The sequence below is a fragment of the Nocardia sp. CA-129566 genome, assembly GCF_050956075.1.
GTDB lineage: Bacteria > Actinomycetota > Actinomycetes > Mycobacteriales > Mycobacteriaceae > Nocardia.
The window spans coordinates 2,694,597-2,752,267 of sequence record NZ_CP192085.1 but is presented as its reverse complement, the minus strand read 5'-3'; the positions used below and the strand labels follow the sequence as shown (position 1 = coordinate 2,752,267).

At 66.3% G+C, this 57,671-nt stretch carries 49 protein-coding genes (2 of these 49 cut by a window edge); 25 read left to right on the top strand and 24 right to left on the bottom strand.

The window, feature by feature from the left end; genetic code table 11:
- The 3 genes from ACQP0C_RS12310 to ACQP0C_RS12300 all read right to left on the bottom strand — a co-directional run.
- Nucleotides 1–1,637 carry the 5' portion of an acyl-CoA dehydrogenase family protein gene (locus ACQP0C_RS12310; protein WP_433733048.1) on the bottom strand. The gene continues 115 nt to the left of window position 1, outside the view, so 1,637 of the gene's 1,752 nt are visible here — the first part of the coding sequence; the start codon lies at nt 1,635–1,637; its stop codon lies off the left edge, out of view.
- Between the two features lie 181 nt (nt 1,638–1,818).
- Entirely contained in the window at nt 1,819–3,573 is a 1,755-nt protein-coding gene (locus tag ACQP0C_RS12305) for a proline--tRNA ligase (protein ID WP_433733047.1), read from the bottom strand.
- A gap of 487 nt (nt 3,574–4,060) precedes the next feature.
- Nucleotides 4,061–4,300: a hypothetical protein gene (locus ACQP0C_RS12300; RefSeq protein ID WP_433733046.1), complete on the bottom strand. Its 240-nt coding sequence runs from the start codon at nt 4,298–4,300 to the stop codon at nt 4,061–4,063.
- A gap of 320 nt (nt 4,301–4,620) precedes the next feature.
- Between ACQP0C_RS12300 and yaaA the strand changes: the two genes are divergently transcribed.
- On the top strand, nt 4,621–5,364 hold the full coding sequence (gene yaaA / locus ACQP0C_RS12295) for a peroxide stress protein YaaA (RefSeq protein ID WP_433734526.1): 744 nt from the start codon (nt 4,621–4,623) through the stop codon (nt 5,362–5,364).
- A 408-nt stretch (nt 5,365–5,772) separates the two neighbouring features.
- On the opposite strand, the gene ACQP0C_RS12290 is transcribed toward yaaA, so the two are convergent.
- Both ACQP0C_RS12290 and ACQP0C_RS12285 read right to left on the bottom strand, forming a co-directional pair.
- The gene (locus ACQP0C_RS12290; protein ID WP_433733045.1) at nt 5,773–6,717 is read right to left on the bottom strand and encodes a hypothetical protein; all 945 of its coding nucleotides are present in this window, start codon (nt 6,715–6,717) and stop codon (nt 5,773–5,775) included.
- Nucleotides 6,718–6,949: 232 nt separating this feature from the next.
- Entirely contained in the window at nt 6,950–8,443 is a 1,494-nt protein-coding gene (locus ACQP0C_RS12285) for a transposase (RefSeq protein ID WP_433733044.1), read from the bottom strand.
- A 487-nt stretch (nt 8,444–8,930) separates the two neighbouring features.
- Between ACQP0C_RS12285 and ACQP0C_RS12280 the strand changes: the two genes are divergently transcribed.
- Entirely contained in the window at nt 8,931–9,662 is a 732-nt protein-coding gene (locus tag ACQP0C_RS12280; RefSeq protein WP_433733043.1) for a hypothetical protein, read from the top strand.
- A gap of 431 nt (nt 9,663–10,093) precedes the next feature.
- Here ACQP0C_RS12280 and ACQP0C_RS12275 read toward each other — a convergent pair whose 3' ends face one another.
- The gene (locus tag ACQP0C_RS12275; protein ID WP_433733042.1) at nt 10,094–11,773 is read right to left on the bottom strand and encodes a PucR family transcriptional regulator; all 1,680 of its coding nucleotides are present in this window, start codon (nt 11,771–11,773) and stop codon (nt 10,094–10,096) included.
- Between the two features lie 905 nt (nt 11,774–12,678).
- On the opposite strand from ACQP0C_RS12275, the gene ACQP0C_RS12270 reads away from it, so the two are divergent.
- The 3 genes from ACQP0C_RS12270 to ACQP0C_RS12260 all read left to right on the top strand — a co-directional run bounded on the left by ACQP0C_RS12270 (nt 12,679) and on the right by ACQP0C_RS12260 (nt 16,095).
- Complete coding sequence (locus ACQP0C_RS12270) at nt 12,679–14,169, top strand: CoA-acylating methylmalonate-semialdehyde dehydrogenase (protein ID WP_433733041.1); 1,491 nt, start codon at nt 12,679–12,681, stop codon at nt 14,167–14,169.
- A 32-nt stretch (nt 14,170–14,201) separates the two neighbouring features.
- Complete coding sequence (locus tag ACQP0C_RS12265; protein WP_433733040.1) at nt 14,202–15,569, top strand: aspartate aminotransferase family protein; 1,368 nt, start codon at nt 14,202–14,204, stop codon at nt 15,567–15,569.
- 115 nt (nt 15,570–15,684) lie between these two features.
- Entirely contained in the window at nt 15,685–16,095 is a 411-nt protein-coding gene (locus ACQP0C_RS12260) for a PPOX class F420-dependent oxidoreductase (protein WP_433733039.1), read from the top strand.
- An 18-nt stretch (nt 16,096–16,113) separates the two neighbouring features.
- On the opposite strand, the gene ACQP0C_RS12255 is transcribed toward ACQP0C_RS12260, so the two are convergent.
- The 3 genes from ACQP0C_RS12255 to cobA all read right to left on the bottom strand — a co-directional run bounded on the left by ACQP0C_RS12255 (nt 16,114) and on the right by cobA (nt 20,478).
- Nucleotides 16,114–17,595 carry an MFS transporter gene (locus tag ACQP0C_RS12255; RefSeq protein ID WP_433733038.1) on the bottom strand — a complete coding sequence of 494 codons (1,482 nt, stop codon included), beginning with the start codon at nt 17,593–17,595 and terminating at the stop codon, nt 16,114–16,116.
- A gap of 2 nt (nt 17,596–17,597) precedes the next feature.
- On the bottom strand, nt 17,598–19,124 hold the full coding sequence (locus tag ACQP0C_RS12250; protein WP_433734525.1) for an MFS transporter: 1,527 nt from the start codon (nt 19,122–19,124) through the stop codon (nt 17,598–17,600).
- A 133-nt stretch (nt 19,125–19,257) separates the two neighbouring features.
- The gene (cobA, locus tag ACQP0C_RS12245) at nt 19,258–20,478 is read right to left on the bottom strand and encodes a uroporphyrinogen-III C-methyltransferase (protein ID WP_433734524.1); all 1,221 of its coding nucleotides are present in this window, start codon (nt 20,476–20,478) and stop codon (nt 19,258–19,260) included.
- Nucleotides 20,479–20,755: 277 nt separating this feature from the next.
- Here cobA and ACQP0C_RS12240 point away from each other — a divergent pair, with 277 nt between their 5' ends.
- On the top strand, nt 20,756–21,715 hold the full coding sequence (locus tag ACQP0C_RS12240) for a hypothetical protein (protein WP_433733037.1): 960 nt from the start codon (nt 20,756–20,758) through the stop codon (nt 21,713–21,715).
- A gap of 87 nt (nt 21,716–21,802) precedes the next feature.
- Complete coding sequence (locus ACQP0C_RS12235; protein ID WP_433733036.1) at nt 21,803–23,212, top strand: purine-cytosine permease family protein; 1,410 nt, start codon at nt 21,803–21,805, stop codon at nt 23,210–23,212.
- A gap of 384 nt (nt 23,213–23,596) precedes the next feature.
- Here ACQP0C_RS12235 and ACQP0C_RS12230 read toward each other — a convergent pair whose 3' ends face one another.
- Nucleotides 23,597–25,132, bottom strand: coding sequence for a PucR family transcriptional regulator (locus tag ACQP0C_RS12230; RefSeq protein WP_433733035.1), 1,536 nt, complete (start codon nt 25,130–25,132; stop codon nt 23,597–23,599).
- 84 nt (nt 25,133–25,216) lie between these two features.
- Between ACQP0C_RS12230 and ACQP0C_RS12225 the strand changes: the two genes are divergently transcribed.
- A complete protein-coding gene (locus tag ACQP0C_RS12225) occupies nt 25,217–25,690 on the top strand; it encodes a nucleoside deaminase (RefSeq protein WP_433733034.1) in 474 nt (157 codons plus the stop codon).
- A gap of 53 nt (nt 25,691–25,743) precedes the next feature.
- Entirely contained in the window at nt 25,744–26,703 is a 960-nt protein-coding gene (locus ACQP0C_RS12220) for an isopenicillin N synthase family dioxygenase (RefSeq protein ID WP_433733033.1), read from the top strand.
- A gap of 22 nt (nt 26,704–26,725) precedes the next feature.
- Here the strand turns inward: ACQP0C_RS12220 and ACQP0C_RS12215 are convergent, their stop codons facing one another.
- Nucleotides 26,726–28,087, bottom strand: coding sequence for a DoxX family protein (locus tag ACQP0C_RS12215; protein ID WP_433733032.1), 1,362 nt, complete (start codon nt 28,085–28,087; stop codon nt 26,726–26,728).
- A gap of 279 nt (nt 28,088–28,366) precedes the next feature.
- On the opposite strand from ACQP0C_RS12215, the gene ACQP0C_RS12210 reads away from it, so the two are divergent.
- Together ACQP0C_RS12210 and ACQP0C_RS12205 are read left to right on the top strand one after the other, a co-directional pair.
- The gene (locus ACQP0C_RS12210) at nt 28,367–29,497 is read left to right on the top strand and encodes a phosphotransferase family protein (RefSeq protein ID WP_433733031.1); all 1,131 of its coding nucleotides are present in this window, start codon (nt 28,367–28,369) and stop codon (nt 29,495–29,497) included.
- Nucleotides 29,498–29,505: 8 nt separating this feature from the next.
- Complete coding sequence (locus ACQP0C_RS12205; RefSeq protein ID WP_433733030.1) at nt 29,506–30,636, top strand: hypothetical protein; 1,131 nt, start codon at nt 29,506–29,508, stop codon at nt 30,634–30,636.
- A gap of 141 nt (nt 30,637–30,777) precedes the next feature.
- Here ACQP0C_RS12205 and ACQP0C_RS12200 read toward each other — a convergent pair whose 3' ends face one another.
- From ACQP0C_RS12200 to mqo, 6 genes are all read right to left on the bottom strand, one after another.
- On the bottom strand, nt 30,778–31,179 hold the full coding sequence (locus ACQP0C_RS12200) for a cobalamin biosynthesis protein (RefSeq protein WP_433734523.1): 402 nt from the start codon (nt 31,177–31,179) through the stop codon (nt 30,778–30,780).
- 25 nt (nt 31,180–31,204) lie between these two features.
- The gene (locus ACQP0C_RS12195; protein ID WP_433734522.1) at nt 31,205–32,614 is read right to left on the bottom strand and encodes a cobyrinate a,c-diamide synthase; all 1,410 of its coding nucleotides are present in this window, start codon (nt 32,612–32,614) and stop codon (nt 31,205–31,207) included.
- 115 nt (nt 32,615–32,729) lie between these two features.
- The gene (cobO, locus tag ACQP0C_RS12190) at nt 32,730–33,344 is read right to left on the bottom strand and encodes a cob(I)yrinic acid a,c-diamide adenosyltransferase (protein WP_433733029.1); all 615 of its coding nucleotides are present in this window, start codon (nt 33,342–33,344) and stop codon (nt 32,730–32,732) included.
- Nucleotides 33,345–33,538: 194 nt separating this feature from the next.
- Nucleotides 33,539–35,710, bottom strand: coding sequence for a magnesium chelatase subunit D family protein (locus ACQP0C_RS12185; RefSeq protein ID WP_433734521.1), 2,172 nt, complete (start codon nt 35,708–35,710; stop codon nt 33,539–33,541).
- 535 nt (nt 35,711–36,245) lie between these two features.
- Entirely contained in the window at nt 36,246–36,695 is a 450-nt protein-coding gene (locus tag ACQP0C_RS12180; RefSeq protein WP_433733028.1) for a GNAT family N-acetyltransferase, read from the bottom strand.
- Nucleotides 36,696–36,733: 38 nt separating this feature from the next.
- Nucleotides 36,734–38,227: a malate dehydrogenase (quinone) gene (gene mqo, locus ACQP0C_RS12175; RefSeq protein ID WP_433733027.1), complete on the bottom strand. Its 1,494-nt coding sequence runs from the start codon at nt 38,225–38,227 to the stop codon at nt 36,734–36,736.
- Nucleotides 38,228–38,488: 261 nt separating this feature from the next.
- Between mqo and ACQP0C_RS12170 the strand changes: the two genes are divergently transcribed.
- Nucleotides 38,489–39,556 carry an alpha/beta hydrolase gene (locus ACQP0C_RS12170; protein ID WP_433733026.1) on the top strand — a complete coding sequence of 356 codons (1,068 nt, stop codon included), beginning with the start codon at nt 38,489–38,491 and terminating at the stop codon, nt 39,554–39,556.
- Here ACQP0C_RS12170 and ACQP0C_RS12165 read toward each other — a convergent pair.
- The 3 genes from ACQP0C_RS12165 to map form a co-directional block, all read right to left on the bottom strand.
- Nucleotides 39,536–40,099 carry an alpha/beta hydrolase gene (locus ACQP0C_RS12165; RefSeq protein ID WP_433733025.1) on the bottom strand — a complete coding sequence of 188 codons (564 nt, stop codon included), beginning with the start codon at nt 40,097–40,099 and terminating at the stop codon, nt 39,536–39,538. The genes ACQP0C_RS12170 and ACQP0C_RS12165 overlap by 21 nt on opposite strands.
- Nucleotides 40,100–40,206: 107 nt before the next feature.
- Nucleotides 40,207–41,751, bottom strand: a complete 1,545-nt coding sequence (locus ACQP0C_RS12160; RefSeq protein ID WP_433734520.1) for a cobyric acid synthase — start codon at nt 41,749–41,751, stop codon at nt 40,207–40,209.
- A gap of 79 nt (nt 41,752–41,830) precedes the next feature.
- Nucleotides 41,831–42,694: a type I methionyl aminopeptidase gene (map, locus tag ACQP0C_RS12155; RefSeq protein ID WP_433733024.1), complete on the bottom strand. Its 864-nt coding sequence runs from the start codon at nt 42,692–42,694 to the stop codon at nt 41,831–41,833.
- A gap of 153 nt (nt 42,695–42,847) precedes the next feature.
- On the opposite strand from map, the gene ACQP0C_RS12150 reads away from it, so the two are divergent.
- Entirely contained in the window at nt 42,848–43,858 is a 1,011-nt protein-coding gene (locus tag ACQP0C_RS12150; protein WP_433733023.1) for an LLM class flavin-dependent oxidoreductase, read from the top strand.
- Nucleotides 43,859–44,000: 142 nt separating this feature from the next.
- Here the strand turns inward: ACQP0C_RS12150 and sigJ are convergent, their stop codons facing one another.
- On the bottom strand, nt 44,001–44,861 hold the full coding sequence (gene sigJ / locus ACQP0C_RS12145; protein WP_433734519.1) for an RNA polymerase sigma factor SigJ: 861 nt from the start codon (nt 44,859–44,861) through the stop codon (nt 44,001–44,003).
- Between the two features lie 20 nt (nt 44,862–44,881).
- Between sigJ and ACQP0C_RS12140 the strand changes: the two genes are divergently transcribed.
- The gene (locus ACQP0C_RS12140; protein ID WP_433733022.1) at nt 44,882–45,286 is read left to right on the top strand and encodes a cupin domain-containing protein; all 405 of its coding nucleotides are present in this window, start codon (nt 44,882–44,884) and stop codon (nt 45,284–45,286) included.
- Nucleotides 45,287–45,312: 26 nt separating this feature from the next.
- On the opposite strand, the gene ACQP0C_RS12135 is transcribed toward ACQP0C_RS12140, so the two are convergent.
- Nucleotides 45,313–46,035, bottom strand: coding sequence for a GntR family transcriptional regulator (locus ACQP0C_RS12135; protein WP_433734518.1), 723 nt, complete (start codon nt 46,033–46,035; stop codon nt 45,313–45,315).
- 135 nt (nt 46,036–46,170) lie between these two features.
- Here ACQP0C_RS12135 and ACQP0C_RS12130 point away from each other — a divergent pair, with 135 nt between their 5' ends.
- The 7 genes from ACQP0C_RS12130 to ACQP0C_RS12100 all read left to right on the top strand — a co-directional run bounded on the left by ACQP0C_RS12130 (nt 46,171) and on the right by ACQP0C_RS12100 (nt 52,920).
- Entirely contained in the window at nt 46,171–47,298 is a 1,128-nt protein-coding gene (locus ACQP0C_RS12130) for a TIGR03364 family FAD-dependent oxidoreductase (RefSeq protein WP_433733021.1), read from the top strand.
- 8 nt (nt 47,299–47,306) lie between these two features.
- On the top strand, nt 47,307–47,996 hold the full coding sequence (locus ACQP0C_RS12125; protein ID WP_433733020.1) for a phosphonatase-like hydrolase: 690 nt from the start codon (nt 47,307–47,309) through the stop codon (nt 47,994–47,996).
- 112 nt (nt 47,997–48,108) lie between these two features.
- A complete protein-coding gene (locus tag ACQP0C_RS12120; RefSeq protein ID WP_433733019.1) occupies nt 48,109–49,179 on the top strand; it encodes a 2-aminoethylphosphonate ABC transporter substrate-binding protein in 1,071 nt (356 codons plus the stop codon).
- Between the two features lie 31 nt (nt 49,180–49,210).
- On the top strand, nt 49,211–50,434 hold the full coding sequence (locus tag ACQP0C_RS12115) for an ABC transporter ATP-binding protein (RefSeq protein ID WP_433733018.1): 1,224 nt from the start codon (nt 49,211–49,213) through the stop codon (nt 50,432–50,434).
- Between the two features lie 157 nt (nt 50,435–50,591).
- Nucleotides 50,592–51,494, top strand: coding sequence for a 2-aminoethylphosphonate ABC transporter permease subunit (locus tag ACQP0C_RS12110; protein ID WP_433733017.1), 903 nt, complete (start codon nt 50,592–50,594; stop codon nt 51,492–51,494).
- 2 nt (nt 51,495–51,496) lie between these two features.
- Nucleotides 51,497–52,294, top strand: coding sequence for an ABC transporter permease (locus ACQP0C_RS12105; protein ID WP_433733016.1), 798 nt, complete (start codon nt 51,497–51,499; stop codon nt 52,292–52,294).
- Between the two features lie 29 nt (nt 52,295–52,323).
- Nucleotides 52,324–52,920, top strand: a complete 597-nt coding sequence (locus ACQP0C_RS12100; RefSeq protein ID WP_433733015.1) for a DUF4126 domain-containing protein — start codon at nt 52,324–52,326, stop codon at nt 52,918–52,920.
- 53 nt (nt 52,921–52,973) lie between these two features.
- On the opposite strand, the gene ACQP0C_RS12095 is transcribed toward ACQP0C_RS12100, so the two are convergent.
- Nucleotides 52,974–53,609, bottom strand: a complete 636-nt coding sequence (locus ACQP0C_RS12095; RefSeq protein WP_433733014.1) for a class I SAM-dependent methyltransferase — start codon at nt 53,607–53,609, stop codon at nt 52,974–52,976.
- 235 nt (nt 53,610–53,844) lie between these two features.
- On the opposite strand from ACQP0C_RS12095, the gene ACQP0C_RS12090 reads away from it, so the two are divergent.
- The 3 genes from ACQP0C_RS12090 (at nt 53,845) to ACQP0C_RS12080 (ending at nt 55,754) form a co-directional block, all read left to right on the top strand.
- The gene (locus ACQP0C_RS12090) at nt 53,845–54,291 is read left to right on the top strand and encodes a DUF4190 domain-containing protein (RefSeq protein ID WP_433733013.1); all 447 of its coding nucleotides are present in this window, start codon (nt 53,845–53,847) and stop codon (nt 54,289–54,291) included.
- A gap of 286 nt (nt 54,292–54,577) precedes the next feature.
- Entirely contained in the window at nt 54,578–55,066 is a 489-nt protein-coding gene (locus ACQP0C_RS12085; RefSeq protein WP_433733012.1) for a hypothetical protein, read from the top strand.
- A gap of 346 nt (nt 55,067–55,412) precedes the next feature.
- The gene (locus ACQP0C_RS12080) at nt 55,413–55,754 is read left to right on the top strand and encodes a hypothetical protein (RefSeq protein ID WP_433733011.1); all 342 of its coding nucleotides are present in this window, start codon (nt 55,413–55,415) and stop codon (nt 55,752–55,754) included.
- Between the two features lie 301 nt (nt 55,755–56,055).
- On the opposite strand, the gene ACQP0C_RS12075 is transcribed toward ACQP0C_RS12080, so the two are convergent.
- Nucleotides 56,056–56,415: a DUF4254 domain-containing protein gene (locus ACQP0C_RS12075; RefSeq protein WP_433734517.1), complete on the bottom strand. Its 360-nt coding sequence runs from the start codon at nt 56,413–56,415 to the stop codon at nt 56,056–56,058.
- Nucleotides 56,416–57,043: 628 nt separating this feature from the next.
- On the opposite strand from ACQP0C_RS12075, the gene ACQP0C_RS12070 reads away from it, so the two are divergent.
- Nucleotides 57,044–57,671 carry the 5' portion of a helix-turn-helix domain-containing protein gene (locus tag ACQP0C_RS12070; RefSeq protein WP_433683737.1) on the top strand. The gene runs 233 nt beyond the window's last position, so only the first 628 of its 861 coding nucleotides appear in the window; it begins with the start codon at nt 57,044–57,046; its stop codon lies off the right edge, out of view.

Here is a 57,671-nt window from a genome sequence, read left to right as displayed (position 1 = left end):
TCGGGGGTGGCGGAGGGCTTGCCGTAGAGGGTGGTGGCGTGGGCATTGAAGTCGCGGATCTGGAAGTCGAAGATCTGCTCGATGATGTCGCGGTCCAAGCCGATGATGGCAGCCTGCTCCAGAATCAGCTGGCCGTAGACCACCAGGGAGAACAGGTGGCCGATGGTCAGCATGAAGTCCAGGTCCTGCTGCTGGTCGGCATCGGGTGCGGCCGAGGTGAGCAGGGTGCGCAGTGCCTGGGCCTGTTCGTAGAAGCGCGCGACATTCGGCAGGTCAGCATGCTTTTCGTAGACCGGGGTCCAGTCGGCGAACTGCACCTTGCCCGCGCCGCGGGCCGGGCCCTGCCGGAAGAAGAACTCGTCGTCGGCCGCGTCGTGCCGGGTGCCGATCTCCGGGTAGTCCTTCGGGTTGAACAGGTAGTTCGGCATGAACTTCAGGATCTGGCCCACATTGACGTGCACCGTGCCCTCCAGCCGGGGCAGCGTGCCGATATAGCGGGCGACCTGGGCGAAGTAGGTGTTCTTCTCGAATCCCTTGGCGGCCAGCACATCCAGCAGCAGCGTCATGACGGTCTCGCCCTCGGAGGTCACCTTGGACTTCGTCATCGGGTTGAACAGCAGATAGCGGCGGTCCTCGAGGCTGGCGCTGCGGAAGTAGTCGACGGCGCGGTCGCTGAACAGCTTCATCGCGACGATGCGCGCGTAGGCGTCCACGAAATTCGTTCGCACATGCGGGAATTCGGTGACGGCCTTACCGTAGAGAATGCGGTTGTTGGAGTGCGTGATGGCCTCGTAGAACGAGTGCTCGACCATGCCGATACTGCCGTGGCACAGGTTGAACTTGCCGACGTTGACGGTGTTCAGCGCGGCGGAGAAGGCCTCAGGACCGGTGGACAGGATATCGGCGGCGGTCACCGGGTAGTCGTGCAGCGCGAAGGTGCTCACATACAACTGGCCGTGGATGACATTGTCGATGAGTTCGTAGTTGTCGTGGCGGCTGTCGGCGGCGAACCAGACATAGCCGTCCGCGCCGTCGATATCGGCGCGGCGGGAGAATACCGACACCATCGATGCGACATTGCCATTGCCGATGTAGTACTTCACGCCATTGGCGCGGAACAGAATTCCGGCATCGGCGTCCGCGCTGCCCGGTTCGGTCGGCGTCAAGATCAGGTCGGTGTTGTAGATGTCGGCACCGTGGTCGCGCTCGGACAGACCGAACGCCATCACCTGACCGTCGACGAGATCGGCGGCGGCGCGCTTCTTGGCGGCCTCGTTATCGCTCTGCCAGATCGGGCCCAGGCCCAGGATGGTGACCTGTTCGGCGTACCAGTACGCCAACCCGTAGAACCCGAAGATCTCCGACAGCGCCGCATTGCGCGCCCCGTCCCAGCGCCGGTTCTCGTCGCCGTCGGCGTAGGCGGCGGGCGTCAGGAAGGTCGCGAACAGCTTCTCCTTCTTGACGAACTCGAGGAAGTCCGACACCCACACCGCATCGGCATCATCGGCAAGCAACTGCCGCTTACCCCGCGATTCGAACCATTCGATGGTCGCCTTCAGCAGCCGTCGCGTCTCGGCGTCGAACTGCTTCGGATCGTAGGTGGCGGGGTTGAACAACAACGCGTCGGTGCTCGTCATGCTGTTAACTTACCAGCGGGTAACAGCAGCCTGGAGCGGGTCCACGAATACCGCTGGCCACGAATCGTGCCTACGGAACCGTAGGTCAGGCGGATGTGAGAAGCCCGGTCGACGCCGGCTGCTGTCGTTGTCAGCATTGCCGTCGTCGCCCGGGCTTCGCTACCGGTCGCCGGAGGCCGACCTATCGTTCGCCGCGCACCTGCGCGAGCACCGATTCGACCACCGCATCGGCGGGGACCTCGGTGGACTCCCCGGTGAAGCGATCGCGGATCTCGACCTTGCCCTCCGCCCAGCCGCGTCCGACGACCACGACCAGCGGGACACCGATCAGCTCGGAATCCTTGAACTTCACACCGGGCGAGGCCTTGCGGTCGTCGAGGACCACATCGAGTCCGGCCGAATCCAGCAGCGCCGCGACCTGTTCGCCGCCCTCACGCGAGGACTCGTCCTTGTTCGCGATGACCACGTGCACATCGAACGGCGCGACCTCGCGCGGCCAGCGCAGGCCCTTCTCATCGTGCTGCTGCTCGGCGATGACCGCGACCATGCGCGAGACCCCGATGCCATAGGAGCCCATGGTGAGCCGCACCGGCTTGCCGTTCTCGCCGAGCACGTCCACCTCGAACGCGTCGGTGTACTTGTTGCCGAGTTGGAAGATGTGGCCGATCTCGATGCCGCGCGCCGATACCAGGACGCCACGACCGTCGGGCGAGGGATCGCCATCGCGCACCTCGGCGGCCTCGATGGTGCCGTCGGGGGTGAAGTCACGGCCGGCGACCAGGCCGACGACGTGTTTGCCCGGCTCGTCGGCGCCGGTGATCCAGCTGGTGCCGTTGCCGATGCGCGGGTCGACCAGGTAGCGAACACCGTTGGCCTGCAACGCCTTCGGGCCGATGTAACCCTTCACCAGGAACGGGTTGGCAGCAAAATCGGCCTCGGTGAGCAGTTCCACCTCGGCGGGTTCGACCGAAGCGCCGAGACGCTTGTCATCGACCTCGCGGTCGCCGGGAATGCCGATGCCGAGCAGTTCGGTCTTACCGTCCGGATGCCGCAGCTTCACCATGATGTTCTTCAGGGTGTCGGCGGCGGTGACGGGACGGTCGGCGATGCCCACGCCATTGGCCCAATCCACCAGTGTCGCGATGGTCGGGGTGTTCGGGGTGTCGTGTACGACCGCCGCGGGCAGCCCCTCGATCGGCAGCGATTCGGCCGCGGGCGTGACCACCGCTTCCACATTCGCCGCGTATCCGGACTCCCGGCACACCACGTAGGTGTCCTCGCCGACCGGACTGTCGGCGAGGAATTCCTCCGACGCACTACCGCCCATCGCGCCCGAGGTGGCCGCGACGATGACGTACTTGACATTGAGCCGGCCGAAAATGCGCTGGTAGGCCTCGCGGTGCGCGTTGTAGCTGGCCTTGAGCCCGTCCTCGTCCAGATCGAAGGAGTAGGAGTCCTTCATGATGAATTCGCGCCCGCGCAGGATGCCGGCGCGGGGACGCTCCTCATCCCGATATTTGGTCTGGATCTGGTACAGCGTGACCGGAAGATCCTTGTACGAGCTGTATTCACCCTTCACGGTGAGCGCGAACAGCTCCTCGTGGGTGGGGCCCAGCAGATAGTCCGCGCCCTTGCGGTCCTGCAGCCGGAACAGGCCGTCGCCGTATTCGGTCCACCGGTTGGTGGTCTCGTACGGATCGCGCGGCAGTAGGGCGGGCAGCGAGATCTCCTGCGCGCCGATGGCGTTCATCTCCTCACGCACGATTTCCTCGACCCGGCGCAGCACCCGCAGGCCCAGCGGTAGCCACGAGTACACGCCCGGGGCGATGCGCCGCACATATCCGGCGCGGACGAGGAGTTTGTGACTGGGCACCTCGGCGTCGGCGGGATCGTCGCGCAGGGTACGCAGGAACAGGTGGGAGAGGCGGGTGATCACGGACGACAGGGTAGTCGCTGGCCGAACGATGTCTGCAAGGCATCGGCCCATTTCGGCGCGCGCGGGGGCTGCGCGGTTACGCAGGCTACCGCCTCCGAGCCCTGACCGCCCACGGCTCCTCCTCGCCGACACTCGACGCCCCCGCGCCTGGACGCGCACGGTGTTCACCGCACACTCGCCGCTCCGCGCCGACCCTCGACGCCGCCACGCCCGGACATGCACTGCATTCACCGCACACTCGCCGCCACACACTCACGGCTCCCCCTCACCCACACCCCACTCCACCACGCCCGACACGCACCACATTCACCGCACACTCGCCGCCACACACTCACGGCTCCCCCTCACCCACACCCCACTCCACCACGCCCGACACGCACCACATTCACCGCACACTCGCCGCCACACACTCACGGCTCCCCCTCACCCACACCCCACTCCACCACGCCCGACACGCACCACATTCACCGCACACTCGCCGCCACACTCACGGCTCCCCCTCACCCACACTCCACTCCACCACGCGTCGACGCACACGACATTTCCCTGAGGTCAGCAGGTGGGTCAGCTCGGTTCCGCCGGTGGCCGCATCGGACTGCGCGGTACCCGCGGTGAGCACCTCACCGCGCTCGTCGGCGTCGAGAATATCGATGCCGCCGATGCGCGCCCGCGGATCCGCGACCACCGCGGCCAGAATGCGCTCCAGCACGCGCCCGAGCCCGCGCACCGTCGATTCTCGAAAGGGTCGGTGAAAACGACGACCAGCTCACCGGGCCGTCCGTCGACGCTGACGCGGTTCGACGACCACCTGCAGATCGAATTTCGCGACGATATCCGCGTGCCCGCTGACTCGCCGACACTCACTCACGGCTCCACCTCTGCCACACGTAACTCCGCCACGCCCGGACACGCACTGCATTCACCGCACACGCGCTGACACTCGTACCGCTCCGCCTCGCCCACATGCGACTCCGCCACGCGCCGACGCACGCTGAGTTCATGGCGCGCTCGTTGATACCGGTTCGCGCGCCGGTACCGTATTCGGTCGTGCTGGTCCTGCTGCCTCCTTCCGAAACCAAGTCCGACGGTGGAACCGACGGGCCGCTCGAGCTGGAGTCGCTGGCGATGCCGCAGCTCACGGTGGTGCGCGACCGGCTCATCGACGAGGTCGTCAAGCTGGCCGCCGACCCGGGCGCCGCGCGTGCGGTACTCGGCCTGGGCAAGGGGGCCGATACCGACATCGCTCGCAATGCGACCTTGCGCAGTTCCGCGACCCGGCCCGCGCTGGAGCGCTACACCGGCGTCCTCTACGACGCTCTCGATGCCCGCTCCTTCACCAAGGTGCAACGCGGCAAGGCCTATGCGCGCCTCGGCATCGGCTCGGCATTGTTCGGCGCTGTGCGCGCGGACGACCTCATCCCCGCCTACCGGCTCTCCGGCGGTTCCAAACTCCCCGGCCTGTCGACCCTTTCCGCCATCTGGCGCGATGTCCTGCCCGACGCCCTGCACGCCGAAGCCGCGGGCGAACTCGTCATCGACCTCCGTTCGGGCACCTACCAGCAGCTCGGCCGCATCCCCGACGCCATCACCGCCAATGTCCTCACCGAACACCCTGACGGCTCGCGAACCGTGGTCAGCCACTTCAACAAACACCACAAGGGCCTGCTCGCCCGCGCCCTCGTCCTCACCCGCGCCGACCCCACCGACATCCGCGCCGTCGCCCGCATTGCCACCAAATCCGGCCTCCGCACCGAAATAGCCTCCCCCACCGAACTCCTCATCATCACCTGACACACCATCGCCCGCCTTCGGTGGTCGGTGTCGCACAGCGTGTGCCGACGCCGCATAGCTCACAAGCACTGCGCGATGCCCACTGGCTATGCGGCGAAGGCAGCGAGCAGCAGCTCAGTGGCGATCGCTCGTCGAGATCATCACCTGACACACCATCGCCCGCCTCGATGGTCGGTGTCGCACAGCCTGTGCCAATGCCGCATAGCCCACAAGCACTGCGCAATGCCCACTGGCTGTGCGGCGAAGGCAGCGAGCAGCAGCTCCGTGGCGGTCGCTCGTTGAGTGGCGGTCGCTCGTCGAGGTGTCCGTCGCTCGTCGGGGTGGCGGGCCCGGCCGATAGCGGTGCGGATGGAGTTCGGGGCCGCGGGAGAGGCGCTTGGCGGTGTCACTGCCGACGATTGGTGCGGGTCAGATGCGTGCGGTGGGGTGCCAGGTGCCGGAGCGAGGGTATTGGCGGGCCAGGTCGGCGGCGCGGGTGAGCCGGCTACGCCAGCGGTCCGTGGTGTCCAGGTCGCGCCAGATCCAACGGATCACGATCCAGCCGAGGGCACGCAGGGCGTCTTCGCGGATCTTCTCGGCGATCACCGCCGACTCGGGCGTGCCGGATGGCGTATTGCTGCGGTACTTGACCATTCCGTCGAACTCACCGACTACGCCCAAGGTTGGGAACAGGAAATCGACTCGGGCAACGAAAGCACCCTCGGCGTCCACGATCGTGGGCTGCAGTTCCGGTGCCGGAAACCCGAAGGCGTGCAATGCGATTCGACTTCGTGATTCGCCCGGACTCTCGGCACGGCCATCGAGGAACTCGACCACCCGTCGCGCGGCCGGGCATCCGGGGCGACCCGCTGACCGCGACAGCTGTTGCGCCAGTTCGGATCGGGTGGTCCGCTCGAAACGCAATGCGGCGTCGCCGATGACGACGGCCTGTTCGAACGGCACGGTCCGCGCCAGATCGATGACGGTGCGCGCCACCGTCGTCACCCGAAAGTCGCCGACCTGTACGACCTCATCCGGTTCGGTCGACGTGGCGTGTACCACGATTCGCGGACCGGTGCGAGCTCCCGATGCGCGGTTGCGCGTCATATGAACCCGCGTCAACGGAAGGGACCATATCGGTAGCCCATGCGCGACAGCCGCGGAAACATGACTGACGACGGCCGCGGAGCTGGCACCCGCCGCCACAGCACCGATCAGCAACAGGTGCCGCTGCTCGGCGCTCAGCCCGCCCACATCGACCGCCCGCGCATACCGTCCGCGACAGATCCGCTGCCAACCGGGCCCGCTCAACTCATGCGCGGCCAGCCCCGCCTCGAGCGCGGCATGCCGAGAAATCGTCCTTGGTACCTTCACACCCCCGATACTCCCCACCCCCGCCCACCCTCAGAAGCCCCAACCCCCAAATGTGCATAACTCCGGGGTTGTGCATAACTCCCCCAAATTGCTCCCGCACGCCCAGTCGCGACCTCGCACAAGCTGTCACGACCTCGCACAAGCTATAGAGGCTGTTGCCGGATTGGTTGTGTGGGTGTGGTGTTTGTCGGTGTGGTGGTAGTGGTCGCGGGCTGTGGGCCCGCGGCCACGATCAGGTGGCGGGTGCGGTTTGGTGGGTGATGTAGCGCAGCAGGTTGGTGGTGGCGGCGAGTTTCAGCTCGGCGGCGCAGGCGGCCAGGCCGCGGCGGGAGAATCGTGACAGTCCTCGCCGGTCTTTGATGTGGGCGTTGACGGGTTCGACGATCGCGCCGCGACGGCGGTAGATGGCTTGTCCGGCAGGTGTTTTCAACCGTTCGGCCATGGCTGTGAGGGTCGGGTCGGTGTAGTGGCGGGTGCCCGGGTCGGGGTCGGTGCCGCGTTGTAATCGGTCCTTGGCCACGGCGATGAGCCGGTCTGGTCCGGGCGTGCGTTCGGGGTCGATGTTCTCGATCGAGCAGTAACCGGCATCGGCGGTCGCGACACCGATCCTGCGTTCGTGCCCGGCCTCGGTGAGTGTGTCGAGTTCGATGCGACAGGCATCGAGCATGGGTGCGAACTGGTGGGTATCGGCGGGTTCGTCGGTCAACTCGCAGGCGATGATCACATGATCTTGCGAGACGACGAGTTGGGCGTTGTATCCCTGAATGAATCCCTTGCGGGTCTTCATGATCCGGGATTCGACATCGGTGAGGTTGCGTTTGCGAGCCGGTTCTTTGGCGAGCTTGGCCGCCATCGCGACCTGGGCAGCCTCGACGCGAGCGGCCAGGGCTTTGATGCGGGTGGTCAGCTCGGGTGGCTTGCGCAACCGGCCGTTGACCTTGCCACCGGCGGCGAGGGTGTCCCGCTGGGCCTGCCAGGCCCGGCGTTGAGTGTCCAGGACCCGCTCATAGGTGGCTCGCACAGTGTCCAGGCGCCGTTGCGAGAACCGCATCGCCTGCGAGGGCTTCCCGACGCGTTCGGCCTCGATCGAGGCCAACGCCGCCCGGATCGTGTCCCGCCGCCGCGCCCCGCGCATCCCCTCCGGCGGCTGGTCACCGCCGCCCTCGGTGCCCTCTTCGGCCTCATCGATGGCTTTAGCCTCGGCCACGATCCCTGCGGCCATCTCACGCAGGGTGTCCTCGGTCCGGTTGGCGAACCTACTCGCGTTCGCCGCGATCTTGGTGCCATCGAGGGCGATCACCCCGACCTTCACCATGCCCGCCTTCGCGCACAACAGCAGCACCTGGGAGAACAAGACGGTGAACGCGGCCTCGTGCTCGGCGCGGAACCGCGCGATCACCGTGTGATCAGGCACATCCTGGGCACAAACCACCCAAAACGCCACATCGGTCCGGCACGCGCGTTCGATCGCCCGCGACGAACGCACCCCGACACAGTAGGCATACAACAACAACCCCACCAGCATGTCCGGGTCATAACCACGCTGCCCCGCAACAGATTTCACCGTCTTACGCCGCGACCGGCGACGATGCAACACCGAGGTATCCAACTCAGCCACGACATCGAGCAACTGCCACACCAGATGATCGCCATCCAGCCACTCCCGCATATCCGGCGGCAACAAAAACTGCTGATCCCGCACCACCGGCCGATACGACTTCGCCACCGACCCATACTCCTCGAGACCACCGAGATTCGGCAACAGGCTCTATAGCCTTTGCGCGATGCCTACTCGGTGTGCGACGGCAGACTTGGGCGGCTAACGCTGGGCGGCGGCAAGGGCGGTGCTCCCGCCACGCACCACCGGACGGGTCAGTCGCTTCACCCAGCCAGCCAGTCCATACGACCAGCCAGTCCATACGACCAGCCGCTCCACGCGGCCAGCCAACCCACGCGGCCAGCCAACCCACGCGGCCAGCCAACCCACGCGGCCAGCCAACCCACACCGCCAGCCAACCCACGCAGTCAACTAGTCCGCGCGGTCCGCGCACCCGACCAGTCCACGCGGCCACCGGTCCCTGCGGCTGGAAAGGAAAACTCGGATGCGCGCCGGGCGAGCGGTCTGTACTGTTGCCGCCAGCGGCGGGGGAAATCCGAAAAGAGGCGCCGCACAAGGAAAGTGATGGCGTACGAGTGCGCTCGGGGAGGTAGAGATGACGAAGCTGAATCAGATCATCGCGGTGGAGAAGGGCGTCAAGAGCGGCGCGCTGCGCGAATTGGCCGAGACCCACAATCAGCTGCAGAAGCCGGGATTGCTGGCCGGTATCGCGCGCACCTATCAGCCGAAAGACGAAGAGGGCGAACAGCTTCCACCGGAGTCGACGCGCGTGCAGCTGAAGTCGGAGGAGGTGTTGCGCCAGACGGCCGCGACGCTGACCCGGCTGTTCGATGTGACCGCGACCAAGGACTGGGCGAACTGCGAGGCCAGGGCCGACGTCCGGGTGGACGAGCAGACCTTGCTCGCCGCCGTACCGGTCTCCTACCTGCTGTTCTTGGAAAAGCAGCTGGCCGATCTGCACACCTTCGTGAAGAAGCTGCCGGTGCTCGACGCCGCCGAGGCGTGGGCGTTCGACGATTCGTCCGATACCTGGCGCACCGATGCCGTGCGCACCATTCGCACCAAGAAGGTGCCACGCAACCACGTCAAGGCCGAGGCGACCGAGAAGCACCCGGCCCAGGTCGAGGTGTACTACGAGGACATCGCGATCGGCTACTGGACCACGGTGAAGTTCTCCGGCGCGCTGCCGGCCCGCCGGGTCAACGAGCTGGTCGAGCGCATCGAAAAGCTCCAGCAAGCGGTCAAATTCGCCCGTGAGGAGGCCAATGGAACCGAGGTCACCGACCCCAAGCCCGGTGATGTGATCTTCCGATACCTCTTCCGCTGAGACCGGTCGGGGGCGAATGGTCGCCCCCGACCCCATGGACTCCCCCGCCGGTGCGGGGGAAGCGCAAGAGCGCAAACTCAAACTGAAGATAAGCCTGAAGACACGGTGTCAGTGCGGGTTCGAATCCCGCTCCGGGCACAGGCCCGGATAGCCCAATCGGTAGAGGCAGCCGGAATCTCAGACTCTCGCTCCAGCTTGAGCATTCGCCGCCGATCACCCGATCACGAGGAAAGGACACGGAGCGACGAGGTGCGGGTTCAACCCCCGTTCTCCGCGCCACATGCGGAGATGGTCCAAACGTAGGACGCGTCGCGGTGAGCTTGATCCGATTCCACGATCCGGTGCGCGAATCTGGGTGGCACCGAGGAACCCGAGGGTAGGCTAGACCCTCGGGTTCCCTTGCGTCAGAACCTCTTTCGTCGAGTCTCCGGTCAGAGCTCGTCGGCGTCGGCGGACAGGTCGCGAATGAGTAGTGCGGTATGCAGCGAGGTGCGGGACTCGCCGTCCTCGAGATCGATGCCGAGGATCCGCTCGATGCGGGCGAGCCGGTCGTAGAGGGTCGGCCTGCTGATATTGAGTCGCTTGGCGAGTTCGGTCTTATTGCCCGCCACATCGAGGAACTGCCGCAGCGTGCGCGTCAGATCGGCCGCATGCCGAATGTCGTAGCGCAGCAACGCACTCAGCTCCGTTTCCGCGAAACTCTGCACACCCGGTTCACTGCGGATCAGCGAGAGCAGTCCGCGCAACCGGATATCGCCGCTGCGATAGAACGGCCGCGGCTCTGCCGTCCGAGTGACCGGCCGGGAGGCGGTAGCAGAGCGTGCCCCCACCGTGCCCCGCGAGCGCGGCGAATCGGATACCGATGACTCCAGCGATAGCGCGACCTCGGCGACATGCGATGCATGCGCCAACTCGCGCGCGGTATCCAGCAGCGAATCCCCCTCGGCACCAACGCCGATGACCACGCGGTGCACCCCGTCCACCCGCCGCACCTCGGCGGTGATCGCCGCGCATACGGCACGGAGCGCGTCGTCGAGATCGGCGTTGCGCGCTACCGCGAGCACCATGGCGACACGATCGCCGTGCTCGGCCGCGGTCAATGCGGTCGCCTTCGATAGACCGAGACCGTGGGTCACCGCGTCCAGCACGCCCGCACTGCGCCGCTGTCTGGCGACCTGATCGGCTTCGGCAAGAGCGGCAACGGCTACCGCGAGCGGAACGTAGTTCACCCGGCGGATCAGCAGCCCCAGCGCGGCCGCTCTGGCCTGCGCATCGCGCTCGTCGAGCACACGGCCGTTGACCATATCGTCGATGAGTCCGGTCTGCGCCTGCCGATGCAAGCCGAAGCGGTCCTTGTCGATCATCCGGTGCAGCGTCAGCGTTTGGGCCGCGCGCTCCAGCACCATCCGCGCCCGCGGCGTCGCGACCCGGCTCGATCGCAGAATCAGCCGACCCCACCGCTGGGTATGCGGGCCGACCGCGACCACATCCCACCCGGCGGGCAGCAGTCGCGAGGTGGTCTCCCAGTTCTCCAGGATCGCCGAGGTGCTGGTGTGCCGGGCGGTGAGCGCCAGTACCCGGTGCGCCAGATCCTCCAGCACCACCGAGGAATCGAGCATGTCCGCGGCGGTCTTGACGATCTCGGCCAGCGAGGCCCGGCGCACGCTCAACTCGGTGAACGTCTCGTGCACGGTGCGCGCGAATTCCAGTTCGGCGTACTGGTCGGCCACGATGACCCGGTGCACCGCCTCGGTGATCTCCACGAATCGGGTGACCCTATGCAGCGCGACCACCGGCAGCTCGAGTTCATCGGCCAGCTCCACGACCACCCGAGGCAACTCCGGCACGGCCTCGCCGAGTTCTACGACCAGCCCGGCCACCCCCGCCGCGGCCAGCGATCGCAGATAGGCGACCGTCGAGTCGTCACCACCGGTCAATGCCAAGCCCGTGGTCAGCATCAGCTCCCCGCCGACCAGCAGTTCGGCGACATCCGGCAGGTCGCTTACGTGCACCCACCGCACCGGCCGATCCAGCGATCCCCCGCCGACGACCTGCGGCTCGCCCGCGCGCACCACCGGCATGGCCAGCACATCGGCAACAGAGAGCAACACCTACGAATTGTAAAACCAAATCCGAAATCGCGTACAGATCGTCGGGGCGATATGGGCGGTCCATAGTGCAGAGTTGGGACCACAACAGCATCCGACGCACCGTCACCACCGGCACACCGCCGAACCACGACGACCGCCGACCACAAACTGCCAACCAATCGACGACCACCGCCGACGACCGCCAGCCACAACCGACGGCCGCCAGCCACAACCGACGGCCGCCAACCGAACGACCGACGGCCGCCAACCGAACGACAGCCAGCCAGCCAACCGAACGGCCGCCAACCACCAACCACCGACCGACGGCCACCAACCACCAACCACCAACCGACGGCCACCAACCGACGGCCACCAGCCACCAACAGCCAACCGAACGACCGACGGCCGCCAACCCAACGACCGACGGCCGCCAACCGACCGACAGCCAGCCAACCGAACGGCCGCCAACCACCAACCGCCAACCAAACGAGAGCCAGCCACCAACGCCAACCACCGAGCGCCAACACCGAGCGACGGCCGCAACCGAACGACCGCCAACCACCAACCGACGGCCGCCAACCACCAACACCAACCGACGTCCGCCAACCGACCGACAGCCAGCCAGCCAACCGAACGGCCGTCAACCGCCAACCGCCAACCACCGAGCGCCAACCACCGAGCGACGAGCGACGAGCGACGAGCGACGAGCGACGAGCGAGTATCCATCGCCAGCCCGACCGTCGAGCCCGGCAGACAGAACCTGATGACCCCACCCCGGCGCACCCTGGGATCCGACCAGAACATCCGCGCCGCACCGCCCACGGCGCATCCCCGGATCCCGGTGACCCGCCGGGGACACCGGTGAATCGGCACTCAACAGCTCAGCGGTCGACGCCGCGAACGCCCACGAATCGAATCGAGGAGATATGCAGACAATCGCGCATTGGCTCGACGGCAAGCCCTTCGCCGGCACGAGCTCGGCGTCCGCGCCGGTGACGAATCCGGCGACCGGGGTGGTGACCGGGCAGGTCGCGCTGGCCGGTGTCGAGGATGCCAGGGCGGTGATCGAATCGGCCAAGGCGGCGTTCCCGGAGTGGCGCGATACCTCGCTGGCGCGGCGCACCCAGATCCTGTTCCGGTTCCGCGAACTGCTCAACGAGCGCAAGGAAGAGCTCGCCGAGCTGATCACCGCCGAGCACGGCAAGGTGCGCTCCGATGCGCTCGGCGAGGTGACCCGCGGCCTCGAGGTGGTCGAATTCGCCTGCGGTGTCCCGCATTTGATCAAGGGCGGATTCACCGAGAACGCGTCGACGAAGGTGGATATCTTCTCGATCCGCCAGCCGCTCGGCCCGGTCGCGGTGATATCGCCGTTCAACTTCCCGGCGATGGTGCCGATGTGGTTCTTCCCGATCGCGATCGCCGCCGGAAACACCGTGGTGCTCAAGCCGAGCGAGAAGGATCCGTCCTCTTCGCTGTGGCTGGCCGAGCTGTGGCATGAGGCCGGTTTGCCCGCAGGGGTTTTCAATGTGCTGCAGGGCGATAAGGTCGCGGTCGACGAACTGCTCGACAACCCGAATATCAAGGCCGTCTCATTCGTCGGCTCGACGCCGATCGCGAAGTACGTCTACCAGCGCGGCACCGCCAGTGGCAAGCGCGTGCAGGCGCTCGGCGGCGCGAAGAACCATATGGTCGTGCTGCCCGACGCCGATCTGAATCTGGCGGCCGACGCCGCCGTGAACGCCGGATTCGGCTCCGCGGGTGAGCGTTGTATGGCGATCAGCGTGGTGCTCGCGGTGGGCGCGGTCGGCGATGAGCTGGTCGCCAAGATCACCGAGCGCGCCAAGACCATCAAGACCGGTGATGGCGCCCGCGACACCGATATGGGCCCGCTGGTGACCCGTGAACACCGTGATCGCGTCGCCGCCTATATCGATGCGGGCGAATCCGCGGGAGCCACTGTCGTTCTCGACGGACGCGGCGTTCGGGCCGACGGGGCGGCGGACGGATTCTGGCTCGGCCCGACGATTCTCGATCACGTCGGCACCGAAATGAGCGTCTACACCGACGAAATCTTCGGCCCGGTGCTGTCGGTCGTGCGTGTCGACAGCTACGACGAGGCGCTGGTCCTGATCAACGACAACCCGTACGGCAATGGCACCGCGATCTTCACCAATGACGGCGGCGCGGCCCGGCGCTTCCACAACGAGGTGGAGGTCGGGATGGTCGGCATCAATGTGCCGATCCCGGTTCCGATGGCCTACTACAGCTTCGGCGGCTGGAAGAACTCACTGTTCGGCGATTCCCATGCACATGGCACCGAGGGCGTGCACTTCTTCACCAGGGCCAAGGCCGTGACGACGCGCTGGCTCGATCCGAGCCACGGCGGGCTCGAACTCGGATTCCCGCAGAACAAGTAGCCGGCCCTCTACTGACGCAGGAGAACTCGCCGATGACCCTCCCGAATGGATTGACCGCCGCCGATGCCAGGCAGGCCGCCGCGCACGCCTACGAGCTCGACCGTCGCCACGTATTCCACTCCTGGTCCGCACAAGCGCAGCTCACCCCAATGACCATCACCGCGGCCCAGGGCTGTTACGTCTGGGACGGCGACGGCAATCGCCTGCTCGATTTCTCCTCGCAGATGGTGAACACCAATATCGGTCACCAGCATCCGAAAGTCGTTGCCGCGGTGCGGGAGCAGGCCGCCAAGCTGTGCACCGTGGCACCGCAGCACGTCAACGACGCCCGCTCCGAGGCCGCCCGGCTCATTGCCGAGCGGACCCCGGGCGAGCTGGACAAGATCTTCTTCACCAATGGCGGCGCCGATGCCGTCGAGCACGCGGTCCGGATGGCGCGCCTGCATACCGGACGCTACAAGGTGCTCGCGCGCTATCGCTCCTATCACGGCGGCACCGAGACCGCCATCAACCTCACCGGCGACCCGCGCCGCTGGCCCAATGACCACGGCAATAGTGGGGTCGTCCACTTCTTCGGCCCGTTCCTGTACCGGTCGCAATTCCACGCGAGCACCGAATCCGAGGAAGCCGAACGCGCTTTGGCGCATCTCGAGCAGACCATCGCCTTCGAGGGGCCCGGCACGATCGCCGCGCTCGTGCTCGAATCCATCCCTGGCACTGCGGGAATCATGGTGCCACCGCCCGGATATATGGCGGGTGTGCGGGCACTGTGCGATAAGTACGGCATCGTCTTCATCGCCGATGAAGTGATGTCGGGTTTCGGTCGCACCGGAAAGTGGTTCGCCATAGAGCATTTCGACGGCGTCCTCCCGGATCTGGTGACCTTCGCCAAGGGGGTGAACTCCGGTTATGTGCCGCTCGGCGGTGTCGCCATCGGTCCGGCCATCGCGGCGAGCTTCGATGATCGCCCATACCCGGGCGGGCTGACCTATTCGGGTCATCCGCTGGCGACGGCGGCCGCGGTCGCCACCATCACCGCGATGCGCGACGAGCGAATCGTGGAGAATGCCGCCGATATCGGTGACCGAATCCTCGGTCCGGGTCTACGCGAACTCGCCGAACGCCATCCCAGCATCGGTGATGTGCGCGGTACCGGCGTGTTCTGGGCATTGGAACTGGTGCGGGACAGGCGAACTCGCGAACCGCTCGCCCCCTATGGCGGCACCAGCGCCGCGATATCGGAGACGGTCGCCGCGGCGAAGGCAGCCGGCCTGCTGCTGTTCGTCAATTTCAATCGGCTGCATGTGGTCCCACCGTGTGTCATCGGCGAAGCGGAGGCGAAGGAGGGCCTGGCGATCCTCGACCAGGTGCTGACGATTGCCGACGGGCACGTGGACTGATCAGATTCGACGCCACCCGGGCCTGGCCGCTGCGGCCTGATCCGGGCAATGCCCGGCGCGCGTCCGGCCGATCGGATCGGGAATGTTCTTGATCGGCCGGACGTTTCACTGTCGCATGACCAGTGCTGTGCTTTCCGATGAGTTGAAGAAGTATCTGGACGAGGCCAAGGTGTATGCGACCGCGGCCACGATCGGGCCGAACGGACAACCGCATCTGACCGTCGTCTGGCTCAAGCGCGACGGCGACGATCTCCTGTTCTCCACCACCGTGGATCGCCAGCAGGGCAAGAACCTCGCCCGCGACCCGCGGATCACCGTCATGATCAACCCGCCGGAGAACCGGTACGTGTACGCGGAGATTCGCGGCACCGCCACCCTGACGCCCGATCCGGACAAGACGCTCCCGAACGAGCTGTCGAACCACTACCACGGACTTCCGTACGTCGAATTCAACCCGGCCTCCGTCAACGACGGACCCCGCGTGATCGTCCGTGTCACCCCGCGCAAGGTCGCAGGCCGCCTGTGAGTCGACGGCCGAGCGGAGTCACCCCTGCTTGGCCGCCTCCTGCGCATGCTGCGCCTGCCCCACCTCGGCGGCGGTGTATCGCAAGGTCAGCGCGACCAGACCGACGAGCAGTGCGCCGATCGCGGCGACGAAAAGCACCAGTGTGTAACCGCTGCCGAGGGCATCGAGTTGAGCCGGGGTCATCTCAGAGGGTTTGCCGGTGGTGCCACCGAGTGACAGCGTGCGGGTGGCGGCGACCGGTGCGAGCAGTCCGATCGCGACCGGTGTGCCCAGATTCATGAACATCTGGCCGACCGCCGTCAGCGGTCCGATATTCCTCGGCGGCACACCCACCAGCACACACAGCGGGACCATCACCACCGCCACGCCGATGCCGAATCCGATGACGATGAACAGCACGAGCAGCGTCGGCAGATATCGCACACCGCGATCCAGGGTCGAGCCGAACAGCAATCCGGCGACCATGATCGCCGCGGCGCCACTCAGTAGCCAGCGCGGCGCCACGGTCATCGCCAGTTTCGAGGCGAGCGCCGTACCCATACCCGCGCCGATGGTGAACGGAATGAAGGCGAGCCCGGCAACCAGCGGGCTGTATCCGACGGCATTCTGGACGAACAGGCCAGCAAAATAGGTTGTCGCGCCGAGTACTCCGCTGGCCAGCAGGATCGCACCGAATGTCGCGTTGCGGTCGCGATTATCGAACAGCGACCAGGGCAATAGGGGATTGCGGACCCACCGCTCGGCGAGGACGAAGCAGATCAGCAGCACCACCCCGGCCGCCAGCGAACCGATGATGATCGGACTGTCCCAGCCGAATTCGGGTCCCTCGGTCGCACCGAATACCAAGGACGCACACGCCGCCGTGCCGAGCACCGCGCCGCGCACGTCCAGGGGTAGTCGATGGTGGGTGGTATCGCGCAGTTGGAACAGCGCACCCCACAAGATCATCACCCCGATCGGCACATTGATCAGGAATATCCACCGCCAACTCGCCTCGGTCAGCGCGCCGCCGATCACCAAGCCGCCGACCGAGCCGACCGCCATCATGGAGCCGAAGATCGCGATCGCCTGATTGCGCTCGCGACCGGGTGCGAAGGTGGTCGCCACCAGGGCCAGGGCCGTCGGGGCCGCGAGCGCCGCACCGGTGCCCTGGATCGCGCGGGCCGCGATCAGCATCCCCTCGTTCTGCGCGAGTCCGCACAGCAGTGAGGCCACTGTGAACAGCGCGACCCCGGTGATGAACATGGGCTTGCGGCCGAACGAGTCACCGATCCGGCCGCCGAGCAACATCAGACCTGCGAACGGCAGGCCGTAGGCGGTGACCATCCAGGCGCTACCCGAACTCGATAATCCCAGTTCGTCCTGTAGTCGGGGCAGCGCGAGAATTACCACCGTGCCGTCGAGCACGACCATCAGCTGCAACCCGCTCAGCACCAGAATTGCGAGTCCGAACGCCCGCCGCGTCACCGGAGAACGCGTCGTCGCGGGATTGTCTGGCACAGTCAGCCACTGTAGTCAGACCGACGGATGACCGGAATCGGCCCCGTCCGAGGAATGACCGGCATGGACCCGGTCCGCTGCGATTCCTCCTGCGCATGCTGGGCCTCGGCCAGTTGTTTCGGCGTGAAACGCAGCATCAGGGCGATGAAGCCAGCCGCGACCGCGACGAGTGAGCAGACCGCGAGAACCAGTGTGTACCCGCTGCCGAGTGCGACGATCTCGGCCTCGTTCATATCCGCCGCCTTGCCGGTGCGCCCGCCCATGGACATCGTGCGGGAGGCCGCGATCGGGGTGAGCAGCCCGATGAATACCGGCGTCGCCAAATTCATGAACATCTGGCCCACCGCGGACAGCGGACCGATATCCGACGGCGGCACCCCGACCAGCACGCACAGCGGCGCGAGCACCATCGCAACGCCGACTCCGAAACCGATCACGATCAACAGCGGCAGCAGCATGGTCAGGTAGCTCACACCGCCATCGAGCTGCGAACCGACCAGCAGCCCGGCCGACAACACGAACGCGGAGCCGCACAGCAGCCAGCGCGGTGCGACGACCAACGCCGCCTTGGAGGCCAGCGCGCCGCCGACGCCGATACCGATCGTGAACGGAATCGAGGCGACACCGGCCACCAGCGGGCCGTAGCCGAGCACATTCTGTAGAAACTGCGCGACAAAGAAAGTCATCGCGCCGAGCACACCACCGGCCAGGAAGATCAGCGCGAAGGTGGTGACCCGATCGCGGCTGTCGAACAGCGACCACGGCAGCAGTGGATCGTCGACGGTGCGCTCCACCACCACGAAGACGATGAGCAGCACCACGCCCGCGACCAGCGCGCCGATGATCGCCGGACTACCCCAGCCCATTTCCGGCCCTTCGGTCGCGCCGAACACGATCGCGGCGCAGGCCAGGGTGCCGAGCACCGCGCCGCGGATATCGAGTGCGGAGCGATGGTGTTCGGTGTCCGCGAGCTGGAACAGCGCACCGATGATGATCAATGTGCCGATCGGCACATTGATCAGGAAGATCCAGCGCCAGGACAGCTGGGTCAGCGCACCGCCGACCACCAGACCGCCGACCGATCCGATACCGACCATCGAGCCGACGATCGCGACCGCCTGATTGCGCGCCTTGCCGGGCGCGAAGGTCGTTGCCACCAGCGCGAAGGCCGTCGGCGCGGCGATCGCGGCACCCGCACCCTGCACCGCGCGCGCCGCGATCAGCATGGCCTGACTCTGCGCGAGCCCGCAGAGCAGCGATGCGACGGTGAACAATCCGACGCCGAGCATCAGCATCCGTTTACGCCCGAACGCATCGCCGAGTCGCCCGCCGAGCAGCATGAGACCGGCGAAGGTCAGTCCGTACGAGGTCACCGTCCACGCGGCCCCCGCGCTGGTCATCCCCATCTCCTGCTGCAGTCGCGGCAGGGCGAAGATCACCACCGTGCCGTCGAGCACAACCATCAGCTGCAATCCGCTCAACACGAGAATCGCGAGCCCGAAGGCCCGCTCCGTCACCGGATACTTCATCGTCGCCGCGGGATTATCGAGCACGGTGAGCCACTGTAATTGATACCGATCTCACCCCCGCGCACGCGCGGGCACGATTCGCGCAGTCATAGCGAAAGCCACTGGGCCTTGTGACATGCCCCAATCGTCTGTGCTATTCGGCCGACGACGCGGCCCGCGGCTGGTCCCGATCGGCCGAAAAACCTGCGGTGGGGCCGATGACGACGATCGCGGGCGGGCGGATGCCCTCTGCACGGACCCGGGCGGCGACGGTGCCGAGGTCGGCGCGCAGGATGCGCTGGGTGCGCAGAGTCCCCTCCTGGATGACGGTGGCCGGGGTGTCGGCGGGGCGACCGCCCTCGAGCAGCGCGGTCGCGAATTGTTCGATGCGCTCGACCGCCATCATCAGCACGATGGTGCCGCGCAGCCGGGCCAGGGCGGGCCAGTCGACCAGTGAATCCGGGTGGTCGGGTGCGACATGGCCGCTCACCACCACGAATTCGTGGGTGACGCCGCGATGGGTCACCGGGATGCCGGCGGCGGCGGGGACGGAGATGGGGCTGGTGATACCCGGCACCACGGTCACCGCAACGCCCGCCTCGACGCAGGCCTCGACTTCCTCATAGCCACGCCCGAAGACATACGGGTCGCCGCCCTTGAGCCGCACCACGAATTTGCCCGCCTTGGCACCCTCGATCAGCGCGGAATTGATCGCCTCCTGCGCCATCGCCCGCCCATACGGAATCTTCGCCGCATCGATCACCTCGACATCGGGACCGAGTTCGGCCAGCAGCTCCGGCGGTGCGAGCCGGTCGGCGACAACGAGATTCGCGCGCGCGAGCAGGCGGCGCCCGCGCACCGTGATCAGATCCGGATCGCCGGGACCACCGCCGACCAGCGCGACACCCGGGGTGATCGGCGTCGAATCATCGGACACCACACCCGATTGCAGCGCCTCGAGCAGCGCATTGCGCACCGCCGCGGAGCGTCGATGCTGACCACCGGCCAGCACACCGAGGGTGAGTCCGTCGTGCCGGGCGGTCGCGGGAGTCACCGCGGTGCCGAGCCGGGCGATGTCGGCGCGCACACAGAAGATCCGGCGCCGGGTGGCCTCCTCGACCACCGCGGCATTGGTCTCCGGTTCGTCGGTGCAGGCGATCGCGTACCAGGCGCCGTCCAGATCGCCCTCGGCATAGGCGCGCAACGTCAGCGTGAGCTGCCCCGATGTCGCCATACCCTCCACCGCCGGGGTGACTTCGCGACTGACCACATGCACATCCGCCCCGGAAGCGATCAGCAACCCGAGCCGGCGCTGCGCCACCGTCCCGCCGCCGACCACGACGACACGCCGCCCATGGAGATCGAGCCCGACCAGGTAGTTCGGATCGCTGGCTGGACGGGCATCGGAGTCGCGTTCCGACTGGTCATCGGTGGGTACTGGCGTGTTCGGCACAGTGTTCGAGCCTACGTCCTGCGGACATGCTCTCGGCAATCACCCGCCTCAGCAACTGTGCGGCAAGGGCATCGCCCGCGAGCTGACGGTCCGCGACCAGCAGGCAGGCCGACATCACGCAGGTTCGGACGGGCCAGCTCGTTACGACGGTCCTCGGCCCAACCGGATTTCGGATCGAGCGGTCCCTATACTCCGGCACATGAATCGCTGGGGTCGGGTGGTCCGTGCGGCGGTATCGGTGCTGTTGATCGGCTGGCTCGCGACGGGTGGTAGCGCGCAGGCGGATCCGGCGGCCTATACGCCTGCCGACGGAGTCGAATCGGTTTACTTCCAGGCAGGGCCGTCGACGGTCACCGAAGAGATCGGATTCGGTTGTTGTGATTCGACCGGGGCCGAGTACGACATCTGGTACCCGAGCGATCTCGGCGCCACCCGGCATCCGATCGTGGTGTGGGGCAACGGCACCGATGCCGTGCCGAGCCAATACGCCTATCTGTTGCGGCATTTGGCGTCGTGGGGATTCGTCGTGATCGCGACGGAGAATCGGCAGACCGGGTCCGGGGTCGACATCCTGTCGTCGCTGACGTATCTGCTGGACCGGGCGCGGGATCCGTCGAGCGTATTCTTCGGCAGGCTGGACCCGACGTCGGTCGGTGCGCTGGGGCATTCTCAAGGCGCGAACGGTGTACTCAACGCGATGATCAATTCGGCCGGGGCGATCAAGACCGCGATTCCGTTCGAATTACCCGCCCGGATCTGGTGCTCGGGCACCTGTGCCGACACCCGGAGCCTGAGTTCGGGTTCGCTGTTCTTGGTGAACGGCTCGGCGGATGTCTTCATTTCGCCGTCGGATCAGCTACGGCCGTGGGAGTCCAGCGGGTTGCAGTCGAATCGAGCCTATTACGAGGCCGCGACCGTAACGAAGGCATGGGGCACGCTGAACGGGTTGAACCACAACGATATTCAGGGTCAACCCGACTGCGCTCGAGCTTCCTCTCCGTGCACCACCGGGGTGTACGGATACCTGGGCTACCCAACCGCCTGGTTGCTGGCCGAACTCCGTGGCGACATCACCGCCCGCAGCACATTCGTCGCGGGCACCGGCCGATTTCTGGCCCCATCACCGAACTGGAGCAACCAAACCAGCACGGTGCACTGACTTTGCGACGAACTGTCCGCAGCGAAGCTCGCGCTGGCGTACGATTCGTCGGTTGTCCGGAACCCGATCAGCAACCAGTGTTCAGGGATGGCATTGACCGATGACACGCCGCTGGCATCCGAATACGCCGATCGCGTCATCGCGGTGGAACCGGGCGGCAACGAATACATTCCCGATGACGCGCGGCACGGCAGCCCGCGCCAACTCTTCTGGACCTGGACCTCACCGAACCTGGAGTTCGCCACCATCTTCATCGGCGTGCTGTCGGTGACCGCCTTCGGCATGAACTTCTGGCAAGCCGGACTCGGGCTGGCCGTCGGCGTCGGACTCGGCGCTGCCGCACATTACGTGCTGTCCGCGCGCGGCCCACTCTTCGGTGTGCCACAAATGGTGTTGGGCCGCACGGCATTCGGCTATCGCGGCAATGCGCTGCCCGCGGCGTTCATGTCGATCATGTGCGGCGTGGGCTGGTTCGCCACCAATAGCGTCAGCGGTGCGTTCGCGCTGAGCACCCTGACCGGGATGCCCAAACTCGCCGCATTAGGGCTGATCGTGGTGGCGCAGACCGGATTTGCCGTCTTCGGTCACAATCTGGTGCACGCGTTCGAGCGGATCGTCTTCCCGGCGCTGGCCATGGTGTTCCTGATCGTGACAGTCGTGATCTTCACCAAGGCCGACCTCGGTGCCGCGGCGCCGTCCGGTGGCGTGGGCGGTATGGGTGGGTTCCTGCTCACCGTCGGCACCGCGTTCGGGTACGCAGGTGGCTGGAATCCGTACGCGGCGGACTACTCTCGCTATCTGCCCGCCGCGGTGTCGAAGGTCGCGACCGGCGGTTACGCGGCGGCCGGATTGTTCGTTTCCTGCCTGTGGCTGTCGGTGCTCGGCGCCGCATCGGCGACCATAGCCAGCACGGTTGTCGGCAGTCCGACCGATATCTTCACAGCGAATCTGCCTACGGCGCTCGCCGATCTGACATTGTTGGCGATCGCCATCGGGGCCGTCGCCGCCAATGCGCTCAATGTGTATTCGGGTGCGATGGCTTTTGTGACCATTGGTGTCAAGTTGCCGCTGCGCACCCAGCGCGCCGTTGTATCGATCGTGTTCGGCGCCATCGGTTTTCTGGTCGCGTGGTGGGCACTGCCCGACGCGGCCGCCAGCTACGAGTCGTTCCTGCTCGTCGTCGCCTATTGGATCGGCCCCTGGCTCGGCGTCATGTTCGCCGACCAATACCTGCGACGCGGCCGCAAACTCGACGGGCTGCTGTACAACCGCTCCTACACCAATTGGGGTGGTGTGGCAGCATTCCTGATCGGTCTGGTCATCTCCGTATTGTTGTTCTCCAACCAAGCCAAGTTCACCGGCTACGCGGTTCGCGCGCTACCGGACCTCGGCGATATCACCTTCTTCGTCGGCTTCCTGCTCTCTGGAGTCGCGTATTTCGTGCTCGCGCGTCCGCGTAACTCCGCCGACGATTCGGTCGCCGCGTCTACCGAGTGACCGTGTCGGGGCGGATACGAAGGGCGACGATCCCCGATTCAGTGGATCTGATCGGGCACAGGCCGTACAGTTGAGTTGTCACGCGAGTGATGCTGGGCGGTGGGACGCCGTTGTGAGCGACGCCCCACCTGATGGGTTAGCTAGCCCGCAACCAGCGGACCAGCAGGAGAGCCCCGGCGATCACGGCAGCACCTACGAAGACGATGCCGTAGTCGACCGGGGCCTTGCTCTTTTTCCGGCGATGTTTCGCCATCCCCACCACCTCCCTTCTGGGCGCGGAGTAGGACCGAGTCCTCCGCCCCTCGAAGAGAGGTGGCATCACCGTACGCGAGCCGACCGGCGAAAACTGTTGTATTGCTGGGATTTTCCGACGCCTACGGCGCGTCAGCTCACTGCGGCGAGTCGGTGGGCGCACAGGGCTAGCAGCAAGGTTCCGGCTAATGCCGGGTCGCTCGGGTCGTAACCGAGGAGTTCGCGGATGCGGTCGAGGCGTTGATAGAGAGATTGGCGTCCGATATGCAAGGCGGTGGCGCTGCGGGTCGGGCTGGCGCCGTGCCGGAGGTAGACCTCCAGGGTGCGGGACAAATTGCTGTGATGGGTTGTGTCCCAGGCGATCAGGGGCGCGACGGTGGTGGCTATCAAGCGAGTTCGTTCGGATTCCGGGAGAGATTCGACCACCAACTCCGTGGCCAATTCGCGGCAGGTCGAGATCGGGCTGCCCGCCAGCCGATCCCGGCGATGAACAGTCGCGAGCCGGAGTGCGGAACGTGTGGCTTGCAGCGAGCCGGTGAGCGCGGGCGCGGTGAACTCACAAGGATCGCCGACCACGATCGTGACCCCTTCGACAGCATTGGTAGCAAACGACTTTCGCAGTACGCGTACTGCGGCACCGACCGGATCCGCACCACCTCGCTCGACCGTGAGCACCCCATACGTCGTGGCATGCACCTCCCCAGCGAGCCCAGGTCTACCGAGTTCCTTTGCCGCGGTATCCAATAGACGCGCGGCAATACGCGCATCAGGCGCGTCGATCGCGACCGGGACGAGTATCCGCCCCGACAGCGCCGCAACTCCGGCTGCGGTACCGCGCACCTTCAGATCGGCCTGTCGAATCGGCTTGCCGTCCAACAGATCCGCCAGCAGCGTCATTGCCGCCAGTTGCGGCCGCCCGGTCGGCGCACCCGAATTCGTCAGGGCCAAACCGAGGCTCGGCGCGGACTGCTCCAGCACCTGCGCCAGCGTGGCCTCGTCGAGCACGGATCCCGGTCCCGCGGTGAGCGTTCCCCAGTTGTTCTCCCGCGCACGGATCGGCGCCGAGGCGACCGCCGCTTCGACGGCGGCCCACGCCGATCGATCATCGTCCACGCCGTGCGCCGCGATCAACGCACCATTGCCGCTGGTCACGATCAAAGCACAGCCGGTAGCGGCACCGATCCTGGCGAGCAGATGCGCCAACCCGTTACCCGCCGCGAGTTCCTTGGTGACATCACGCGCGAGCTCGTTGAGCAACCGCAGCGCCGACACCTCCCGCGACACGATCTCGGTATTGGCCGCCCGGCACAGGTCGATGAACGGCACCACAGCGCGCAGCGCGATCAGCGGCAGCCCATTGTGCGAAGCCTCCGCCACCATATCCGGCGGCATCGCGTCGAAGGTGCGCCCCAACTCGAACGCCACCCCGGCGACCCCGCGGCCCGCTATCTCGCGCAGATAGTGCCGGCGCGTCCCCGCATCGACACCGGCCAGGCCCAGGCCGGTGGTGAGCAGCAGTTCACCACCGGACAGCAGCGGGCTGATCTCGTAGATCTCGCTGGAGTGCACCCAGCGAACCGACCGCCCCAATCTGCTGTGACCAGCGAGAACGAGCGGATCGGCCGCACTGAACTGATCGGCGAGTAGCTCGCGGACGGTGGGCAACATACGGTCATCTTGTCATCCCGACCACCGATCCGAGCGGACGAACTGTACGTTGCGATAGCCGCCCGGTTCCTGGAGGTTGGAGCCATGACGCAGGCGATACCGGCACGGCAACTGCTAGAGGTGGCTTATGACGAGGCGCTGCGGGGACTGGCGGAAGGCGGGATCCCGATCGGCGCGGCCCTGTTCGCGGCCGACGGCACCCTGCTCGGACGCGGGCACAACCGCCGGGTGCAATCCGGCGATCCCAGTATCCACGCCGAAACCGACGCGTTTCGCAACGCGGGCCGCCGCCGCGACTACGGCTCGACCATCATGGTGACCACACTCTCGCCGTGCTGGTACTGCAGCGGGCTGGTACGCCAGTTCGGCATCGGAGCGGTCATTATCGGGGAGTCGCGGACCTTCCACGGCGGCCACGACTGGCTGGCCGAACACGGCGTCGCGGTGACCGTGCTCGAGGACCAGCGCTGCATCGACCTGATGACCGCGTTCATCACCGACCAGCCACTGCTCTGGCACGAAGACATCGGGGTGTCCGACCAGATCGACGCGCAGTAGCAGAACACCCCGTCGAGCCTTCCGCACGCTGGCCGAATAGAAGGGACCGAAGCATGAACTCGATCGCCTCGATCGACCTCACCCGGTGGCGGGCGGGCGGACCGGCCGCCGCCGAAGTCGAACGCGACGTGGACCAGGGGTTGCGTCGCGCCGGATTCCTGCTCGTCTACGGGCACGGCATACCGGCGGAACTGCCCGCGCAGGTGCGTGCGGCGGCCCGCCGCTTCTTCGCGCTGCCGGACGAGGTCAAGCAACGCTACGCCGTCACCGTCGGCGGCCGTGGCTGGATCGGTCCCGGTAAGGAGGCCAACGGATATGCCGAGGGCACCGAAACGCCACCCGATCTCAAGGAGACCTACGCCGTCGGCGCCGACACCCACACCGGCGATCCCGAGGTCGACGAGGTCTGGTTCCTGCCCAATGTCTGGCCCGAAGAAGTGATCGAACTGCGCGAGCTGATGACCGCCTATACCGCCGCCATGCGCACCCTCTCCGATGAGTTGCTCGCCCTGTTCGCTGCCGCACTTCAGTTGCCAGCCAACCCTTTTCAGGGGCTGGCCGCACGTCCCACCTGGACCTGCAATATCAACCACTACCCGCCGCTGAGCGCGGTCGGCGCGCCCGAACCCGGTCAGTACCGCATCGGCCCGCATACCGATTTCGGCACCGTCACCGTGCTCGATCGCGAGCCCGGCGCCGGCGGATTGCAGATCTACACCGAAGCCGGAGGCTGGGCCGACGCACCCTACGATCCGGCCGCGCTGACCGTGAATATCGGTGACCTGCTCGCCTATTGGAGCGGCGAACGCTGGCCGTCCGGCAGGCATCGGGTGCTGCCACCGCAACCGGAGGCGCCCGAGGAGGATCTGGTCTCGCTGATCTACTTCTACGAACTCGATCACGATGCCGTGGTCACCCCGCTCGAGCCGCCGATCGGCCGGGTGCGCGGACTGAAACCGGTGGTGTCGGCGGCCTTCCTGCGCACCAGGCTGGACGCCATCACCATCGGCTGATCCGGTACTTCGGCAAGGGATTTCAGCGGAAGTACGGATAGTCCTGCACCCAGTTGAAGCCACGGCCGCGCAGCGGGAAGCTGTTCAGATCGACCCGCTGCAGGGCGATGGTCACCGGCCGACCGTTCAACTGCCCGTTCAGCGTCAGACGGTCGGGCGCGGGCTGTTCGAAGGTGAACGTGGCGACCGAACTCGGCTGGGCGTCCGGCTGCTGCGGCGGTGCGGATACCGCGATCGTATGCGCGGCGGTATCGACAGTGGGGACGACCGGCACCAGCGTGCCGTCCATCTTCTGATAGGTCATCCCCGGCACATCGAAAACGACTCGCTGCCAGCGTGTGTCATCGGTGGTCAGCGGCGGAACCGGCACCCCGTCCTTGGTGAACTCCGATACCGTCCAGATCCCGTACAGCGGCGGCTTCGGGCTGCCACCGCCGCCCTCGTTCCAGTACTTCAGCCCCGTGTGCACGAAACCCAACGCCATCCACACGCCGAGCGCGATCTGCAGCGCGATCGCGATCCATCGAGCTCGGTTGCCGCGGAACGGATCCGGCTGCGTGGCGGGTTCGCATGGCCGGTTCAGCACCAGCACATTCGCCAGCCGCCGCGCCTGCGGCGCCAGCAGGACCATGCTCAGCAGCATGAGGTGGAAGGACAGGATCTTGACCGGGACGTCGAAGGTCATATTGAGCACGAAGACCTGCGCCAAGCTCACCAGGCTCAACATCGCGCCGAGCGTCGCGGTGCGCGGTAGGAAAAGCAAGAGCCCGCCGAGCACTTCGGCGCAGCCGAGCAAGATCTCGTAGGTCGGTGAACTCCCGACCTGATGCCACAGCACCGAGGCGGGGCTGAACTCACCATATGGTTGCAGCAGTGTGGCCAGCGAGGGCTCGGGCATCTGCGTCGGAATCGCCTTGGCGAACCCGTACAGCAGCATCTGTCCGCCCAGGCAGATCCGGATGAAGAGCAGGAACCAGGCCTGTAGCCGCTGATAGTTCGGCCGGTGCCGGTCCAGCACCGTCCAGATGAGCGTCGCCACCACCGCGACGATCAGCAGGCAGCAGATGAATGACCAGAAGAACCACTGATCGCCGCTGCCGGAATCCTCCCGCAGCACCACCTCGGTATCGAACAACCCGCGCCCGGACCATTCGACGACCGGGCTCATCACGCGAAGTTCCCAGATCGCCGCGTTGTCGGGCAGAGAGTCGACCAGTAGTCCGGCAAATGCGAAGGGAATCTGGGAAAACAGCAGGCAGAACAGGCCGAAATAGCCGAAGCAGAACCGAAACACGATCCGGGTCAACAGATTCCACCGAACCGGAGCCCCGAGCGGTATGTCGCTGTCCGCCCGATCCAGAACCTCCGTACCGACCGCACTCACACCGATCCCCTCACGCTCACCCGACGACGCCACGTCAGCCGACGGTATCCGCGCGATTGCCCACTCGCTTCCAGGAAAACCCCGATTTCCACCCCGACCCATCGGGGTACGCGCATCCGCCGGAAGTATGACCGCCGGCTCGCCGATTGCCCGGCGCGCTGGAATGTCAATACCGAATATCACCCAGTGAGGGTCGTACGTTTTCTTCGAATTTTTGCGGTAAGCACCGACTAGAACGCGTTACAGTCGCCGCAGGCACATGCGTCAGGAGGACAGAGAATGGCCGAAGATCCGGACCCCACCGCGCGGCGGCAGCTGACCGTCAGCGCGCGGGACCTCGACACCCTCGCCGAGGACCTGTCCCGGTGGCTGGGCGGCAGGGTCGGCGCGGATCACCCGCCCAAGATCTCGGCGCTGTCGCGGCCGCAGGGCGCCGGGATGTCGAGTCCGACGGTGCTGTTCGACGCCGAATGGAGTGTGGGCGGGCGGACCGAGCACGGCTCGTTCGTGGCCAGGATGACGCCGGAGCGCGATTCCTTCCCGGTCTTCGAAAACTATGACCTGGAACTGCAATACCGGATCATGGCAGGGGTCGCGGCGGCCTCGGAGGTGCCGGTACCCGAATTGTGCTGGCTGGAGACCGACGAGAAGGCGCTCGGCACAAAGTTTTTCGTCATGCGCCGGATCGAGGGGCGGGTGCCCTCGGACAATCCGCCGTATGTGTTCATCGGCTGGCTGTTCGACGCCAGTCCCGAGGAACGTGCCGAACTGACCGCGAAGACCGTCGAGGTCATCGCGAAGGTGCATGAAATCCCGGACCCGGCAACGCGATTCCCGATGTTGGACGGTCCCGGTCAGGCGCTGCGCCGTCATGTCGAATGGCACCGGGACTGGTATCGCTGGGCGTTGGCCGATGACGGTTACCCGATCCCGTTGATCGAGCGGACCTTCGACTGGCTCGACGCGCACTGGCCCGCCGATCCCGGCCCCGACGTGCTCAGCTGGGGCGACTCCCGCCCCGGCAATGTGCTGTACGACGGATTCACCCCGGTCGGCGTACTCGACTGGGAAATGGCCGGACTCGGCCCGCGTGAGCTGGATATCGCCTGGCTCATTTTCATTCACCGCTTCTTCCAGGACATCGCCACCCGCTTCGACCAGCCGGGGCTGCCGGACTTCCTGCGGCGCGCGGATGTTGTCGCGAAATACGAAGAGATCACCGGATATACGGTCCGCGATCTCGACTTCTACATCGTCTACGCGGCGCTGCGGCACGCGATCGTCATGGCCAGGGTCAAGCGCCGGATGATCCATTTCGGCGAGGACACCGACACTGCCGATCGCGACGACTACGTGATGCACCGGGCAAGCCTCGAGGCGCTGCTCGACGGAACCTACGAATGGGATTAGAGGAAATCATGGCTGTACCCGAGGGTCGCTCCGTAGGCTCCGCGCCTTCGCCCCTTGATGAATACCCCATCCACCAGACCCATCTGTCGATGGCCCGAGTCGCCAGCAGCGACCGGAACTTCTACGACCGAAGCTATTTCAACGGTCACGACCGCGATGGCGGCACCTTCTTCGTCACCGGCGGCGGCGTCTATCCGAACCTCGGCGTGATCGACGCGTACGCCTGCGTCCGGCGTGGTGATATCCAGCGCACGGTCCGCTTCTCCGACGCGCTCGGCGATCGCGGCGTCGACCTGCGGGTCGGCGGCTACCGCATCGAGGTGCAGGAACCGCTGCAGCGCATCCGGGTGGTCTGCGAGCACGACGATCTCGGCTTCGACCTCACCTGGCACGGATCGTTCCCCACCGTCGAGGAACAGCCGCATCTGATCCTCAACGGCAACCGCCCGATCATCCAGGCGACCCGTTTCGCGCAGGTCGGCTCGTGGGAGGGGACGCTGCACGTCGACGGCACAGACCTCACCGTCGACCCGGCCGTCTGGATGGGCACCAGGGACCGCTCCTGGGGCATTCGCCCGGTCGGCGAACCCGAGCCTCCGGGCCGCGCTGCCGCCGAACCCTCCGGCGGATTCTGGTGGATGTATGTGCCGATTCGCTTCGACGATTTCGCCATCGTGGTGATTCTGCAGGAGGAGCCCGACGGCAAGCGCACCCTCAACGACGCCGTCCGTGTCTTCCCGGACGGCCGCACCGAACAGTTGGGATGGCCGCGCTACCACATCGAATACCGTTCCGGCACACGGCATCCCGTAGGCGCTCGGTTGGAGCTCACCACCCAGGACGGTAAACCGCTCGAGGTCGAGATCCGCACCGTCACCAATGTCGCCCTGCACGTCGGCTGCGGTTACGGCGGCGACCCGGACTGGCTGCACGGCCGCTGGATGGGCCGCGATTGGTCCTCGAGCAGCACCTACGACCTCACCGACCCGGCCATTGCTGGCCGCGTCCCCTTCGGCGTCATCGACCACGTCGCGCATGCCCGCTGCGGGGAGTCCGAGGGGTGGGGTTTGTTCGAGCACGCGAGTCTCGGTCGACACGATCCGACCGGCTTCGCCGACTGGGGCTCCGTGGCGCCGTAGGGGTTCCGGACGGGCGCGTCCGAGCGGGCAGGTTCGCGCGGGCGCGTCCGGGCGGGCCCCATGAGCGGGTACGTCCGAGCGTTCTTCACCATCGGCCCGTCGCCTATCGAACTCGGCAAACCTGCCGCTTCCTGACTCGCGTTATGCCGAAGGCGATTCGGCGACGAGCGCGGCAGCAATCACGATTCCATCGACCGTCCGCTTGGGGATAACAAGCGGCCCACCGGCGGCGAGCAGCGCGGCAGCCTCCGCGACACTCGAGGTACCGAGCGCGTCACCGGTGCGGGCCGAGGGGTTGGGAACATCGACCTGGGCAAGTTCGGCCGCCGCATAAGCACGGACCGAAGCACCCAACCGGCTCGCGACACCGAGCAGGCCACGCTCCCCAGCGCGCCGGTCAATGGTCGCGAGACAGGCAATGGGCTGGTCACCCACCACTTCTCGCAGCGCAGCCAGCAGGCGTTCGCTCGATGTCCCCGGTCGAAACCCGATCCCGACAGCCAAATCGCGTGATCGCGCTTGCCTATTGGGCGATGCGACCACGATCGCCGAAACGTCGGGTCGCACCTCAGGGGTGTCGAACGGCGGCACGGGTTTGGGCGTAGTAGGCGGCCGCGGCGACGAAACGGCTTGCGGCTTGGGGGTTTCCAGCTGGATGGGTGTGTAGGTAGGAGGCGTGTACGCGGTGGATGAGGGCCCCCTCGCGGATGCGGGCACCTGCGGCGTGCCAGCCCCACGCGGGGGTGTCGGCGCCGGAGCTCACCAGTCGGGTGCGGTGGAATTCGTGGCCGCGTACACGCTCACCCGCTCGCCACAGTGTGGAATCGGTGAGCGCCACGGCATCTCGGTAGCCAAGGGTAAGGCGGGGGCCGAATTCCGCCGCTGCATCGACCACACCCGCCATCGGGTGACCGTCGAGCGAACGAGTCAGATACAGCAGCCCAGCGCATTCGGCATGCACCGGAAGCCCGGCCCGCGCCCCCTCCCCCACCTGCGCCAACAGTCGGGTATTGGCCGCCAATTCCGCCGCGTGCTCCTCCGGAAACCCACCGGGCAACACCAATCCCGCTGTACCAGCAGGAAGTTCATCGCGCATCGGATCAAAAACCACAACCCGAGCCCCCGCCGCCACCAACAACTCCCGATGCTCGGCATACCCGAATGTAAACGCAGGCCCACCACCCATCGCAATCACCGGCCCAAGCCCCACCCCTACAGCATCTCGCTCGGACAGCGACTCCGCAGCGGCCTGGATTGCGGTGGCTGGATCCCATGCAGGGCCGGTGACGGTTGTGTGGGCCAGGCCGGCTATGGCGGGGAGATCTACGTGGGTGGCGACGAGATCCGTCATTGCTTCGACGGCGGCGGTGGCGGCGGGGCCGTGTTCTACGGCGGGGATGAGGCCCAGGTGGCGGGACGGGACCTCTAGTTCGGTCATGCGGGGCAGTGAGCCGAGGACGGGGAGGCCTACTCGGTCGCAGGCGGCGCGCAGGACCTCCTCGTGGCGTTCGCTGCCGACGCGATTCAGGATGACCCCGCCCAAACGTATTCCGGAGTCGAAGGTGGCGAAGCCGTGGAGTAGGGCGGCGAGGCTCTGGCTGTGGCCGCGGGCATCGACGACCAATATCACCGGGGCGCCGAGCAATCCGGCAACCTGGGCGGTGGAGCCCTCGGCGATCGGTGCGGCCTGGTTCTCGTCGATGCGCCCGTCGAACAGCCCCATCACACCCTCGACCACCGCCAGATCACAGCTATTCGCACCATGACGGTAAAGCGGCACAACACGTTCCGCGCCGACCAGCACCGGATCGAGATTGCGCCCAGGCCGCCCCGCCGCCAACCCGTGATAGCCCGGATCGATGTAATCCGGCCCCACCTTGAACGGCGCCACCCGATGTCCCGCCCGCCGCAGCGCCCCGATCAACCCCGTGGCCACCGTCGTCTTCCCACTCCCCGAAGCCGGAGCCGCAACAACCACCGCCGGAACTCGCCTCACAACCCCCCAACCCCCGACCCGCTGCTCAGTTGATCACCATGCACTGATGCAGGCGAACGTCGAGTACCCGCCTGCACCAGCGCATTCTCGCGGGGGATTACCATTCGATGCCTCGTTGGCCTTTGCGGCCTGCGTCCATGGGGTGCTTGATTTTGGTCATTTCGGTGACCAGGTCGGCGGCGTCGAGTAGGGGTGAGGGGGCGTCGCGGCCGGTGATGACTACGTGTTGGTTGCCTGGGCGGGTTTGCAGGGTGTCGACTACTTCGGTGAGGTCGATCCAGCCCCATTTGAGGGGGTAGGTGAATTCGTCGAGGACGTAGAAGCGGTGCTGTTCAGCTTGTAGTCTGCGGGCGATTTCGCGCCAGCCTGCCTGGGCTGCGGCGGCGTGGTCTTCATCGGTGCCCTGCTTGCGGGTCCAGGACCAGCCTTCGCCCATCTTGTGCCATTCGACCGGGGCGCCGGTGCCGGTCTCCTCGTGGAGGCGGCCGAGGGTGCGGAAGGCGGCCTCCTCGCCGACCTTCCACTTGGCGCTCTTCACGAACTGGAATACCGCGATATCGAAGCCCTGATTCCACGCCCGCAATGCCATCCCGAAGGCGGCCGTCGACTTCCCCTTACCCGGCCCCGTATGCACCGCGAGCACCGGCTGATTGCGCCGCTGCCGCGTGGTCAGCCCGTCATCCGGAACTGTCTCCGGCACACCCTTAGGCATCGAAACTCCTTGGAAATCCATTGATCAGAGCGCCTGCGCGAGTCGCGGCCATATCGTTAACTGCGGTACGACCGAAGCTGATTCGACGCCCAGCCGTCACAGCTGACAGCTCGGGCCTCGGTGTCGTCGCCGAGCTAGAGATATCGGAGACGCGCGATGTGGGCCAAGTCGGCGGCCAGCCTGTAGCACCGCGATCATGCGGCTCGGGTCGCATTGACACCTGGACGACCCGATCCGGCGCGAACGACATCCGCGACCGAATCGCCTGTCAGTTCGGCGAGCTGGAGGTATCCGGCGCGGAGGGTGCGGGCCAGGTCGGCGGCGAGGCCGAGGCGGATCATGCCGCGTTCGCAGTCGACCACGATCGAGGTGATCGACTCGTTGGCAAGTAGATGCGCGGCGGTGCGGGTGCGCAGCACCGGGTCGGTGCCGCCGGTGGCGCGGCCGTCGGTGAGCAGCACCAGCATCGGGCGGCGGCGGGGATCGCGGACGCGCTCGCGGTGTACTACTTCGCGCGCCTTCAAAAGTCCTGCGGCGAGGGGGGTTTTGCCGCCGGTGCGCATGTCGGACAGGCGGCGCACAGCGATATCCACCGAGGACGTCGGCGGCAGGACGAGTTCGGCTTCCTGACCGCGCACGGTGATCACCGCTACCTTGTCGCGGCGCTGATACGCGTCGCGCAGCAAGGCGACCACGGCGCCGGTGACCGCCGAAAGCCGGTCCCTGGCCGCCATGGATCCGGAGGCGTCGACCACGAAAACCACCAGATTGCCTTCGCGCCCTTCGCGATACGCACCGCGCAGATCATCGGCGGCCAACTTCAACGGCCCATCGGCGCGACCACGGGAGCGCTGGTGCGGCGCTGCGGCGAAGACGGTGCCGAGCAGATGGAGGCCAGCGGAGGTGTCGGTACTGGGGCGAACGGTACGGCCCTGTCTGGTCTGTGCGCGCGAACGGCGACCCGCCGCACCCTCACCGACGCCGGGCACCTCCCAACGTGGCGGTGTCACAACAGATGTCGTGGGTGTACCAGTACGCCCCGCGCGCGCGGACGGCGATTGCCCGCCACCGGGCCCGCCGCTCGGCGAATCCGGACCATCGTCATCGGGACCGGGTCCGTCCGAGTTGTTGTCGGGGCCGCCACCATCCGGGCCACCGTTGCGTTCCGGATCGTCCAGATGGTCAGTGTTGTCGGCATCGCGCGAGCCGCCATGGGATGCCCCATCGTCTCGATGGTCACTCAGGCCGGCATCGCTCGGGCTGCCAGGGCCGCCTGCTGATGCCGCGTCATTCGGATGGCTGTATGCACCATCGTTCCCCGAACTCGGATGCTCCAATTCGTCACGCCCACTGGAGTTTTCGGCGCGCGCAGCCTCTTCTCCCGCCGTGCGCATCGCCTCATCCAGCTGCTCTTCGCTGATCCCCGGCTCATCGAACGGATCCCGACGCCGCCGATGCGGCAGTGCCAGCTCAGCGGCGACGCGCACATCCTCCTCGGCCACCGCATCCGCCCCACGCCAAGCCGCATGCGCGGTAGCGGTTCTGGCCACCACCAGATCCGCCCGCATCCCATCGACATCGAAAGACGCACACAGCGCGGCAATCCGCCGCAGCTCGACATTGTCGAGCGCGACAGCGGCGACCCGATCGCGGGCCGTGAGAATCCGCTCGGCCACTTGCCGATCGGCGGCGGCATAGCGCCCGGCGAATTCGGCCGGGTCCGCCTCGTAGTCGAGGCGACGGCGCACCACCGCCATCCTGACGTCCACATTCCGCGAGGCCGCGACATCGACGGTGAGCCCGAATCGGTCCAGCAGTTGCGGCCGCAGCTCCCCCTCCTCCGGATTCATGGTGCCGACCAGCACGAATCGGGCGGGATGCGAATGCGAGACGCCGTCGCGTTCGATGTGCACCCGCCCCATCGCCGCAGCGTCGAGCAGGACGTCGACCAAGTGGTCGTGCAGCAGATTCACCTCGTCGACGTAGAGCACGCCGTGATGTGCGGCCGCCAAAAGCCCGGGCCGGAACGCCTGCTCACCATCGCGCAGCACCCGTTCCAGATCCAATGAGCCGACCACCCGATCCTCGGTGGCGCCAACGGGCAGTTCGACCAGCCGAGCGGGCCGCGCACCGGTCTCATCGACAACGGGCGGCAGCAACTGCGCGAGTGCCCGCACCACAGTCGATTTCGCGGTCCCCTTCTCCCCGCGCACCAGCACGCCGCCGATCCCGGGATGCACCGCGCACAGGATCAGCGCCAGCTGCAACCGTTCCTGCCCGACCACCGCCGAGAAAGGGAAGCCCGCATCACCGTCCGTGTCCGGACGCGAACCGGTCAGCGAGGAGGCATGCGGCGCGGTTTCCATATGGGACAGGGACACGCCCCAACTGTATTCGCGCCGAAACCACCACCCAGCAGCACCCTCCACCGGCCCGAACCGTACAGCCGAGACGCACGCATCCGGCCCGCCCATTGATCGGCACCCCTGCGGCGAGACCGCATACGGCATTTCCAGCTCGATCCCCCGGCGATGGCCTCACCCGTTCACAACGTGTGCGAGTAGCAACTCGACCATGCGACCGGTCGAGCATGTGCACATGCGCACGGTCGAACATGCACCGCCCGGGCTCCCCAGCAACCACCGCACAGGCTCGCGTCAGCGCGCCCCTCAGGCCAACTGCATGGCTGCCTCCACGCTCCCTGGCGACGGCTTCACCGGGCCCACGTCTATGCACTCCCCAGAGAGCAGCTCTCGAGCCCGCGGCGCGCTCCCAGCGACCACCGCACAAGCCCCCGCCCCCAGCGACCGCGACCTTCGCGTCTGCCCACTCCCCCAGCGACCACCTCGCACAAGCTGACACCTTGCGCGAGGCGCCCACGATCTACACGACAGCCAGCACTCAGCCCTTGCGCATGGGCAGGTGCATAATGCCGTCTTCCTCGAACTCCTCGCCATCGGGCTTGAACCCGAACTTGGCGTACATATCGACCAGGTACGTCTGCGCACTCAGTCGCACCGTCGCCGACCCCGCCTCGGCGAGCGCGGCCTGCACCAGCCGGGTGGTGTATCCATGCCCGCGCGCCGGAACCGAGGTGCACACCCGCCCGATGCGGAACGATTTCACGCCGTTCTCGTGCTCCTCGAGCAAGCGCAGCGTCGAGATGACCTCACCCTCGTCATCGAGCCAGAAATGGCGCGTCTCCGGCAGCAGGTCGAGACCGTCCAGCTCCGGATACGCGCATTTCTGTTCGACGACAAAGACTTCGACGCGAAGCTTCAACAGCTGGTACAGGGTGGCGGTGTCGAGATCGAGCGCCCAGGACCGTTTGAGTGCAACCGTTGACATCATCGCGTCTTGCTATCACAACTAGGCGATCGGCGCGACCCCTACAGCTTGGGCGTGTTGGCCGACGTGCCGTTCAGGTTCAGGGTTTTGGTCGACCAATCCCAGACTTCCTGGAACAGCGCCTGGTTCTCCGAGAGCTTCACGCCCAGCGAGGGCACCATTTCCTTCAGCTTCGGCGTCCAGTCGGCGTACTCACGCGGGAAGCATCGCTGCAGCACGTCGATCATGGCGCTCACACAGGTCGACGCGCCGGGCGACGCGCCGAGCAGACCCGCGATGGTGCCGTCTTCGGCGGCGATAACCGCGGTGCCGAACTCGAGCACACCGCCCGCACCCTTGCGCCGGATCACCTGTACGCGCTGCCCCGCGGTGATCAGCTCCCAGTCGTGTCCGTCCGCGCGCGGCATGAACTCCGTCAGGGTGCCCACCTTGCCCGCCTCGGACTTGAGCAGCTCGCTGATCAGGTACTTGGTCAGGCCGAGTTCGGTGACGCCGACGCCGAGCAGTGAGAAGATATTGTTCGGCTTGACCGACTTGAACAGGTCGGTGTTCTTACCGTCCTTGAGGAACTTCGGCGTCCACCCGGCGTACGGGCCGAACAGCAGTCCGGGCTTGCCCTTGATGATGCGAGTGTCCAAGTGCGGCACCGACATCGGCGGCGCGCCGACCGCGGCCTTGCCGTAGACCTTGGCCTCGTGCTTGTTGATCAGCTCCGGGTTGGTGCAGCGGATGAACTGACCGCTGATCGGGAAGCCACCAAAACCCTTGGCCTCCTTGATACCGGACTTCTGCAGCAGCGGCAGCGCACCGCCACCGGCGCCGACGAAGACGAATTTGCTGATGAGCGTGCGGGTTCGGCGGGTACGCAGGTTGCGCACCTTGACCAGCCAGGAGCCGTCGGCCTGCTTGCTGAGGTCGCGGACCTCGTGACCGAAGGCCAGATCGACCCCCGCGCGGCCGAGGTAGGCCAGCAGTTCGCTGGTGAGCGAACCGAAGTCGATATCGGTGCCCTCGTTGGTCCAGTTGAGCGCGATCGGATCGGAGAAGTCACGGCCCTTGGCCATCAGCGGTAGTCGCTTCGCGAATTCGTCCGGGCTGTCGATGTATTCCATGGTGGCGAACAGCGGGTGCCGCGACAGCGCCTCGTAACGCTTGCGCAGGTAGTCCACATTGTCCGCGCCGTGCACGAAGCTGACGTGCGGAATGGGGTTGATGAACGCGCCGGGATCGCCGAGGATGCCGTTCTCCACGCCGTAGGACCAGAACTGGCGCGAAACCTGGAAGCGCTCGTTGATGTCGATGGCCTTGCTGATATCGACCGAGCCGTCCGCATTCTGCGGGCTGTAATTGAGCTCACATAGTGCGGAGTGTCCCGTGCCCGCGTTGTTCCACGGATCGCTGCTCTCGGCGGCGGCGGCGTCGAGCCGCTCGAACAGGGAGATCGACCATTCCGGCTGCAACTGCCGAAGCAGTGCGCCGAGGGTGGCACTCATGATCCCGGCACCGATGAGTACTACATCGGTCTTTTCAGTCATGGCAGCGTTCGGCACGGGTAGATCGACTTCCTTGTCCTTGTGCGCACGCCCACCCCCACGGTGGGCCTGCTGGGCACGGGCGCTATGTGGTTGTTCGCGAGTCCTGCGTGACTCGGCGGATGTAGGTTACCCGCCGTTCACCTACGCCCAATTGTGCACCTCACCTGTTCGAAGACCGGCAACGAACTTGCCGAATGTGACATAGATTCCTTCCCGGGTTCGATCTTCGATCCGGCGCAGACGTCGCCTAGATTGGTCCTTGTGACGAACGAAGCCTCGCTCAGCGTGTCCGATATCACGGCTCCGGCCGCCGAGCGGTGGAAGCCGGATGTCCTCGGTACGGGCTATGAGCAGCGAACCCTACCGCTCGGTCCGGACCCCGACGGTGAAGGTGAGGCCGTGGCGACCCTGGTGCGGTACACCCCCGATACCGCTGCCGCCGCCACCGAACCCGCGGTGCTGTACCTGCACGGGTTCACCGACTACTTCTTCCAACAGCATCTCGCCGAACACTTCGCCGAGCGTGGGCATCGCTTCTACGCACTCGATCTGCGCAAGTGCGGTCGCTCGCTGCGCGATGGCCAGACGCCGCACTACGTGACCGATCTGGCGCTCTACGACGCCGAACTGAACGAATCGCTGCGGATCGTCCAGGAAGAGGTGGGCGAGCACGTGCTGGTGGTCGCGCATTCGACCGGCGGCCTGGTCGCCTCGCTGTGGCTGGACCGGCTCAACAGGGCCAAGGGCACGGCCGGGTCCGGCATCGTCGGCCTGGTCCTCAACAGCCCCTGGTTCGACCTGCAGGGCCCGTCGTACTACCGGACCATCGGCACCCCGGTGATCAAGGCGCTGGGCCGGTTCCGCTCGATGGTCGAACTACCCGGCGGCAAGATCAGCTCCTATGGCGACAGCCTGCACCGCAGTGTCGCGGGCGAATGGGATTACAACCTGGATTGGAAACCCCTGGCGGGGTTCCCGGTCCGGCTCGGCTGGCTGCGCGCCATCCGCAACGGGCATGCCGAGCTGCAAGCGGGTCTGTCGGTCGGCGTGCCCGCCTTGATTCTGCGTTCGCGCATCACGAAATTCGCGCGCCAATACGGTCCGGCCGTCGACGTGGCGGACGCGGTGCTCGACGTCAGGCAGATTCAGCGCTGGTCGGGCTGCCTCGGTGATCGGACCAATATCGTTCCCATCGACGGCGCGCGCCACGATGTGTTCCTGTCCTCGGCCGAACCGCTGGCCAAGGCCTTCGCCGAGCTCGACAGCTGGCTGGACTGGTTGGCGGTCTTCCGCAAGAAGACCGCCGATTCACCAGAGGCTGGTGCGTAGCACGATCTCGGTGGCCAATTCATGGTTGGCCTCGGTCGCCACATTGTCGACGTCGATCTCCACGACCCGGAATTCGCCGTAGACGTAGCGCCCGGACGAGTCCGCGACCGAGCGGGCCAGATTCTTGGTGACCAGCACCGTGGCGGCCACCTCCACCGGCCGACAGTTCGGGTCCACCACCGTGCCGTCGGCGGCAGGTACCGCGGGATGGCCGCGATCGGCCACCACGAGGCTGATGAACCGGCCGAAACCACCCGCGCAGACCTGCCAGGCCAGCGTGGCGCCCGCACCCCGTCCGGCGACGTTCACCCACGGAACGCCCAGCTCGTCGAGGATGGCGTGCACGCCCGCCGGATCCAGGTCCGCCACCGATTCCACCGCTATCGTGCGCAGGTCCGAGGTGTGCAAACGCGCACATACCTGGTCGTAGACGTCGACCGGATCACCGGCGTCGGGCAACAGCAGCACGCTGTGCCGAGACTCCGGGCCGTCGACCCGCACGGTCCATGCCCGGTCACCGACCGTGATCCGCCGAGATTTCATGCCGGAGTACGGTACACGCCTCAATTGAACGGGACCGCGTGTCACCTACCCCGCGCGTTAGGGATATAAACATGCCAGCGGTTTCACACGGATGCAAAGTCGCGCGATCACAGCGGTGTGCTGGCAATTCCCAGACCCGAGACGATGGTGGGCAGCTCGGCCGGTGCACTGTCGGTGAGCAGGCGCTCGATATCGGCGATATCGAGATGATCTTCGATCAGGTCAGCGAGGAGGTCGAGTTGGGCCGAGCGGATCGCCGCTACCGAAGTGTCGTCGGCGACGATGAAATCGTGACGGCGCGCCTGTGCGGCGACCTCACGCAGCCAGCTGCGGCGGAATTCATCCGATTCCAGCAGGCCGTGCAGATGCGTGCCCCAGAGCGCGCCGCGGGCACTGCCCTCGGGTTCGGACGGGTTCAGCTTCAGCCAGGCCGGATCACCGCTGCGCCCGACCCGACCATGATGGATTTCGTAGCCGTGCACGGGAATTCCGTTACCGATGCCGCATCCGGTGCTGCGTCGCAGGATCTTCGGGTCGGCGAATTCGATCTCGAGATCGAGCAGACCCAATCCCGCGACCGTCCCCGCATCGGATTCGACGCGGTCGACGATGCGGGCGCCGAGCATCTGATAGCCGCCGCAGATGCCGAGGATCGGCCGCCCCGCGGCGGCCCTGGCGCGCAGTGCGTCGGCGATTCCGGTGCGCCGCAACCACTCCAGATCCGAGACGGTCGCTTTACTGCCCGGCAGCACCGCCAGATCGGCATCGGTCAGCCGGGACGGGTCGCTGACCCAGCGCACCGCGACACCCGGTTCACAGGCCAGGGCCTCGATATCGGTGGAGTTGGAGATGCGCGGCAGGCGGATGGCGGCCACGGTGAGCCATTCGGCGCCGAGCGGCGGGCGAGGGCGGCCGACCGGTGCGTCGGCGACGGTGCCGAGCGAATCCTCCGCATCGATCCACAGCTCGTCCGCGTACGGGATGACGCCCAGCGTCGGGCGGCCGGTCAACTCGGTGAGCCGGTCGAGTCCGGGGCGCAGCAGTTCGACATCGCCGCGGAACTTATTGACGATGAAGCCGCGGATCAGTCGCTGGTCTTCGGGTTCCAGCACGGCCACCGTGCCGAACAGGTGCGCGAGCACGCCGCCACGGTCGATATCGCCGACCACGAGCACCGGCACTCGCGCCGCCCGGGCCAGACCCATATTCGCCAGATCGGTGGCGCGCAGATTGATTTCGGCGGGCGAACCGGCACCCTCGCAGATCACCACATCGAATTCGGCCCGCAGCGAATTCAGTTCGGCGGCAACGACTTCGCGCAGATCCTGCCGATGCCGGAAGTAGTCGCGGGCGCCGACGGTGCCGATGGCCTTGCCGCGCACCACCAGTTGTGAGCGCCGGTCGCTACCGGGTTTGAGCAGTACCGGATTGAACCGCACGCTCGGCTCCAGCCCGCACGCCGCCGCCTGTAGCGCCTGCGCGCGGCCGATCTCGCCACCGTCGAGCGTGACCACCGAGTTATTGGACATGTTCTGCGCCTTGAACGGCGCGACGCGTACCCCACGCCGGGCCAGCATTCGGCAAAGTCCGGCCACCACAACGCTTTTCCCGGCGTCGGAGGTCGTTCCGGCGACCAGCAGCGCGCCCTTCAGCTCGCCGGTCACGGCAACTCGGTGAAGGTGCTCACCGCATCCCCGTTATGCGCACGCTTCGAACCGCGCGGCCCGTCCATCACGGCAAGGTCAGGATTTCGGCGCCCGTCTCCGTCACGACCAGCGTGTGTTCGAATTGCGCGGTCCACTTGCGGTCCTTGGTGACCACGGTCCAGCCGTCGTCCCAGATCTCGTAATCAATACCGCCGAGGTTGATCATCGGCTCGATGGTGAAGGTCATACCGGGCTCGATGACCGATTCCACGGCGGGCTGGTCGTAGTGCAGGATGACCAGGCCGCTGTGAAAGGTGGGACCGACGCCGTGGCCGGTGAAATCGCGCACCACGCCGTAGCCGAATCGGTTGGCGTAGGACTCGATCACCCGCCCGATCACATTGAGCGCACGGCCCGGCCGAACCGCCTTGATGGCACGCATGGTCGCCTCGTGCGTGCGCTCGACCAGCAGCCGCACCTCCTCGTCGACATCACCGGCCAGGAAGGTCTTATTGGTGTCGCCGTGTACGCCATCGATATAGGCGGTGACATCGATATTGACGATGTCACCGTCCTGGATCACCGTCGAGTCCGGAATGCCGTGGCAGATCACCTCGTTCAGCGAGGTGCAGCACGACTTCGGAAAACCCTTGTACCCCAATGTCGATGGGTACGCGCCGTGATCGCACATGTACTCGTGCGCGATCCGGTCCAGCTCATCGGTGGTGACGCCGGGCGCCACCGCCCGGCCCGCCTCCTCGAGCGCCTGTGCCGCGATCTTGCCCGCGAGCCGCATCTTTTCGATGGTCTCGGTGGTCTGTACCCAGGGCTCGTGGCCCTCGTTCACGGTCTTTTTCCACGCGTACTCCGGGCGCTCGATCGAGCGTGGAACTTCACGGGTGGACGAAAGCGTGCCGGGAACAAGTGGCTGACGGGTACGCACTGACATGGAACAAGACTATCCGCACCGACCACCGCGCACCGTCCGTCCCCGCGCCCGACCTGGCCGCGAGCCCATGGCCATCCGATGGAATAGTTTCGGACCACGGTCCGTTTAGGCTAGTGGTTGACACAGAAACTACACAGGAACAGGACTCGAGCTGTGGAACTGGGACTCACGACTTTCGCGGAGCTGTACCCGGTCGGCGACCGACCGGCGCCCACCGCGGCCGAACGGCTGCGCGAGGTGGTGGACGAGGCGGTCGCCACCGAACGCGCCGGGCTCGACGTCTATGGCGTCGGCGAACACCACCGCAAGGATTTCGCGGCATCCGCGCCCGCGGTCGTGCTCGCGGCGATCGCGGCGCGCACCGAGCGCATCCGGCTGACCAGTGCGGTGAGCGTGCTGAGCTCGGATGATCCGGTACGTGTGTACCAGGATTTCGCCACGCTGGACGGCCTCTCGAACGGCCGTGCCGAACTGATGGCCGGGCGTGGTTCGTTCACCGAGAGCTTTCCGCTGTTCGGCTATGACCTGAGCGACTATGACGAGCTGTTCGAGGAGAAGCTGGCACTGCTGCTGCATATTCGCGCGGACGAGCCGGTGACCTGGAACGGCAAGTTCCGTGCTCCCTTGCGCGATGCGGTGATCTATCCGCGCACGGACAACCGGCCGCTGCCGGTCTGGATCGCGGTGGGCGGCAGCCCGGAATCCGTGGTCCGCGCCGGACTGCTCGGCCTACCGCTGGCGATCGCGATCATCGGCGGCCAACCCGCGCGCTTCAAGCCGCTGGTGGATCTCTACCACCGCGCACTCGAGCAGGGCGGGCACGACAAGCAACCGGTGGCGGTGCACGCGCACGGCTATATCGCCGATACCGACGAGCAGGCCGTTGCGGATTTCTATGAGCCGTACGCCGTGGCCATGAGCACCATTGGGCGCGAACGCGGTTGGGGCTCGATGACCCGCCCGCAATTCGATGCCATGCGCTCGCAAAGCGGTTCGCTGTTCGTCGGCACGCCCGACTATGTTGCCGAGAAGATCGCCGATATCCGCGACACCCTGGGTTTGGACCGCTTCATGCTGCACACCAGCGTCGGCACCCTGCCGCACGAGAAGGTGCTGCACAATATCGATCTACTCGGCACAAAAGTCGCCCCGCAGATCGGCTGACACCCCTTCACGAGTAATAACCGATCCGGGCCAAGGTCGCACCGGTCACGATCGCCACCGCGGCACTGTAGAGGGCAAACACCGGCCCGCACTACGTGGCCGACCCATCAAGGTGCACAACAGATCTCGGCGAGGGTGGCGGTCAGCGGATTTCGGAGATCTTGTCCGGGTTGGTGATCGAATAGATCGCGGTGACCTGATTCGTCTCGGGGGCCAACTCGATGACGACTACGGCGAAAGGCCGACCTTCGGAGAAGATCAGCGCACAGGGATCGCCCGCGACATATCGGTAGTCGATGCTCAGGCGGGTCGGCCGCGGGTCGGCGGCAATGGCCATGAGCACGGCGGCGACGCGGTCGCGGCCGTGGACCGGTTCGAGGCTCTTCGCCACGCCACGCCCGCCGCTGTCGGTCCACAGGGTGACCTCGGGTGCGAGGGCCTCGAGTAGCGCGGTGAGATCACCGCCGAGTGTCGCGGCCATCAGTCGTTCGGCGACCTCGGTCCCGATATTCGGACGCGATGTGGTGTGCGGACGCCGGGCGCGGATATGGCGGCGCGCCCGGACCGCGAGCTGACGCACCGCCGCGGGTGAGCGGTCGAGCATTTCGGCGATCTCGCCGTGTGCGAAGCCGAAGACGTCGTGCAGTACGAAAACCACCCGTTCCAGCGGTGACAGCGTTTCCAGCACGACGAGCATCGCCATGGTCAGCGATTCCTTCCGCTCGACCGTGTCGGCCGCGGTGTCCGCGGTGGCCAGCAGCGGTTCGGGCAGCCACGGGCCGACATAGGTTTCCCGGCTGCGCCGCATGGCACTTCGGCGTGCTATCGCGAGATTGGTGCACACGCGCACCAGATAGGCGCGCGGGTTCTGCACCGGAGTCGCATCGGTGGCGCGGTGGCGAGTCGACCAGGCCAGCCAGGTCTCCTGCAGGACATCCTCGGTGTCGGCGACGGTGCCGAGCATGTTGTAGACGATCGAGAACAGCAGTTCGCGATGGTCCAGAAAGGTGTCGACCTGGTCACGTGTGGTCTCGGGTGTTGTTCTACCTGCTCGGCGGCACGCTGCGGGTGCTGGCAGGCGAGGAGATCCACGTGATCAATACGGGCGACTTCCTGCTGATACCGCCGAATATGACGCACGCGTGGGCGGCTCCCGCAACCGCGTCCGCGGACGTTCTGGTGATCTTCACACCCGGTATCGAACGTTTCGACTACTTCCGGCTGGGCGAGCGCATCCGCAAAGGCGAGGCGAGCCCACTCGAAATCCTCGATACCCAGGAAAGGTTCGACAACCATTTCGTCGACAGCCCGATCTGGCGACAGGCCCAGCAGGGCGATGTTCGCGGTCTACTCGACCAGGACGGCCACCGCACCGAATTCCTCGCCAGCGACGCACTCCAGATCCAGCCGACGACCAGCGAGAGCTGACCGGTCCGCTCGGGCAGGTTCGCGACCTACTTGCCGAGCTGGGCTTCGAAGGCGATGCGGTCGCCGCGGTAGAGGGAGCGGACGCGTTCGACCGGCTCGCCGTGCCGGTCGACGCTGCGCCGATGCAGCAGTAGTAGCGGCAGCGCTGTGGTGCATTCGAGAAGGGCGGCCTCGCGGGGGGAGGCCAGCACCGTCTCGATTCGCTCGGTGGCGCTGCCCAGCTCTACGCCGGAGGCGCGCACGGCCGCGTACAGCGAGGTGGTCGGGTCGTAGGTGTCGCGCAGGTGGCCGAAACGAGCGAGCGACATGAAGGTGCTCTCCAATCCGATGCGTTCGCCGTCCGCGAGCAGCACCCGCTCCAGGTGCATGACCTCAGTGCCGATGGCGAGCCCGAGGTCGCGGGCTGTATCGGCGTCGGCGGGCATATCGTCCCAGCCGACGAGCAGACGCCCCGGCACCCGGCCGTAACTGATGGCGCCCTCGGTGTAGGAGCCCAGCTGCAACGGCTGCACCATCTTCGGCCGCGACACCACGGTGCCGCGGCCCTGGCGGCGGATCCGGCCCTCTACCAGCAGATCTCGCAGGGCCTGCCGGACGGTTTCGCGGGCGACCTCGAACCGAACGGCCAGATCCCGCTCCGAGGGGACCGGATCACCCTCCTCCAGATCGGTCAGCAGCTGTTCGAGTTCGGTGCGCACCAGGTAGGACTTCGGCAGCCGCGGCGCCAAATCGATACGCCCACCGCGCATTTCATCGCCATCGGCTCCCGTCGCCCCTGATGTCTCCATGCCGACAGCCTACCCGGTATTGGTCTATACCAATTGTTAACCTGGCGTTCGCACGCGAAACACTCCTTGGTCTAGACCATTGCTCACTATGTACCCATGCGATTGGTCATCATCGGCGGCGGCATCCTCGGCACCGCACACGCCATGGCCGCCATCGGCCGTGGTCACGAGGTCGTGCAGCTGGAGCGCGAGCCCGAGGCGCGCGGTGCGACAGTGCGCAACTTCGGTCTGGTGTGGGTGTCCGGACGTTCGGCCACCGAACTCGACTTCACCCTGCGCTCCCGGCAGCTCTGGGAGGAGATCGGCGGCAAGGTTCCCGGTGTCGGTTTCCGGCCCATCGGATCGTTGACACTGGTCAAGACGCCGTCCGAACTCGCGATCGCCGAGGCCGCCGCGGCGAGCCCGCATGCCGAGGCGCGCGGCTTCGCACTGCTCGAACCCGAACAGGTGCGCGCGATCAATCCGGCGCTGCGCGGCAAATTCCTTGCCGGACTGCACTGTTGGACCGATGCCGCCGTCGAATCCCGTCAGGCACTGCCCGCGCTGCGCGCCTATATGACCGCATCGCAGCGCTACACCTTCCATGCACGCACCGAGGCTCGCACGGTTACCGATACCGGTTCCGGCGCAACGGTTCTCGACGATCATGGCCGCACCTTCGAGGCCGATCTGGTGCTGGTCTGCCCCGGTGCCGCCCACACCGGCCTGACCCGCGAACTCGTCGGTACCATCCCGGTCCGCCGGGTCCGGCTGCAGATGATGCAGACCGCACCGCTGGGCGAACCACTCACCACCGCGATCGCCGACGGCGACAGCTTCCGCTACTACCCCGGTTTCGCGGGGCCGGAGTTGGACGTGCTCAACGCCGAACAGTCGCAGACCGCCATCGCCGCCGAGCACAAGATGCAACTGCTGTGCGTGCAGCGCCTACACGGTGGCCTGACCATCGGCGACACCCATGAATACGAGGAGCCGTTCGCCTTCGACGTGGACGAGGCCCCATACGAACACCTCACCGCCGTCACCGAGGAACTGCTCGGACGCAAACTGCCGCAGGTGGTTCGGCGCTGGGCGGGCGTGTACAGCCAGAGCGTCGATCCGGCCACCATCGTGACCCGCGCCAAGGCCGACGCACATATCTGGGTCGTCACCGGGCCGGGTGGCCGCGGTATGACCCTCGGTCCCGCGATCGGCGCGGAAACCGCCGATCTGCTCAACCTCTGAGGAGCGCTGTGTCGGAAAACAACATTGCCCTCGCCGTCCTCGATATGGCGGGCACCACGGTCGCCGACGGCGGATTGGTCCTTCGCGCCTTCGATATCGCCGCCACCAGCGCCGGTATCGAAACCGAAGGGCCGCAACGTGCTAGCGCCCGCCAGTACGTGCTCGACACCATGGGCCAGTCGAAAATCGCGGTCTTCCGCGCCCTGCTCGGCGACGAAGGCCGGGCGCAGGCCGCCAACCTCGCCTTCGAGGCCGCCTATGACGCAGTGATCGACGAGGTCGAGATCAGTCCGATTCCCGGTGCGGCCGAGGCCATTACCGCGCTGCGGACCGCGGGCGTCAAGGTCGCGCTCACCACCGGCTTCAGCCGCGGAACCCAGGATCGACTGCTGAATGCGCTGGGTTGGAACGAGATCGCCGATCTGACGCTGGCGCCATCGGATGCCGGACGCGGCCGCCCCTATCCGGACATGGTCCTGACCGCGCTGCTGCGCCTCGACGTCGATGCCGTGGATCAGATCGCGGTACTCGGCGACACCACCAGCGATATCGCCAGCGGTCTGGCCGCCGGTGCCCGCATCGTCGCTGGCGCGCTGACCGGCGCGCACGACGCGGCACAGTTGCGCGCCGCCGGAGCCACCCATGTGGTGGCCTCGGTCGCCGAATTCGCGGAACTGATCCTCGCCGGCCGAACCTGACAGCCATCCGGCGAAAGCCGGGCCCAGAACCGGGATCCCGGCGTCGGCCGAGATGACGGAAACCCCCGCCCCTTCGATTCCACACCCATACGAACCGAAAGTTGCAGTCATCGTGCGTACTTCGAACACGCAGGGCCGTCTGGCACGCACCATTTCCCGGACCGCGCTGGCCGTCGCCGCCGTCACCACCGTCGCGCTCACCGCGGCCTGCGGTGGCACGGGCACCGACAGCGGCGACGGCAAGACCATCACCGTCTACTCCGCCGACGGCGTCGGCGGCTGGTACACCACCCAATTCGCCGAATTCAAGAAGAAGACCGGGATTTCGGTCAACCTGGTCGAGGCCGGTTCGGGTGAGGTCGTCAACCGGGTGGACAAGGAGCAGTCCAACCCGCAGGCCGATGTGCTCGTCACGCTGCCGCCGTTCATCCAGAAGGCGAAGAGCTCGGGGCTGTTGCAGGACAGCGGAATCGACACCAGCTTTGTCGCGGCGACCGATAAGGATGCCGACGGCAAGTACGTCACGCTGGCGGGCAACTACCTGTCCTTCATCGCCAATCCTTCGGTCGACACCACCAAGCTCACCTGGGACGACCTGCTGAAGCCGGAATTCAAGGGCAAGCTGCAGTACTCCACGCCGGGCCAGGCCGGTGACGGCACCGCGGTGCTGATCCTGCTGCAGAACCTGCTCGGCAAGCAGGGCGCACTGGACTACCTCGCCAAACTGCAGGCCAATAATGTCGGTCCGTCCTCGTCCACCGGCAAGTTGCAGGCCAAGGTCGACAAGGGTGAGCTGGTGGTCGCCAACGGCGATGTCCAGATGAATCTGACCACCGTCAAGGACAAGGGTTCGAAGTTCACCGTCTTCTTCCCCGCCGCCGCCGACGGCAAGCGCTCCACCGTGGCCGTGCCCTATGTGATGGGACTGGCCAAGGGCGCACCGCATCAGGGCGAGGCGAAGCAGCTCATGGAGTTCCTGCTATCGGCCGATGCGCAGAAGTCGCTGCCCGACACCTTCGCGGTGCCCGCGCGCAAGGAGTTGCGTGATGCCCCGGCGACCGGTGCCGGTCCTTCGGCGAGCGCGGTGCTCCAGGGCGTGGAAATCGTGAATGTCGACTGGACCAAGGTGCTTTCCGAGCTGGACGCCGACGTATCGGCCTATCAGAAGGTGACCGGTCAGTAGTCGAATCCGCGAAAAGTCAGGAGCCGCAATCATGTTCGACGGTGACGCGCATCCGAAATCGGCCATCGCGACGGCTGTGTCCGGAAAGGTCACGACCGCAACGGAACCCGCGATCGTCTTCGATCGGGTCGGAGTCCGCTATGGCCGCGGCCGCAAGACCACGATCGCTCTGAGCGATTTCAATCTGCGCGTCGCCGCCGGTGAAACGGTTGCTCTCCTCGGGCCGAGCGGCTCGGGCAAGTCGACCGCACTCAAGGCGCTGGCGGGCTTCGTCCGCCCCACCTCGGGTGCGGTCCGGCTGGCCGGGCGCGACGTCACCGATCTGTCCCCCGCCAAGCGCGGGATCGGCGTTGTCGTGCAGTCATACGCCCTGTTCCCGCATATGCGGGTGTACGACAATGTGGCCTTCGGGCTGAGAGCACATCGGGTGCCACGCAGGGAGATCGACGCACACGTGGCCGAGGCGCTGGCGATGGTCGGCATGGCGGCCTACGCCAAGCGGCTGCCGCGCGAACTGTCCGGTGGTCAACAGCAGCGGGTGGCTATCGCCCGTGCGCTGGCGATCCGGCCGAAGGTGCTGCTGCTCGACGAACCGCTGGCCGCGCTCGACGCACAGTTGCGGCAGTCGATGCTCGGTGAGTTACAGGAATTGCGAAAGGCGTTGCCGGATACGGCGATGCTGTATGTCACCCACGATCAGGCCGAGGCGTTGGCCTTGGCGGATCGGATCGCGGTGATGCGCGATGCCCGACTGGTCGATATCGATACCGCCGAGAATCTGTGGCGTCGCCCGCCGAGCGATTTCACAGCTGCGTTCCTCGGTGGCGCGAACCTGGTGTCCTGCACCGTGAATCGCGTATCGGGCAGCTCGGCGCTGGTCACTGCCGGCACCTTTACGCTGCGGGCCGAGGCACCGGACGTCGGGCCGGGTGGTTGGGATGTGAATGCACCCGGATTGCTGTGTGTGCGTCCGCATACGGTGCAGATCGGTGCCACCTCGGACCGAAATGCGGTACGCGGCACCGTGGTGTCCAGTGTGTGGCGCGGGGCTTCGACCCGATTGCGGCTGGCGGTCGACGGATTGACCGACGAGATCACCGCCGATGTGCCGGGGCATCTCGATACCGAGGTCGGCACGGTCGTCGGCGTACGGTTCCCGGACCCGGCGGGTGTGTTGATTCCGCCGACGATCGGTACCGAAACCATCAGTGCGGCAACGACATCGGCCGCATCCGAGCCGGGCGCGCCGGAATGAGGGGCGGCGCGAATCCGGCTCGGTGTGTCGACAGCGTGTTCCCAGTTGTCCGGGGTGGTCTCCGTAGCCCCGGCGGCGACCGCAACCCGACCGCCGGGCGCACGCTGATCTCCCTCGGGACAGACGGACTCATGTCAACCGGCACGAGGATCCGACGATGAGCACTTCCGCACTGCTCGAACCGCAGATCCACGATGACGCTGCGACTGCGGACACCTCGCTGCGCCGGAATTGGCGGCCGGTGCTGTGGACGCTGCCCCCGCTGCTGGTGGTCCTACTCATCGCCGTGTACCCGATCGTGCGGGTGCTCGCCGAATCAACCGAGACCAAGGACGGCCGCGGTGCGGCGGTCTGGTCGCAGGTGCTCGGCTCCGAATCCTTCCGTAATGCGTTGTGGCGCACCATTTCCATTGCGGTCTGCGCCACCACGGGATGTCTCGTGCTCGGCGTCTTCCTCGCGATCGTGCTGGCGTTCGTGCCCTTCCCCGGTTCGTCGCTGGTCGGCCGATTGATCGATACCGTGCTCACGCTGCCGTCGTTCTTGATCACACTCGCCTTCACCTTCCTCTACGGCACCGCGGGTGCGGTGAACGCCCTGATCGCCCGGATCACCGGAGATCGAACGCCGGCGCTCGACTTCCTGAGCACTCCGCTCGGGGTGATCCTCGCCGAGATCACCTTCTTCACCCCGTTCGTGGTGCGTCCGCTGCTGGCCGGATTCGCCCAACTGCCGCGCGAACAACTGGATGTGGCCGCCAGCCTCGGCGCCTCGCCCTGGCGGGTGCTGCGTCAGGTGGTCATGCCCGAGGCGTGGCCCGCGCTGGCGGCGGGCGGCAGTCTCGTCCTGCTATTGACGCTCAACGAATTCGGCATCGTGCTGTTCACCGGCGCGAAGGGCGTGACAACCCTGCCCGCGCTGATCTACACCCGCGGCATCGTCACTTTCGACCTGCCCGGTGCGGCGGTCCTCGCCACGGTGCAGGTGCTGCTGTCGCTGAGCCTGTACATCGGCTACCGACTGATCTTCGCCCGCTTCGGGCGCGCCGGAAAGGAGAGCTGAGCATGCTGGTCTGGACCCGTCGTGGCCGTGCGGCGGTGCTCGCGGTCTTCGCGGTGGTCGTGGCCGTGGTGTTCCTCGCCCCGATCGCGACCGTGATCGCGGCCGCGCTGGCGGGCAGTTGGACCGGTCCACTGCCCTCGAATCTCGGCCTCGCCAACTTCCGAGCGGCGCTGTCGGGTCAAGATGCCGCGAGTCTGTCGGTCAGCCTGCAGACCGCACTGCTGTCCGGCGGCTTCGCCCTGGTCCTGGGCACCTGGGCCGCACTCGCCGCCCGCGAGGCGCCCGGCTGGTGGCGCAAGATCACCGACGCGGTCTTCCACCTGCCGGTGGCGGTGCCATCGGTGGCCATCGGCCTCGGCGTGCTGATCGCCTTCAACGAGCGACCGCTGCTGCTCGGCGGCACCAAATGGATTGTTATCGTGGCACATTCGGTGCTGGTACTGGCCTATGCCTTCAGCGCCGTCTCGGCCGCACTGGATCGACTCGACCCCGCCTATCGCCAGGCCGCGGAATCCCTTGGGGCGGGCCCGGTTCGGGTGCTGTTGCTGGTGACGCTGCCACTGCTGCTGCCCGCCCTCGGCGCCGCCGCCGGGTTGGCCATCGCGCTGTCCATGGGCGAACTCGGTGCGACCATCATGGTGTACCCGGCCACCTGGAAGACATTGCCGGTCACCATATTCGGTCTCACCGATCGCGGTGAAGTCTTCGATGCGGCCGCGAGTACCTGTCTGCTGCTCATGGTGACGCTGGCCGCCTTGGTCGTACTGGGGCGGCTGCGCGGTCGCGCCGCGCTGCGCTGACCCCGGGGCGAACACCATACGATGACGCAATGTCAGCACTGCCCTTGATCTTCACCGCGGGCTGGGCGAGCGGGGTCAACGCCTATGCGGTGATCCTGCTGCTCGGCATCTTCGGCGCGACCGGCCTATCCGACGATGTGCCGGAGGCGCTGCAACGCACCGATGTGCTGATCGCGGCCGCGGTGCTGTTCCTCGTCGAGGCCGTCGCCGACAAGATCCCCTACCTGGATACCTTGTGGGATGCCGTGCACACCATCGTGCGGCCCGCATCCGGCGCGGTTGTCGCCGCACTGCTCGCCGGGCAGGACGGATCACTGCCCCAACTCGCGGCCGGCGCCCTCGGCGGCACCACCGCCCTGGCCAGCCATCTCATCAAGGCCGGTACGCGCATGGCGATCAACACCTCACCGGAGCCGGCCAGCAATATCATCATGAGCCTCGTCGAGGATCTGGGCGTCGGCGGCATTATCACCATCGCGATCTTCCATCCGATCGTCGCGGCCTGCTGTGCTGGCACACTGCTGGTGATCGGCGTGATCCTGGTGTATCTGCTGGCGAGCCGGATCCGCCGCTCTCTGATCCGGCGCAGACAACGCCGTGCGGCCAAACGCGCAGCCGCCGTCTGATCGCGCACCGTCACCGGCCCGAAATTTCTGCGGCGCAAGCGATTTCAACCGATTCAGGTGGGCTTGCGCCACACCAATGAGTAGCGCCAGAAGACCAGCCGACGCACCCGCGCACCAGGAAGTATCGTTGCCACCTGCTTGCTCACCTGTCGCGTCGTCAGCGGCGGATCGAGCGCAACCGGCATGGCATCATGGGTCGCCTCGACCGCATACCAACTCCCCCGACCCCGCGCGCGCAGGGTCCGAAACACCATTCCGAGCACCCGATGCCCGATGGCCGCAACCAGCTCAACGGGCGCCTCCCGCACCAGATCATGACGCGGCAATGCCACGGCGGCGAGCACACCACCCGGTCGCAATGCCCGCGCCAACAGCGGCAACACCTCGTCGAGCGGCATATGGTGCAACGTGCTGATCGACACGATGGCGTCGTAGGCTCCCTCGCGCAACGGCTCGGTCCGCACATCGCCGAGGATGCAGTTGACATTGTCCGGCGTGGCCTGCTTCGCCGCATCGATCATCACCGGTGATCGATCGATGGCGTCGACCTGCTCGACACGTCGGGCGAGTTCGGCCGCGAAAGCTCCTGCTCCACAACCGACATCCAGCACACGAGTGCAAGGGTCGGGCAGCTGTCGCAGGAGGAATCGGTGGTAGTACGCGTTGTGACTCCAGTTGAAGTTACTCATCGAGCACACTCCCGGTCGGAAACAGCACGATGCCGGTGATCGAGCAGCACGTCGGGAATGCTGAATGCTCGTCGCAATCCACTGATCACCGAATACATAACCTGCCGACGCATCACCATCCGGCCATGGTAGGTCGGTGGTCGTCTCCGGTGTGTTCGGCTTTCGGTCGGACGGTGTGCGTATTCTCTCCGGGTATCCGAAGACAGACCGACCGGTCCAGCAGTGAGGATCACCGATGTCGTACAGTCCGCCGCCGGAACCGACCAACCTGGCCAAGCAACCCGGGACGGTGACTCCCGGTCCGAACGCCGGATACCACGCCCCCCTCGCGCCGCCGGATCCGCTCTCTCCGAATCTGCCTCAGCAGCGACAATCCTGGGCCTATCCCAGCGGCGCCGGATGGCAGGGCGGGCCACAGCCGACCGATCAGCGGCAGGGGGTGGGACCCGCTGTCGCAGCGCTGATCCTCGGCATCGTCGGTTGCCTACTTCCGTTCCTGCCGATCGACCTGACCGGCGTGCGCCCCTTTATCGGCCTCCCGTTCGCCATGGCCGGACTCGTCCTCGGGATCGTCGGCTGCACCGGACGACGCCGCGGCAAGGCCCTGGCAGTCACCGGAATGATCCTGTCCGCCATCGCACTTGCCGTCGAGTTCATCATGATCGTCAACCAGGCGAGCTGAGCAGCATCCGTTGTCGAAGGCGTCCACACGGTTGTGACGGAAGGTTTTGTTATCACCGGTGAGGCGAGCTGGCCTTTCGGTGTCCAGCGACACGGCAATCCACTGTCTTTGTGCTAGTGGGGAATTGGCCGGAGCGATGGGGGTCAGCGCATTGCGCGGATACACCCGATCGTTCGTATCAGCCGGGTTAGAATCCATGCGCATGTCAGATCTCCCGCTGCCAGAGCCGAACTCGGCACAGCCGGACAGGCCCCTACCCGCGTTTCCCACGCTGAATGATCCGACTGTGACCTTCACGGCGGGGCCCGACACGGCGCGGCGACTATCCCGAACCTACATGCGCTACATGACACTTCAGCCGCGACGCCTCGTGTGGTTGATGGGCTACACCGTGATTGTCATTGCCTTGGCCAGCGCTGCCTGGGGCGAGGGCGGCGCCCTGCTCGCATTGTTCACCGTCTTGATCGTCGCCTGGCGCTCCTGGGTGCAGACACAACAGGCAGAGAAAGCGTTCGAGCGTCGACTCGGCAGCAGGTCCTACGCAGACGGCGCCGTCTCGACTGCCCACCATGGCGCGGAAGCGGCCGATTTCGCCTCGCCGACAACATATTTCAGGCTGTACCACGCCGACATCGCACGTCTCGAGGTGCGCGGTTCCGCGGTTGTCATCCGATTGCGTCCGCCAACGTTCTACGTGATCCCGCGTGAGCTATTCCCCGACTCGGTATTGAAAAGGCTGTCCGGAACCGGACTGAAGATCAGCGGATACCCGTAGTTGTCCGCGCAGCCGCCTCGGAAGTGGCAGATCGAAGTTGTTCCAAACGGCTGCGCCCCTCGTGATTCGCTGGCAGCGATCGCCGCCGAACACGAGCATCTGTTGAACTCGATTCGGTCGAGCCCGAATTCGCCGCGCGGGCGGTGGTCGCACCGGTGCGGACAGGGGTCGACCCCGAGGTCTTGATCGGGCGACTCTCTCGGATGTCACAGCGGATCCAGCGCACCATCTACCAGGCTCTAGGCCACGGCCAGCGCACCCGGCTGGTCGATCCCCTACTGCCGAAAGTGCGGCGCCGTTTCGGAGATGCCGTGGCCGCGCGGGTGCTGCCGAATGCTCGACCCCGGTGGTCGCCAAATATTTGCCGAAGCTCGACTACGCCGTCGGGAACCGGACGGCATTGGGCCGCAGACACATCGATGCGGTCCTCGATCATGTCGAAGGGCTCGCGGCGCGAGCGGGTGAGGCGGATCGGCCCGGATTATGGGAGTGGATCGCGGCGGTAGTGTTTTCCGCCGCGATCCACGATCCCGACCGGCTGCTAGCCCTGGCCGCCAAGGCGATCCGGCACACCTCGATCTACCGAATGAACGGGGCGGCGCGGGCGAGACCGACCGCCAACTCGCCGCCCAGGCGATCCCCGTACCGACCAGCTGGCGCCGGTGGAGTCCCCCCGATACCGCGATGATGTTGGCGCACCGAGTCTGTGAACTCGATGGACTCGGACTGTGGTGGCCCGCCGCGTCGGCCCGGACGGTTGCCGACTGAATTCTGACACTGCGCAATTCGGTAGCGGGCGTGCCGCGCCAGTCGACCACGCGGCACGCCGGGCGGGGCGCCCCGTTGCGCCCGCCGTCACTGTTTCGGCGACGTCAGCGTCCGGGGCGGGTCATTGGTCGGCTAACGCGGACCCCGGGACGTCGCCAATAGTTGCAGTGACGCTGTCAGGGCAGCGTCACTATTGCGGATGAGGGTCGCCGTCGAATACTTCACTGCTCGGGCAAACGGCGGCGGCCACCGGCCACGTCGGTTACCAGATCAGTGTAGCCGTCAACGAGTTCTGCCAGGTGGTACCAATGTTTATGGGTATTGTCGCTGCGCGCGCCATCGACATCGATGGCCGTATTCGCGTCCACCCAACTGCGCGCCATCCGATCCACCACCGCCCCGAGGCTCTCGGTATGTAGTGAAGCACCGTTGCGATGCTGCGGGACCTCCTGCGCGATCCACTCATTGATGTCGTCCACGAGTTCGCTGCGACGGCAGTCGATTTCGGCAATTAGGCCCATATCGTGCACCTGAGCACGGCGTGCGTGCAACTCGGCCAGCGCGTGCGCGGATCGCAGCAATTCGAGATCTTGGAAACGACGCCCCTGAAATGCACACAAAATCTGCGGAGCGGTCGGCAGCACCCCTACCGTCGGCGCGCTCATCGCCATACCCCGAATTCACCCGACACCAACGCGCTTTGTACCAACATGATTGGCTCTCGATTCGGTTATCCCGGTCATCGGATCGGTTGTTCTCAACTAGCGTAGCTGGATCATGCTCTTACAAATGCAAGAACGCAAGAGTGCGTTCTCATTGCTGCGGTCACCCCCGATCCCCACCCCCACCCCCCACAACCCCCGAGTGACAACAACTTTCACACTCGCCACACATCAACAAACAACCCCGATGGCCAAAAGTTAACCACCCCCACCCCACCCCAAACCAAGCACCGATAGCCGCCGAGAATGCGCTGGCACAGGAGGGCTCTCGAGGTGCACCTACATGAGCGCATGGTGATCACTCGTCCAAGAGGGCGGCGGCAGCTGGCACGTCTCGGTCGGGCTTGCTCGGATATCTGTGTCGTGGCTGGTGGAAGTTCGGCGCGGTCCGCCTGCGAAGGCGTGGGGGTGCAGCGTCGAAATCGTCATGCTCTCGCAGGAAAAAGTCCGAACTTCCTTGCTGTGAAAGGCGGTATTCTCTGACGCTATGGCAGGCAAGCGCACAGTCCTCACGGCGGGTTTGCGGCGGCTCTCGGTGCTGCTGACCGAGATGCGCGAACATGCGGGCCTCAGCAAAGAGGAGGTCAGCGGCAGGACCGGCATCAATATCACCACGCTGTACCGCATCGAGACGGCGCAGGCGCGGCCGCAGCGCCGCACACTGATGGCGATGCTCGATCTCTACGGCGTCACCGAACAGCAGCGCGCGGATGCGGTGGAGTTGTTGTCGGACGCGCTCAAGCCCGGTATGTCACGGCCCTACGAGGCGACGCTGACCGAGGTGCACGCGGCCTATATCAACTTCGAATCCGAGGCACTTTCGGCCCGGCACTACCAAACTTCCTATATCCCAGGGCTATTGCAGACCTCGGAGTACGCCGAGGCGGTCATCGATACCAATATGCCGAAGCTGGACGCGGCCACGGTGCAGCACAATGTGCGGGCGCGGATGGATCGGGCCATGCACCTCACCAAGACCGATCCGCTGGAGCTCTGGGTCGTACTCGATGAGGCGGCGATCCGGCGCGTGGTCGGCGGGGTGGATGTCATGAAGGGGCAGCTGAAGCGGCTCTTGGACGATTCGCAGATGAAAAACGTTATCCTGCAAATACTTC

Excerpts from the sequence above, each read along its gene's own strand:
- ACQP0C_RS12220 (WP_433733033.1), top strand. The coding sequence starts at position 25,744 with ATGAACTCGATCGCCTCGATCGACCTCACCCGGTGGCGGGCGGGCGGA.
- map (WP_433733024.1), bottom strand. The coding sequence starts at position 42,694 with ATGTCAGTGCGTACCCGTCAGCCACTTGTTCCCGGCACGCTTTCGTCC.
- ACQP0C_RS12260 (WP_433733039.1), top strand. The coding sequence starts at position 15,685 with ATGACCAGTGCTGTGCTTTCCGATGAGTTGAAGAAGTATCTGGACGAG.
- ACQP0C_RS12205 (WP_433733030.1), top strand. The coding sequence starts at position 29,506 with ATGGCTGTACCCGAGGGTCGCTCCGTAGGCTCCGCGCCTTCGCCCCTT.
- ACQP0C_RS12230 (WP_433733035.1), bottom strand. The coding sequence starts at position 25,132 with ATGTTGCCCACCGTCCGCGAGCTACTCGCCGATCAGTTCAGTGCGGCC.
- ACQP0C_RS12240 (WP_433733037.1), top strand. The coding sequence starts at position 20,756 with ATGAATCGCTGGGGTCGGGTGGTCCGTGCGGCGGTATCGGTGCTGTTG.
- ACQP0C_RS12130 (WP_433733021.1), top strand. The coding sequence starts at position 46,171 with ATGCGATTGGTCATCATCGGCGGCGGCATCCTCGGCACCGCACACGCC.
- ACQP0C_RS12235 (WP_433733036.1), top strand. The coding sequence starts at position 21,803 with ATGGCATTGACCGATGACACGCCGCTGGCATCCGAATACGCCGATCGC.
- ACQP0C_RS12270 (WP_433733041.1), top strand. The coding sequence starts at position 12,679 with ATGCAGACAATCGCGCATTGGCTCGACGGCAAGCCCTTCGCCGGCACG.
- ACQP0C_RS12105 (WP_433733016.1), top strand. The coding sequence starts at position 51,497 with ATGCTGGTCTGGACCCGTCGTGGCCGTGCGGCGGTGCTCGCGGTCTTC.
- ACQP0C_RS12110 (WP_433733017.1), top strand. The coding sequence starts at position 50,592 with ATGAGCACTTCCGCACTGCTCGAACCGCAGATCCACGATGACGCTGCG.
- ACQP0C_RS12100 (WP_433733015.1), top strand. The coding sequence starts at position 52,324 with ATGTCAGCACTGCCCTTGATCTTCACCGCGGGCTGGGCGAGCGGGGTC.
- ACQP0C_RS12265 (WP_433733040.1), top strand. The coding sequence starts at position 14,202 with ATGACCCTCCCGAATGGATTGACCGCCGCCGATGCCAGGCAGGCCGCC.
- ACQP0C_RS12210 (WP_433733031.1), top strand. The coding sequence starts at position 28,367 with ATGGCCGAAGATCCGGACCCCACCGCGCGGCGGCAGCTGACCGTCAGC.
- ACQP0C_RS12280 (WP_433733043.1), top strand. The coding sequence starts at position 8,931 with ATGACGAAGCTGAATCAGATCATCGCGGTGGAGAAGGGCGTCAAGAGC.
- ACQP0C_RS12225 (WP_433733034.1), top strand. The coding sequence starts at position 25,217 with ATGACGCAGGCGATACCGGCACGGCAACTGCTAGAGGTGGCTTATGAC.
- ACQP0C_RS12090 (WP_433733013.1), top strand. The coding sequence starts at position 53,845 with ATGTCGTACAGTCCGCCGCCGGAACCGACCAACCTGGCCAAGCAACCC.
- mqo (WP_433733027.1), bottom strand. The coding sequence starts at position 38,227 with ATGACTGAAAAGACCGATGTAGTACTCATCGGTGCCGGGATCATGAGT.
- ACQP0C_RS12135 (WP_433734518.1), bottom strand. The coding sequence starts at position 46,035 with ATGCGCGGTGGGCGTATCGATTTGGCGCCGCGGCTGCCGAAGTCCTAC.
- cobO (WP_433733029.1), bottom strand. The coding sequence starts at position 33,344 with ATGCCTAAGGGTGTGCCGGAGACAGTTCCGGATGACGGGCTGACCACG.
- ACQP0C_RS12165 (WP_433733025.1), bottom strand. The coding sequence starts at position 40,099 with ATGAAATCTCGGCGGATCACGGTCGGTGACCGGGCATGGACCGTGCGG.
- ACQP0C_RS12185 (WP_433734521.1), bottom strand. The coding sequence starts at position 35,710 with ATGGAAACCGCGCCGCATGCCTCCTCGCTGACCGGTTCGCGTCCGGAC.
- ACQP0C_RS12095 (WP_433733014.1), bottom strand. The coding sequence starts at position 53,609 with ATGAGTAACTTCAACTGGAGTCACAACGCGTACTACCACCGATTCCTC.
- ACQP0C_RS12250 (WP_433734525.1), bottom strand. The coding sequence starts at position 19,124 with ATGAAGTATCCGGTGACGGAGCGGGCCTTCGGGCTCGCGATTCTCGTG.
- ACQP0C_RS12115 (WP_433733018.1), top strand. The coding sequence starts at position 49,211 with ATGTTCGACGGTGACGCGCATCCGAAATCGGCCATCGCGACGGCTGTG.
- ACQP0C_RS12180 (WP_433733028.1), bottom strand. The coding sequence starts at position 36,695 with ATGATGTCAACGGTTGCACTCAAACGGTCCTGGGCGCTCGATCTCGAC.